General features: G+C 41.2%; 50 protein-coding genes and 2 pseudogenes. 34 read left to right on the top strand and 18 right to left on the bottom strand.

Annotated elements, in window-relative coordinates; all coding sequences use genetic code 11:
• Window positions 1-93 precede the first annotated feature (93 nt).
• The gene (locus M886_RS16510; RefSeq protein ID WP_015411043.1) at window positions 94-450 is read left to right on the top strand and encodes a winged helix-turn-helix transcriptional regulator; all 357 of its coding nucleotides are present in this window, start codon (window positions 94-96) and stop codon (window positions 448-450) included.
• A 57-nt stretch (window positions 451-507) separates the two neighbouring features.
• Here the strand turns inward: M886_RS16510 and M886_RS16505 are convergent, their stop codons facing one another.
• A complete protein-coding gene (locus M886_RS16505; protein WP_015411042.1) occupies window positions 508-1,179 on the bottom strand; it encodes an NAD(P)/FAD-dependent oxidoreductase in 672 nt (223 codons plus the stop codon).
• Between the two features lie 146 nt (window positions 1,180-1,325).
• On the opposite strand from M886_RS16505, the gene M886_RS16500 reads away from it, so the two are divergent.
• Together M886_RS16500 and M886_RS16495 are read left to right on the top strand one after the other, a co-directional pair.
• On the top strand, window positions 1,326-1,682 hold the full coding sequence (locus tag M886_RS16500; RefSeq protein WP_011032313.1) for a winged helix-turn-helix transcriptional regulator: 357 nt from the start codon (window positions 1,326-1,328) through the stop codon (window positions 1,680-1,682).
• A gap of 206 nt (window positions 1,683-1,888) precedes the next feature.
• Window positions 1,889-3,295, top strand: a complete 1,407-nt coding sequence (locus M886_RS16495) for an acetate--CoA ligase family protein (protein WP_048051529.1) — start codon at window positions 1,889-1,891, stop codon at window positions 3,293-3,295.
• 286 nt (window positions 3,296-3,581) lie between these two features.
• Here the strand turns inward: M886_RS16495 and M886_RS16490 are convergent, their stop codons facing one another.
• Window positions 3,582-4,706, bottom strand: coding sequence for a Glu/Leu/Phe/Val family dehydrogenase (locus M886_RS16490; RefSeq protein ID WP_048051528.1), 1,125 nt, complete (start codon window positions 4,704-4,706; stop codon window positions 3,582-3,584).
• Between the two features lie 650 nt (window positions 4,707-5,356).
• On the bottom strand, window positions 5,357-6,661 hold the full coding sequence (locus M886_RS16485; protein WP_235203997.1) for a hypothetical protein: 1,305 nt from the start codon (window positions 6,659-6,661) through the stop codon (window positions 5,357-5,359).
• A 742-nt stretch (window positions 6,662-7,403) separates the two neighbouring features.
• Here M886_RS16485 and M886_RS16480 point away from each other — a divergent pair.
• Window positions 7,404-8,366 carry a PGF-pre-PGF domain-containing protein gene (locus tag M886_RS16480; protein WP_048051527.1) on the top strand — a complete coding sequence of 321 codons (963 nt, stop codon included), beginning with the start codon at window positions 7,404-7,406 and terminating at the stop codon, window positions 8,364-8,366.
• A 528-nt stretch (window positions 8,367-8,894) separates the two neighbouring features.
• On the opposite strand, the gene M886_RS16470 is transcribed toward M886_RS16480, so the two are convergent.
• Window positions 8,895-9,890 (bottom strand): hypothetical protein, encoded by a 996-nt coding sequence (locus M886_RS16470; RefSeq protein WP_048051525.1) that lies wholly within the window; start codon window positions 9,888-9,890, stop codon window positions 8,895-8,897.
• 297 nt (window positions 9,891-10,187) lie between these two features.
• On the bottom strand, window positions 10,188-10,964 hold the full coding sequence (locus M886_RS16465) for a rhodanese-like domain-containing protein (protein WP_048051524.1): 777 nt from the start codon (window positions 10,962-10,964) through the stop codon (window positions 10,188-10,190).
• A gap of 1,022 nt (window positions 10,965-11,986) precedes the next feature.
• Between M886_RS16465 and M886_RS16450 the strand changes: the two are divergent.
• From M886_RS16450 to M886_RS16410, 8 genes and pseudogenes are all read left to right on the top strand, one after another.
• Window positions 11,987-13,420 (top strand): annotated as a pseudogene (locus tag M886_RS16450) (IS66-like element ISMma14 family transposase).
• Between the two features lie 120 nt (window positions 13,421-13,540).
• Window positions 13,541-15,010 (top strand): MATE family efflux transporter, encoded by a 1,470-nt coding sequence (locus tag M886_RS16445; RefSeq protein ID WP_048051522.1) that lies wholly within the window; start codon window positions 13,541-13,543, stop codon window positions 15,008-15,010.
• A 392-nt stretch (window positions 15,011-15,402) separates the two neighbouring features.
• Window positions 15,403-15,726: a hypothetical protein gene (locus M886_RS16440; protein WP_235203996.1), complete on the top strand. Its 324-nt coding sequence runs from the start codon at window positions 15,403-15,405 to the stop codon at window positions 15,724-15,726.
• A 392-nt stretch (window positions 15,727-16,118) separates the two neighbouring features.
• The gene (locus M886_RS16435; protein WP_048051521.1) at window positions 16,119-16,577 is read left to right on the top strand and encodes a MarR family winged helix-turn-helix transcriptional regulator; all 459 of its coding nucleotides are present in this window, start codon (window positions 16,119-16,121) and stop codon (window positions 16,575-16,577) included.
• Between the two features lie 40 nt (window positions 16,578-16,617).
• Complete coding sequence (locus M886_RS16430) at window positions 16,618-16,947, top strand: TrmB family transcriptional regulator (RefSeq protein ID WP_015411034.1); 330 nt, start codon at window positions 16,618-16,620, stop codon at window positions 16,945-16,947.
• 81 nt (window positions 16,948-17,028) lie between these two features.
• Window positions 17,029-18,465, top strand: a complete 1,437-nt coding sequence (locus M886_RS16425; RefSeq protein WP_048051520.1) for an MATE family efflux transporter — start codon at window positions 17,029-17,031, stop codon at window positions 18,463-18,465.
• 140 nt (window positions 18,466-18,605) lie between these two features.
• Window positions 18,606-18,755, top strand: coding sequence for a hypothetical protein (locus M886_RS18770; protein ID WP_015411033.1), 150 nt, complete (start codon window positions 18,606-18,608; stop codon window positions 18,753-18,755).
• Window positions 18,756-19,770: 1,015 nt separating this feature from the next.
• Entirely contained in the window at window positions 19,771-20,169 is a 399-nt protein-coding gene (locus tag M886_RS16410) for a secondary thiamine-phosphate synthase enzyme YjbQ (protein ID WP_011032296.1), read from the top strand.
• 92 nt (window positions 20,170-20,261) lie between these two features.
• On the opposite strand, the gene purF is transcribed toward M886_RS16410, so the two are convergent.
• The 3 genes from purF to M886_RS16400 all read right to left on the bottom strand — a co-directional run bounded on the left by purF (window position 20,262) and on the right by M886_RS16400 (window position 22,298).
• Window positions 20,262-21,719: an amidophosphoribosyltransferase gene (purF, locus tag M886_RS16405; protein ID WP_048036590.1), complete on the bottom strand. Its 1,458-nt coding sequence runs from the start codon at window positions 21,717-21,719 to the stop codon at window positions 20,262-20,264.
• A 49-nt stretch (window positions 21,720-21,768) separates the two neighbouring features.
• On the bottom strand, window positions 21,769-21,939 hold the full coding sequence (locus tag M886_RS18125) for a 50S ribosomal protein L37e (protein WP_011032294.1): 171 nt from the start codon (window positions 21,937-21,939) through the stop codon (window positions 21,769-21,771).
• 140 nt (window positions 21,940-22,079) lie between these two features.
• Entirely contained in the window at window positions 22,080-22,298 is a 219-nt protein-coding gene (locus M886_RS16400) for an LSm family protein (protein ID WP_011032293.1), read from the bottom strand.
• A 593-nt stretch (window positions 22,299-22,891) separates the two neighbouring features.
• On the opposite strand from M886_RS16400, the gene thiD reads away from it, so the two are divergent.
• On the top strand, window positions 22,892-24,238 hold the full coding sequence (gene thiD / locus M886_RS16395) for a bifunctional hydroxymethylpyrimidine kinase/phosphomethylpyrimidine kinase (RefSeq protein ID WP_048039710.1): 1,347 nt from the start codon (window positions 22,892-22,894) through the stop codon (window positions 24,236-24,238).
• Window positions 24,239-24,394: 156 nt separating this feature from the next.
• Here the strand turns inward: thiD and M886_RS18765 are convergent, their stop codons facing one another.
• The gene (locus tag M886_RS18765) at window positions 24,395-24,544 is read right to left on the bottom strand and encodes a hypothetical protein (RefSeq protein ID WP_155402909.1); all 150 of its coding nucleotides are present in this window, start codon (window positions 24,542-24,544) and stop codon (window positions 24,395-24,397) included.
• A 160-nt stretch (window positions 24,545-24,704) separates the two neighbouring features.
• On the opposite strand from M886_RS18765, the gene M886_RS16390 reads away from it, so the two are divergent.
• A complete protein-coding gene (locus M886_RS16390; protein ID WP_011032291.1) occupies window positions 24,705-26,003 on the top strand; it encodes a TrpB-like pyridoxal phosphate-dependent enzyme in 1,299 nt (432 codons plus the stop codon).
• A gap of 184 nt (window positions 26,004-26,187) precedes the next feature.
• On the opposite strand, the gene M886_RS16385 is transcribed toward M886_RS16390, so the two are convergent.
• The 3 genes from M886_RS16385 to M886_RS16375 form a co-directional block, all read right to left on the bottom strand.
• Entirely contained in the window at window positions 26,188-26,598 is a 411-nt protein-coding gene (locus M886_RS16385) for a DUF1699 family protein (protein ID WP_011032290.1), read from the bottom strand.
• A 416-nt stretch (window positions 26,599-27,014) separates the two neighbouring features.
• Window positions 27,015-28,271: a hydroxymethylglutaryl-CoA reductase (NADPH) gene (gene hmgA / locus M886_RS16380; protein ID WP_011032289.1), complete on the bottom strand. Its 1,257-nt coding sequence runs from the start codon at window positions 28,269-28,271 to the stop codon at window positions 27,015-27,017.
• A 627-nt stretch (window positions 28,272-28,898) separates the two neighbouring features.
• On the bottom strand, window positions 28,899-29,267 hold the full coding sequence (locus M886_RS16375; protein WP_011032288.1) for a DsrE family protein: 369 nt from the start codon (window positions 29,265-29,267) through the stop codon (window positions 28,899-28,901).
• A 552-nt stretch (window positions 29,268-29,819) separates the two neighbouring features.
• On the opposite strand from M886_RS16375, the gene M886_RS16370 reads away from it, so the two are divergent.
• The 9 genes from M886_RS16370 to M886_RS16330 all read left to right on the top strand — a co-directional run bounded on the left by M886_RS16370 (window position 29,820) and on the right by M886_RS16330 (window position 39,325).
• The gene (locus M886_RS16370; protein ID WP_048036917.1) at window positions 29,820-31,817 is read left to right on the top strand and encodes a methyl-accepting chemotaxis protein; all 1,998 of its coding nucleotides are present in this window, start codon (window positions 29,820-29,822) and stop codon (window positions 31,815-31,817) included.
• Window positions 31,818-31,899: 82 nt separating this feature from the next.
• Window positions 31,900-32,379 carry a chemotaxis protein CheW gene (locus M886_RS16365; RefSeq protein ID WP_011032286.1) on the top strand — a complete coding sequence of 160 codons (480 nt, stop codon included), beginning with the start codon at window positions 31,900-31,902 and terminating at the stop codon, window positions 32,377-32,379.
• Window positions 32,376-33,176 carry a CheF family chemotaxis protein gene (locus M886_RS16360; protein ID WP_015411025.1) on the top strand — a complete coding sequence of 267 codons (801 nt, stop codon included), beginning with the start codon at window positions 32,376-32,378 and terminating at the stop codon, window positions 33,174-33,176. Before M886_RS16365 ends, M886_RS16360 begins: the two co-directional genes overlap by 4 nt.
• 25 nt (window positions 33,177-33,201) lie before the next feature.
• On the top strand, window positions 33,202-33,564 hold the full coding sequence (locus M886_RS16355; RefSeq protein ID WP_048036920.1) for a response regulator: 363 nt from the start codon (window positions 33,202-33,204) through the stop codon (window positions 33,562-33,564).
• Window positions 33,565-33,577: 13 nt separating this feature from the next.
• Window positions 33,578-34,630 (top strand): protein-glutamate methylesterase/protein-glutamine glutaminase, encoded by a 1,053-nt coding sequence (locus M886_RS16350; RefSeq protein WP_048036922.1) that lies wholly within the window; start codon window positions 33,578-33,580, stop codon window positions 34,628-34,630.
• Entirely contained in the window at window positions 34,620-37,265 is a 2,646-nt protein-coding gene (locus M886_RS16345) for a chemotaxis protein CheA (protein ID WP_048051519.1), read from the top strand. The genes M886_RS16350 and M886_RS16345 overlap by 11 nt, the downstream gene beginning before the upstream one ends.
• Window positions 37,258-37,860, top strand: coding sequence for a chemotaxis protein CheC (locus tag M886_RS16340; protein ID WP_048051518.1), 603 nt, complete (start codon window positions 37,258-37,260; stop codon window positions 37,858-37,860). Before M886_RS16345 ends, M886_RS16340 begins: the two co-directional genes overlap by 8 nt.
• The gene (locus M886_RS16335; RefSeq protein ID WP_048051517.1) at window positions 37,857-38,522 is read left to right on the top strand and encodes a chemotaxis protein CheD; all 666 of its coding nucleotides are present in this window, start codon (window positions 37,857-37,859) and stop codon (window positions 38,520-38,522) included. Before M886_RS16340 ends, M886_RS16335 begins: the two co-directional genes overlap by 4 nt.
• Window positions 38,513-39,325: a CheR family methyltransferase gene (locus M886_RS16330; protein WP_011032279.1), complete on the top strand. Its 813-nt coding sequence runs from the start codon at window positions 38,513-38,515 to the stop codon at window positions 39,323-39,325. Before M886_RS16335 ends, M886_RS16330 begins: the two co-directional genes overlap by 10 nt.
• A gap of 749 nt (window positions 39,326-40,074) precedes the next feature.
• On the opposite strand, the pseudogene M886_RS16325 reads toward M886_RS16330, so the two are convergent.
• Window positions 40,075-41,254 (bottom strand): annotated as a pseudogene (locus M886_RS16325) (IS256 family transposase).
• A gap of 100 nt (window positions 41,255-41,354) precedes the next feature.
• On the opposite strand from M886_RS16325, the gene M886_RS16320 reads away from it, so the two are divergent.
• The 10 genes from M886_RS16320 (at window position 41,355) to M886_RS16275 (ending at window position 49,824) form a co-directional block, all read left to right on the top strand.
• Entirely contained in the window at window positions 41,355-42,002 is a 648-nt protein-coding gene (locus M886_RS16320; RefSeq protein ID WP_011032277.1) for an archaellin/type IV pilin N-terminal domain-containing protein, read from the top strand.
• An 11-nt stretch (window positions 42,003-42,013) separates the two neighbouring features.
• Window positions 42,014-42,610: an archaellin/type IV pilin N-terminal domain-containing protein gene (locus M886_RS16315; RefSeq protein ID WP_011032276.1), complete on the top strand. Its 597-nt coding sequence runs from the start codon at window positions 42,014-42,016 to the stop codon at window positions 42,608-42,610.
• Between the two features lie 79 nt (window positions 42,611-42,689).
• Complete coding sequence (locus M886_RS16310; RefSeq protein ID WP_011032275.1) at window positions 42,690-43,358, top strand: hypothetical protein; 669 nt, start codon at window positions 42,690-42,692, stop codon at window positions 43,356-43,358.
• 14 nt (window positions 43,359-43,372) lie between these two features.
• Window positions 43,373-43,846 carry a hypothetical protein gene (locus M886_RS16305; RefSeq protein ID WP_015411021.1) on the top strand — a complete coding sequence of 158 codons (474 nt, stop codon included), beginning with the start codon at window positions 43,373-43,375 and terminating at the stop codon, window positions 43,844-43,846.
• A 4-nt stretch (window positions 43,847-43,850) separates the two neighbouring features.
• Window positions 43,851-44,324, top strand: a complete 474-nt coding sequence (locus tag M886_RS16300; RefSeq protein ID WP_015411020.1) for a hypothetical protein — start codon at window positions 43,851-43,853, stop codon at window positions 44,322-44,324.
• Window position 44,325: 1 nt separating this feature from the next.
• Window positions 44,326-45,042 (top strand): ATPase domain-containing protein, encoded by a 717-nt coding sequence (locus M886_RS16295; RefSeq protein ID WP_048051516.1) that lies wholly within the window; start codon window positions 44,326-44,328, stop codon window positions 45,040-45,042.
• Window positions 45,043-45,079: 37 nt separating this feature from the next.
• Complete coding sequence (locus tag M886_RS16290; RefSeq protein ID WP_011032271.1) at window positions 45,080-46,933, top strand: type II/IV secretion system ATPase subunit; 1,854 nt, start codon at window positions 45,080-45,082, stop codon at window positions 46,931-46,933.
• A 12-nt stretch (window positions 46,934-46,945) separates the two neighbouring features.
• Window positions 46,946-48,571: an archaellar assembly protein FlaJ gene (gene flaJ / locus M886_RS16285; protein WP_048038081.1), complete on the top strand. Its 1,626-nt coding sequence runs from the start codon at window positions 46,946-46,948 to the stop codon at window positions 48,569-48,571.
• Between the two features lie 274 nt (window positions 48,572-48,845).
• Window positions 48,846-49,544, top strand: a complete 699-nt coding sequence (locus M886_RS16280) for a hypothetical protein (protein ID WP_235203995.1) — start codon at window positions 48,846-48,848, stop codon at window positions 49,542-49,544.
• A 100-nt stretch (window positions 49,545-49,644) separates the two neighbouring features.
• A complete protein-coding gene (locus M886_RS16275) occupies window positions 49,645-49,824 on the top strand; it encodes a hypothetical protein (protein ID WP_015411018.1) in 180 nt (59 codons plus the stop codon).
• A 178-nt stretch (window positions 49,825-50,002) separates the two neighbouring features.
• Here M886_RS16275 and M886_RS16270 read toward each other — a convergent pair whose 3' ends face one another.
• The 5 genes from M886_RS16270 to M886_RS16250 form a co-directional block, all read right to left on the bottom strand.
• A complete protein-coding gene (locus M886_RS16270) occupies window positions 50,003-52,612 on the bottom strand; it encodes a valine--tRNA ligase (protein ID WP_048051515.1) in 2,610 nt (869 codons plus the stop codon).
• Between the two features lie 64 nt (window positions 52,613-52,676).
• Entirely contained in the window at window positions 52,677-52,865 is a 189-nt protein-coding gene (locus tag M886_RS16265; protein WP_048040053.1) for a hypothetical protein, read from the bottom strand.
• Between the two features lie 325 nt (window positions 52,866-53,190).
• Entirely contained in the window at window positions 53,191-53,844 is a 654-nt protein-coding gene (locus tag M886_RS16260) for an HAD family hydrolase (protein ID WP_011032267.1), read from the bottom strand.
• Between the two features lie 417 nt (window positions 53,845-54,261).
• Window positions 54,262-55,026 carry an HAD family hydrolase gene (locus tag M886_RS16255; protein ID WP_011032266.1) on the bottom strand — a complete coding sequence of 255 codons (765 nt, stop codon included), beginning with the start codon at window positions 55,024-55,026 and terminating at the stop codon, window positions 54,262-54,264.
• Between the two features lie 84 nt (window positions 55,027-55,110).
• Window positions 55,111-56,061, bottom strand: coding sequence for a phosphotransferase (locus tag M886_RS16250; protein ID WP_011032265.1), 951 nt, complete (start codon window positions 56,059-56,061; stop codon window positions 55,111-55,113).
• A 726-nt stretch (window positions 56,062-56,787) separates the two neighbouring features.
• Between M886_RS16250 and M886_RS16245 the strand changes: the two genes are divergently transcribed.
• Window positions 56,788-57,597, top strand: coding sequence for an aminoglycoside phosphotransferase family protein (locus tag M886_RS16245; RefSeq protein WP_011032264.1), 810 nt, complete (start codon window positions 56,788-56,790; stop codon window positions 57,595-57,597).
• The last annotated feature ends 74 nt before the right edge of the window (window positions 57,598-57,671 follow it).

The raw sequence follows: 57,671 nt of genomic DNA, 5'->3' as shown, positions 1-57,671 counted from the left end.
TTATTATAAATTACTGTTTTATAATAGTATCCTTTTGATACCAGTATATTAGAGATACTAATTTATATATCAGACAGTTTCTATCTTTATACCATGAAAGACTGCACAGTCTACAAGACCATGAATATTATCGGGAAAAGGTGGACAATTCATATCCTCCTTGAGCTGCACAAAGGAGAGAAAAAAGAAAAGCGCTTCAATGAGCTGAAAAGAAAACTCGGATACATAACTCCAAAAATCCTTTCGGAAAGGCTTACAGAGCTTGAGAATGAAGGTCTGATTGCAAAAAAAATTGATGATTCTACAAACCCTCCGAAGTCAGAATATTACCTTACTGAAAGCGGAACTGATTTTGTAAAAATAATACAGGCAATAAAACGCTGGGGGTTAAAATGGAAATTCCAGAATGAAGAGTGCGAGAGATTGGTTTGCAAGTACTGTGAGCATTAAAAGCAAAAACATGAAAAAAGAGAAAAATGAGGGAAAAAACTGAGGAAAGAATGCTTTTTATTTTTCCCAGAGGCCCACTTCTTTTTTGAATTCTTCAAGACCGATCTTGTCTATAATGGTCCCGAGTCTTTTCCTGTTTTCTCCATAGTCTTTAAAGAACTCAACTATCCTGTCAACAGCTGCCAGGACTTCATCTTCAGAGAGACCTTTTGCAACAACGTCAGCAAGCCTTGGTTTCAGCCCTGCGGAGCCGCCCACCATAAGGGTATAGCCTGTTGCCGTACCCATAACCCCCACATCCTTAATCACAGGTTCGGAACAGGAACTGGGGCAGCCGGATACAGCCATTTTCATCATGTAAGGGAGCTTTACTCCCCTGTATCTGGCCTCCAGTTTAGTCCCGAGGCTTACAGCGTCCTGCTGTCCTTTCCTGCAGAACGTGGTGCCCGGACAGAACTTAACAGCTTTTACAAAAGGTCCGGCAACAATTCCGGCATCCATGCCGAGATCTGCCCAGGCGGCGTCAATATCTTCTTCTCTCAAGCCTACAATTGCCATCTTCTGTTCGGAAGTCATTTTCAGGGTTGCAGCCCCGTATTTCTCTGCCACATCCGCAATCTTTCTGAGGGTTGCGGGGTCCACTATTCCTCCAGGGGTTCTGGGAGCTATTACATATGTTTCTCCGTCGCGCTGAATAATTGCATTTTTTTCAGGTATGGTGCTTTTCAATGGTATCGCCTCTCGACCGAACAACTGTCCTATCCTATCTTTCCAGATGGATATTCGGTAAATGCATACTTCTATGAATCAGGCGTTTTTTAACAGTACTATTTAAAAGATGCTGCTTATATAAGGACAGTATCATAGTTTATACTATGAAAAACTGTGTTCTTTACAAAACAGTCAATATTGTGGGAAAACGCTGGACCATACACATCCTGCTGGAGCTTTATAAAGGAGAAAAGAAGGAAAAAGGCTTTAACGAGCTCAAACGCAGACTTGGAGGCGTCACCCCGAGAATCCTCTCTGCCCGGCTGATAGAACTGGAAAGGGAAGGTCTTATTGTAAAACAAACAGATGATTCTTCACTCCCTGCCGTATCCAGATATTATCTTACGGAAAGCGGGGAAGAATTCATAAAGGTAATTCAGGAAATTAAAAAATGGGGTTCAAAGTGGAAGTTCAGCAATAATGAGTGTGACAGGTCTGTTTGTAAATACTGTGACCTCTAAAGTAAAAGACACGCAGTCCTACTTCGAGACGGAATAAATGACTCCCCACTGAAGAGGTCAGCAAAGTTTTTCGGGTTTTCTTTATCTCGAAAAGGGGAGTCAGACTCCGATTACCTGAAATTAGAATTCTTTTATATAAATAGTCCATAAATTATTCTAAATAAGAATTATCACATATCTGGAAGGAAAACCCGGTGAGGTTTTGAATGGATATAGAGGAAGCGGATAAAGAAAAAACTGGCACTGAAAATAATCTTGATTTTTTCTTCAAGCCTGAAAGCATAGCTCTGATAGGAGCATCCCCGAACCCTGAAAAACTTTCCCACACTATATTGAAAAGCCTCCGGGAAATGAATTTCAAAGGGAAGATCTATCCTGTAAATCCGGGCTACGAGGAGATTGAGGGTCTCAAATGCTATTCAGCACCGGGGGAGATTAATGACAGGATTGACATCGCAATTTTTGCGATCCCGGCCAGAGCAGTCCTTGATACACTGAAAGAGCCTGCAGGAAATATAAAAGGAGCCGTAATTGTAAGTTCAGGTTTTAGGGAAATGGGGCCTGGCGGGATGAAAATGGAAGATGAGCTGAGGGACCTGTTAAAAGAAAAAGGGATCAGGGCTATGGGACCCAACTGCCTCGGCATATATGATACAGTTTCAAATGTGGACACTTTTTTCATCGAGCGGGAAAAGATAGAGAGGCCTGTCAGGGATGGGGTTTCCGTACTTACTCAGAGCGGATCTTTTGCAGCCATGATAATGGATGAGCTGGCTAACGAAGGGGCAGGCGTTGCAAGGGTTGTGAGCTACGGAAATAAAGTGGACGTGGACGAAAGTGACTGCCTTGAATTCCTTGCAGAAGATGAAGCCACGAAAGCAGTTGCCCTTTACATAGAATCCGTATCAGACGGCCGAAAGTTCCTTAAAGCTGCCTCAGGCTGCGTAAAAAAGAAACCCGTAGTTGCTCTCAAGGTAGGGAAGCGGGAGCCCGGAGCAAGGGCAGCAAGCTCGCACACAGGCGCTATCAGCGGGATGTATGAAGCGTATGAAGCTGCTTTTCGGAAAACAGGCATAATCGAGGTTGCAAGCTACGAAGAATTGAAAGACGCCTGCAAAGTCCTTAACAGGTATTCCCCTGTAAATGGAAAAAGAGTCCTCATAATAACTGACGGGGGAGGGATAGGCATTTCCATTGCCGATGCATGTGAGGAAGCAGGGCTCAGGGTCCCTGAACTTTCAGAAGCCGCAGTAAGGAAGCTGAAAGAAAAACTTCCGGCTTTTGCTTCCGTAAGAAACCCTGTTGACCTGACAGGCAGTGTGAGGGATGAACATTATGTTGCTGCCCTTCAGGAAACCCCTTACGAGGAATATGACCTGGCAATTGTAAGCCTCCTATGGGGCCCGCCTCTTCTTACCGAAGGCGTTGCTGAAAAAATCAAAAACTTTGCTGATAGCTGTGGAAAACCTGTAATTATCAGTTCACCGGGTGGGAAATTCAGCAGGGAACTGGCTTCGGCATTTACAAAAACCGGAATGCCGGTCTTTTTCTCTCCTGAAAGTGCAGTAAGGGCTGCAGCAGTGCTGTGCGGAGGGAATGGCAGGCAGAAATAAAGTGTTAAGCTGTAATGAAAGATAAGCAGAAATCAATGTAAATAGAAATCAATGTAAGTAGAAATCAATGTAAGTAGAAATCAATGTAAGTAGAAATCAATGTAAGTAGAAATCAATGTAAGTAGAAATCAATGTAAGTAGAAATCAATGTAAGTAGAAATCAATGTAAGTAGAAATCAATGTAAGTAGAAATCAATGTAAGTAGAAATCGAGCTTGAAAGATAAAAGAGCTAAGAATTCCGGGAAGCCTGAAAAATTAAAGGCTCTACTGGAAAATAGCTTAAAGTTATACAAATCCCGGAGCAGAAGAAAAGATCGACCAGCGCCTGTATTTCATTGCCCTGTTAACTCTTTTTATGGCAAGTTCAACAGCAGCTTCCCTTGGCAGTATTCCTCTGGTTTTTGAAGCTTCCAGCACCTGTTCCGTATTGCTTCTAACCTTTTCTTCAATTAAACCGAAAACTATGGATCTGGTAGCCTTCTGGTGCTCCGAGGCAGCACAGATCACCCCGCCTGCATTTGCAATAAAGTCCGGCACATAAAGAATTCCTTTATCATAGAGAATTTTTTCAGCCTCCTCAGTGAGTGGTATGTTTGCTCCCTCAACTACCAGTTTCGTATCCAGAAGATGGACATTATTCCCGTTAATAACATCAGGTCTGGCTGCCGGAATCCAGATGTCGCAGGGAACAGAGACAATTTCATCACTTGCTAGCTTTTTGCCTTCGGGATATTCAAACACATTTTTCCCTTCATTTTTAAGTGCGATCAGAGCATCAACATCAAGCCCCTCAGGGTTATGGACTGCACCTCTGGAATCGGCGACTCCTACAAGGACAGCTCCTTTCCTTACAAGGAAGCGGGCAGCGTGTTTTCCGACTGCGCCGAAGCCCTGAATAACTACCCTGGCTCCTTTCAGCTCAAAATCGCAATACTTAAGTGCGACTTCTGTTGCATTAAAAAGCCCCCAGCCTGTAGCTCCAACCTCATCAAGAGGGATGCCTCCCATCTCACAGGGAAGGCCCACAACCCTTCCGATTTCATCTTTTATGCAGGCCATGCATACTTCATCTGTCCCCATGTCAGGGGCAAAGATATATTCCTCGGTATATCGGAGAGCACCTGCAAGAGCCCTCAGTAGCTGGCTTTTCTTTTCGAAAGGCATTTTCGGGTCCCCGTAAACGACAATTTTACCGCCCCCATAAGGAAGGTCTGCAGCCGCATTTTTAAGGGTCATGGCCCTCGCCAGCCTGAAGCATTCTTCGGCACTCACGTCCGGAGCTATTCTTACCCCTCCAAGGGCTGGTCCCCTTGCAATATTATCAACAACGAGCACTGCTTTCAGGTCAATAGACGGTTCATAAATGTGAATTATCTTAAATGGCCCCAGTTCATCTGCAAATCTGAACATATCCTCCGTTACCCTGTCCCCCTATGATCTGTATTCCGAGGTTCTAATGCTGTATGAACCTCAGACTAAGAAAGATATGTTACAGAGACCTATTATAGTTACTGCTAAGTTAATTACATTCAACTGCTAAGGAATGGTGAAAATTTAATTTCAAACACTTATGCCCTATATTGCCATTAATGATGTTGGGAAGTGCAATTATAGAACCATTACCAAGTGAAAACTTGAAGTCATATTTCAACCATTCCTAAGTTAATTACATTCATATTGATCGGATGTTTTCGGCGATTTTTCAAACTCATCCTGAACCAGTCATTTTCAAACCAGCAAATGAAGTTTCAGGACATTTTAAACTGCCCGTTTTGCAGGGAAAGTGTTTTTAAGAATCTTTTAAAACCAAAAAATTTTGAAAGAATAAAAAGCTTGCAGCTAAAGAGCCAGAGCCATTTACCCTTCCATTGCTTATCTCCTTGAAAATACATAAATCCAGGAGCTGTTAACAAAGCTGACAAATTAACTTTTTATTCTAATTTTTCTCTTTTCAGAGTAATTTTTCTCCTTTCAAGTGACATTTCTCTTCTTTAATTCATGTTTTTCTCTTTCGGGTTCTTTTTACTCGATTTCATTTTTTTCGGATTTTTATCTTTTTTTCAGGTTTCTGTGTTTTTTATCCAGTTATCTATAAGCGCCCATAATTCAGGAGAATTTTGATCGATCAGCAGACTGGCATGCCCCTGGTTATTCCAGATCATAGAGGTAACTCTGCTGTTCGTATTCCCAACCTCGTTCTCATACCACCAGGAACCGTAATCGCCAAATCCTCCTCCGAGACCGACATAAAGTACTGGAGAATCCACACTGGAAGAGTTTATTTCATACCCGTCCACATTGCCCATCAGCCCGGCCATATATTGATCCATATACTTTGGCGTGAAGGGTGCAGCTCCTCCGCTCAGAGTCAGATAGAGTAACCTGCTTTCATTGACATAGGAAAGGCCGCTGAGGTCCCCGCTCCAGTAGTGATAGTCCGGAGTGTAGGGGTATGAGGAAAGAATATATGTCTGACTGGCCATGAGCCTGAACAACTGGATATTTGTAAGCCCCGGGTAAGGGGAACTTCCTTCTGGATTTGAGTAAGCCATGCTGGCTACATAAATCATAGAAGCCATACCAGTGCCTTCATAGACTTCATTTTCGATATCACTGGATATTATATTAAATTCCTGTGTCTGATTATATATCAACTCGGGATACTGGGGGTCGTATTTAATGATAATATCCACAGGTACTATCCTGTCAACAGTCCCCAGGGGCATGTCATCATACTGGCTTGCCTCATAAGCTGTAAGGATTAATGCTCCATGGCTGTGGCCTATAGCTGTAACCTCTATATTCTCTGCAGGTTTTTTGCTTAAGAAAGAAGTATGGCTTCTTGAAGCATTGATAGCTTTGTATGTGTCATTCAGGTGTTCTTCAACAGTCCAGTACTCCATGAAACTGAAATCTTCTTCATTTGAAGGGATATTAGTCTCTCTCCTGTCCACGATATATACGCTGTATTTACGCTGGGCATAATATATTGCCATGTCAGAATAGAACTTTTCAGTCAGTCCCTGTCCCGGAAGAATTACCAGGTTTTTACCTGTATTTATTTTCCAGGGTTTTTTCTCCTTCACATAGTTGGTAAGGGTGATGTAGTCATATTCACCGGGTCCAACGTTTATTCTGATCCTGTACTCTGCCACGTCTCCGGAAACAAGCCCTATTCTGCTGCATTCAGCTGGAGGTAACTTTGATTTTAAAACCTCATACTGAGAAGAAGTACAGGAAGTTTCCTGGTCGAATTCCTGATTGAAGATATTGCTCATCCGTAAATCAGGAACAACGGCTGAAACCGGAGAAGAAATAGCTAACAGGACAAAGAAAGCAGCTATTAACATTATTCGCATTTTCATGAGCTCACCTTTGTAATATTTTTGTCTAAAATACAGACCTGAGAAAGTGTACGTTTTAGACTTCTTTTTAAAAGAAGACCTGTTATTCCCGTTTTTACGTTAAAGATAGCAGTGTAAAACAGTAAGAATAAGCCAGACGGCTAAAAGTCACAGCACAGGGAAAGGAAATGATGACAGGTTTTTCAGGGTAACCGGTGACGATAGCAACGGAAAAGCTTCCTCATTCGAAAAGTCATCCCATACATTTGTACTCCTCTCCTTATGCCCTCAAAACACTACCTATCAAATAAATATAATTTATACAGATAAGAGTTGTGATTTTTACTTTATTTTCTATTTTTTTGCGATGTTCTGGACAATTTTTCTCAAAAATACTTTTGAGGTAAGATGCAGACCTGAAAAAAAATCGAGTAAAGCATATTTTTCAATTTTTAATAAACTGCCAGCAGTGCTGATATCTCTGATCCTATTTTTTTAAAAAGGTTTTACAAATGGCATGCAGAAAAATCCAGGGACAGGTCAGAAGCCGTTATCCATTTTTATAAATATCGTAATTGGAAGGCAAAATTCACATAATTTTACTAAAGTAAGCCAGCCGAAAGGGAATTAAAGCATAGGCTCAATAAACCCAGGACGTACTTATTGGAGAAAAATAGTTCCTGGTGAGACCAACAGACAAAATTTTGAAAAATATATTTGGGAAAATAATTCTACAGGTAATCCCCTGGAAGAGGTATAGAGGATGAAAAAATATCTGTCAATACTATTAGTTTCAGTCCTTATTTTTGGGGCTGTACTCCCGTGCGCTACTGCAGGGGCGAAGGCAATTTCATCAGGAGATAATTCGACTATTGAAGATGAGACTACTGTTGTTGATGTTTCTGATGACACCAATGAAAATTCAATTAAAAAAGAAGACAATATCGTTGCAGATGATTCTGTTGTAATTGATACTACGGTAATATCAACAGATAACGATATTTACAATTCTGACGATGACTATGTGTATTCTGATGATGATATTATAACATCCGTAAACACAGATGACGATATTATCACAGCTAACAATTCTAATGTATACGACGGGAATGTTGTATCTTCAGATGATAACATAGTCATAACTGATTCGTCGCAGACTAATATCCAGTATATAGAAACAACACAGATAAACATGGATAATAGCCAGACGGTAACTGTTGACGTTAAAAATGACAATTCAGTTGTCAACAATATATATTTTGAATCAACAAAGGATTCAGGCAAGGCAAAAGTTGTTATCGAAGATCTGAAAGATGATACAGGCCTGGTTGAGAAACCATCAGGTGATGTCTACAAGTCATTTAATATATGGATCGACAGTGATAATGTAAATAACATTGAAAATGCAGCTGTTGATTTTAAAGTTGAAAAGACATGGCTTAAAGCAAATGGGATTGATGAATCCTCCATTGTCCTGAACATGTATGATAGCGGTAAATGGGTAAAAGTGCCAATTACAATAACAGGGCAGGATTCAACGTATGTGTACTTTACAGCTAAAGTATCAGAATATTCTACATTTGCAATTACTAGCAAAACAATAACTGTAAATAGTACTCTTACATCAACATCTCCGGATAATGATACAGAAGAAAAAAGTGGCATAACAAGAAGTGAGATTATACACATACTTGAAATGATTCTCGCATATCTTAAGGGAAATTAATTTCCATCTTAAGGGGAACTAATTTCCCTTATTTTTTAATGTGATAGCGAGCGTAAACATACAAAATTATCATGGTTTTTCTTTTACCTTTATTCTAAATTTATTTTGTTACCCTCTTTCTACCAATCCTTTTCCGGTTACTTTTCAGCATAGAACTTCTCACGAGTGGTTGCTCATTTTGCTGAAAAATACAGAGACTGACATGGAAGCCATTTACCTGCCAGGTGAGCTAAAGGAAAAATTTTGAAAAAGGCACCTTGATTTGTTTGAGTATAAGGTATTGTTCCTGAAATCCGTTATCTGTTCAGGTAGCTCCTTTTAAATAAAGCCTTTCAGTGGCGGGACGATTTTTATTGCCATGTTTCCTTTCCTATCTGGCGGGCTGCTTTCGAGAGCCTCCGGGAAGAAGATTGAATATATAAGGCTGCATATGCGAGAGAAAAAGAAAATCTGAAGGCTTTTTCGGAAGACGGAGGGAAGATGTGCATTAAAAGGAGTAACTTATAATAAGAAAACGTAAGTGCTGCCTTATAATAAGAAAACGTAAGTGCTGTCAATTCTGTCATACAGTTCCTCCACATCCCTGCTCAGCCTGAAAACTTCCTTCTCCCAGTCTTTTTTATTAGAATCCGAATACGGAGCCATTTTAAGGGCAGCCATCCGGGCATAGTTGCGTGAAATTTTCCGGTTGCTCCAGGAAAAACCGAAAGCCTGATCGGTTTTTTTGATGCTGTATTTTTCATGGATCAGGAACTCATAGATTTCGGAAACAATGCCCGGCTTTCCTGCAGAGCTTTCGGAAAAAGCTGGGGAAAGAGCAGACAGATTCTGGATGTGAAGCTTGACCCCATAACTTTCAGGGCAGAGTTTTCCGGAATTTGCAAACTCAAGCACTTCCCTGAACTCGAGAGAAATATCCGTCTGCCCAAGACCTGATGGCAGGGTTTTTTCCAGTGAAATAAAGACATGGATGCATTCGTGAAAGAGGATTTTTGCCGTCAGAAACTCGATCCTCTCCTGAATGTTCCACAACCTTTCTACCAGTTCTTCGTCCCACAGTTCATGGGGATTTACCAGGATGAGGTACCTGAAGGTTATTTTCTTCCTTTTTCTGGAAATGACCCTTTCAGGTTCGAAAGCCAGACCCTGAAGCTTTCCGAAAAACTCTACTCTGACTGCCAGTTCCCAGCAGTATTCCCATCCCCCTGAACGCACGCTTTTTACCTGATAATATTTTCCGTCAAAATGTGTCTTTTTTATAAGCCTGTAAAGGTCTTCGCTATGCTTTTTAATGAGGGATTTTATTACAGGCTCCCGGTAGATATTAAGGTCGAGCTGAAGAAGCGTCGGAGAATAAAACAGGTATTCGGGAGCAGGAAACGAAACTGGAGCAAACGCAGGGGCAAGATACGGGAAAGGTGAAGCTGAAGAGGACATTTTTTCCCGTATGCTGTATGCTTGCGAACCGGCTTTTTCCCTGGAGGAAGCCTTTTTTGCTCCTGCTGTCTGAGTTTCCTGCTCCATTAAGACACCCCTGTTAATCGACCCTTTTTTCCCCGTATTACTGATTCAATTCGTATTACTATTTTTAATTTATGTAATACCAAATAATATTGAATTTAAAGATATAAATATTTTCTCATATGAAAATCAATTTAAGTATTACAAAAATGGAGCGAATGAGAAAGTGAAACTATTCAAAAATCGGTAAATGAAACTTTATACTTCGGATAAAATAATCTTTAAAAAGTAAAAAGGAAAAGGATTAGGAAAAGGATTATAAAAATATAAAAAAGGAAAAAATTGAAGAGTTTTTTAATCTCAAATAGCTGGACAAACTGTAGGGTATCCCTCAGCTTTCCAGGTGAGGATGCCGCCTTCCAAATTATAGACATGCCTGTAACCTGAATCTACCAGTAAATCTCTTGCAGCATCGCTTCTTGTCCCACTCTTGCAATAAACCAGAATAGGCTTATTTTCCGGAATTTCACAGAGGCATTGAGCTAAGAGCTTTTCCGGGGGTAATTCAACCGGGTCTTCCTTTGGAACATTTTTCAGTGGAATCAATATTGCCCCCTCAATATACCCTGCATTAAATTCAGCCGGAGTGCGCACATCCAGAAGGAAGAACTCCCCTGTACCGAGCAGTTCATCAGCTTTATCGGCGTTTACATCTACAGTACACCCTCTGGCTAACCAGCAGTCAATGCCTCCTCTCATATTATAGACTTTCCTGTATCCGTTGCTGACAAGTAAACTGCATGCAGCGGCACTTCTGGCACCACTCTTGCAGTAAACAAGTATTTTTTCATCGGCTGGCACTTCATTTATTCTCACTTCCAGCAGTTCATCAGAGGATAATTCTACAGGGTCCTGTGCAGGTACATTTTTCACAGGAATAAGTATCGCGCCCTCAATATGTGTTTTATTAAATTCAGCAGGAGTACGCACATCCAGAAGAAATACGTCTTCTTTTTCGACCATCTTTTCAGCTTTACAAACACTCACATTTTTATATCCATCTGGACAGGTCTCTGCGGCGGCAATTCCCGGAATGATCATGAGAAATGCCATAAGGACCGCAGCAAAATAAAACATAGTTCGTTTATTCAGTTACATCCCTCCACATTCTGTAATTCATTAAATTCATAAACCTGAAAGTCAAAGTTTTTTCATTGAAACACTATAATTTTTATTAAAACCCTCATTTAAAACAGTACCCACAAATGGAAGTTATTTGCTGGATATTGATATTTTATACGTATTCAGCAAACAAACATGCCGAATTGTAGAATGAATTGGTACAAAAAAGCAGGAGCCCAAAATCTGGATTTTAATAATTGTATAATGTAATTGGTTCAAGTATATATCTTATTAGGGATAATCAGCACATTCCATCATTATTCATCATACATTCTCCAACTAATTCTCCAAATAGAATGAATTTTATATTAATCGTCGGATTGGGTAAGTTTTTCTCCATTTCTTCCTTATTTAATAAATTTACTGCCAGAACCTGCGGCAAAAATAGCTTCTTTATATCATGTTTACGTCTCCAGCTATGACTGATGATGACAGTACAGAAAAACATGTAAAATGTCATTCATGTTGTCCGGGAATAATTAACCGATCAGATCAAAAATACCATAGGAGTTCCGCAGTTGGCTCTTTAATCGCGAATTTGTCATAAATTCGAGGTTCAATTTTCGTATGCTGCAAGTGAAACTAAGGAATAAAGAAGATATAATCTCATTATTTTTGTTCTCGATATCGTCTTCAGCAATGGCTGTGAAGTCATTCCTAGAGTAAATATTAGAAATTATATTTTTACCATTCCTTAAACTAATGATCTCGAGTTCTCTTGACTCTAAAACCTTTAAAAATTCATAATTTTAGGAAAATTGGCACACTGCCATCATATTTCTGGATCCTATTTTTAGATCCTATTTTCAGATCCTATTGCCTGATTATTCTAAGATTATATCCTCAGATCGCACTTTCTGGCACTGCACGAGAAAAACAAATGAAAAGTTGTAACTATTCAGGTAGCCTTAACGAGGCTACACATTTTTCCTCGTTCCGAGGAAAAATTGGATATAAAATGATTCCTTTTTAGCTTTATGAAACGTGATGAGATTCTTTCTTACTGTGCTTCAAATCCTGAAATTATTGTAGCTTACATTGAGAGTTTAGAATCTCAAGTTAAAGAACTCACTGAAAGACTTGTAGCCTTAGAATCTCGTTTAAATCAAAACAGTCGTAACAGCAGTCGACCTCCTTCTACTGATTATTTTGTCAAAGAGAAACCTAATCCCAAGAGTCTGCGTAAACCAAGCGGGAAGAAACCTGGAGGTCAGGAAGGTCATCCAGGCACGACTCTTGATATGGTTGATCATCCTGAGTAGGTAATAGAACATTCTTTGACCTGCTGCAAAGAATGCGGATCTACCCTTGAGAATGTTGAAGTTGAAGCTTATGAGAGAAGACAGGTCTTTGACATTCCTCCCGTAAATCTAATTGTTACAGAACATAAAAGTCAGATTAAAACCTGTCCTTGTTGTGGAAAGTTGAATAAAGCCGTTTTTCCCGAATCAGTGAAATATCCGGTTCAGTATGGCCCTAATATTTTAGCTTCAGCTATTTACTGTAAAAATTACCAGTTTGTTCCTTATGATAGAATTTCTGAGTTATTTGAAGACATTATGGGAATAAAAATCTGTCCTGCTACGATAATTAGAGCAGAAAGAGAATGTTTCCAGAATTTAGAGGAATTTGAAAACGTTATTAGAGAGAAGTTATTAGCCTCGCCTGTAATCAATTTTGATGAAACTGGTATGAAGATTGAAGGAAAAAGACACTGGCTTCATGTAGCTTCTAATGAAAAATACACATGTTATTTTGCTCATACAAAAAGAGGAGCAGAAGCAATAGATGCTATGGGAATTCTTCCGAAGTTTAAGGGAGTAGCAGTTCATGATGGATGGAAACCTTACAACGTTTATGATTGTGATCATGCTCTGTGTAACGCTCATTTACAGAGAGAACTTACAGGAATTGAAGAGAACTATAAACAGACATGGGCTAAAGAGATGAATGAACTGCTCACTGAGATGAAGAAATACACTGATGAGTGTAAAGAGCAATTAAGAGAACCTGATTTTGAGCAAATTAAAGCATTGGAAGAAAGGTTTGATGCAATTATCATTAGAGCGCTTGAAGAAAATCCGCATTCTCTAAATCCTGAAAAACAGGGAAAACGCGGTAAAAATCCAAAAACAAAATCAAGGAATCTGCTGGATAGGTTTATAGAACACAAAGAAAAGATTCTGAGATTCCTGACAGATTTGAAAGTTCCATTTGATAATAATCAGGCAGAAAGAGATATCAGGATGATGAAACTACAGCAGAAAATATCGGGAACTTTCAGAAAAGCAATGGGAGCGCAAGCTTTCTGCAGAATTAGGGCGTACATTTCTACAGGAAAAAAGAACGGTTTACCTGTTTTAGAGGGTATTCGTGCGGCGCTCATAGGAGCGCCGTTAACTATACTCTGAGCAGTTACGAAAAGTTTTTCATTACATATGAGAAAATGTTAAAGGCTGAGAGACTAAAGAAGAATAGGGCAAAAACTTTTGTTAGAATGAAAATATGATAGTCCAAAAACGGTGTGGAAAATGAGCAGGGAAGCAGTAGAACAAAAGGGGCAGGGGGAGGAAGACTCAAAGGAAAACAGGGATCAAGAAAGAAAAACGGAAACGAAATCCCCTCATAAAGTTACAGAAGGCGTGGATATCCTCCTTGGGGACCCCGAAAAAGCTGTAATCAAGCTCTCCATTCCTATTATAGTTGCAATGGGTGTACAGACCATTTACAGCCTCACCGATACCTTCTGGGTCGCAGGCCTTGGTGCGGATGCCATGGCTGCCGTAGGTTTTGCATTCCCTTTTTTTGTAATCCAGATGGCTCTTACAGGCGGGCTTGGAGTCGGTGGCGGTGCTGCAATTTCCCGCAGGATAGGGGCCAGGGATAAAGCCGGAGCGGACAATGTTGCAGTACATACATTTGTAATTATGCTGGTACTGACAGTTGTCCTCACAGGGATAGGGCTTTCTCTTGTGAGAGACTTATTCGTATTCAGCGGGGCAGGAGAAACTACTCCACTCGGAGTTGCGTACGCAAGGGTACTTTTTGCAGGCAGTTTTGTGTTCTTCTTTACAAATGTCGCAAACTCCATACTCAGGAGTGAAGGAGATTCAAAGAGAGCTATGCAGTCGATGGTCCTTGGATCTCTCCTGAACGTCGTCCTTGACCCGATTTTTATATATGTGCTGGATCTGGGAGTTGCAGGAGCAGCCCTTGCTACAGTATTCTCCTTCTCCTGTTCCGGACTGCTTATGTTTTACTGGTTTTTTATCAAAAAAAATACCTATATATCATTCGCTTTCCGTTCCTTCAAATTCAACCGGGATATTACAAAAGACATTTTCAGGGTAGCCATACCTTCTTCAATAGAACAGGTTGCTCTTGCCCTTACTGCTCTGATAATGAATTATATTATAGTGAATGTCAGCAATACTGACGGGGTTGCTGTTTACGCTACAGCCTGGAGGATTACAAGCATTGCGGTTTCCCCTCTAATAGGGATTTCAATCTCCGTGGTCTCGATTTCGGGAGCAGCTTTCGGGGAAAGGAGTTATAAAAAAGCAAGAAGCGCTCTTCTTTATGCAACAAGGACAGGTTTTCTGGTAGAAGCAGCAGTCGCAGTTGCGGTATATATCTTCGCTCCGTATATTGCTGGCGCCTTTACGCAGGCAGAAAATACTGCCCAGATAGCCCCTGAACTGACAAGGCTGCTTAAAATTATGACCGTATTTTATCCGGCTGTTGCTTTCGGAATGCTCTCAGCCTCTCTTTTTCAGGGTGCGGGAAAGGGTACAAGCGCACTTATTGCCACACTCCTTAGAAGTTTGATACTGACGCCGGTATTTGCCCTGCTTTTTGCCTTTACATTCGGCTGGGGGTTGTCCGGAGTCTGGTGGGGGCTTGTTATAGGAACAGTTGTTGGGTCGCTGGTCACCTTTGCGTGGGCGCAGGTTTATTTGAGGCGCATGATAAAGGTAGAAGGAGAGGGAGAGAAGTGTTGAAAACTCAGAGTCCTCCCATTACTTCACGTGCAGTCTATCCGCTCAATCCCATATAATCCTGCTCAGCATCATACAACTTTTTTACTTTCTTATTTGTGCTTTTTTTCCGGAATTTTTCTCCTCTCTCAACAATAAAATTAATTTTATAGTGTGGTCAGATGTTATATACTGGAAAGTCTAAATAAATACATAATGTGACTGTTAAAATGGACTTCCTGGAGTAAAAAGAAAGGATGGATTCTATTTAACAGTAAAAATTGAAAAATAGGATTTATATCTCGATAAACAAAGAAAGAGGCAAAATAATGACGGTTATGGTTCAAACGGACTTAAATAGAATATTTATGGAGAAAACTGGAATAAATGAAGTGCAAATTAAAAAATTAGAGCAGTTGTCAAAAGACGGTCTTGGAGGCTCTATTGATCAAAACTTTTCAATGCCTATCGTTAACGGTAGCGGCAGCTATAATTATTCAACAACAAGTTTCTGGGTAACTATTTCCGGTTATGCCACAATTACAGGCCCCGATGAAGGCAACTGGCACTTCGTCGCAAAAGATGGCAATAACATTATTTTCGACCGGCAGGGGGTTACGAAAGGCCAGCAGATTCCTTTCAAATACAAAACAGGCTTTACTCTGAGCCTTACTTTGACTGCCACATGGAGTGAAAAGAAGGATACAAATCTTACCGGGTATCTAAATGCACAGTATTAAGTTGCCAGTATGAATTTCATTTATTCTTTACTTCAATTCTTTTTTCTTTGCTTTTTTTTAAAAATGTTAACTTTCCTTCCTGAACTCAGAAAGGAGTCCATATCACAATATAAAATCATAAAATATAAATAAACCTTACCCTATTTTCGTTTGGAATCAAACAATAAGAAAAGAGAATAGTACGATTAAAGACGGTCAGATCCGGATGATAAAAACAGACCAGACCTGTCAAATCCAATAAAACCTGTCAAAACCAGTCAGATTGAACACTGAACGCCTCGCAAAAGAAGACTGACTGGATCATAAACGCCTCGCAAAAAGACCTCTGACGGATTTTAATATGGTTTTATTATCCGGGTCAGGACTGAAAAAAGTGCCTCATTGTGATACCGATGAAAGAAGAACGAATAAAAGAGACGGTAAAGCTTCAATTTGACATGATTCATCTTTTTCATAAGAATTTTGCCAGAGCTTTTCATAAAACAGGCAGCGGTTCCTATAACCTTAATAAAAATCAGAATAAGGCAATCCTGATTATAGGTGCGGTTAGTGAAATAATGCCCACAACTCTGGGAAGATGCCTTGACCTTCAGAAAGGAAGCCTGACCAGCATGATAGATGCTCTGGAGAAAGAGGAGCTTGTCTACAGGAGAGGAGACCCGTCAGACCGGAGAAAGATCCTGGTTTCTCTTACTGAAAAAGGAGAGGATTACAGGAACTGGCTTATAGAAGAGCTTGAAAAAAATAATTCAGAAGTTTTAAGCAGGTTAACTGAAGAAGAGATTGCAGCTTATCAGGAAGGCCTGAAAACAATTCTGGACACATTAAAAAAGCTGGACGAGAGCATCTGATAAGGAAAAACGGCTTCTAAACACTGATTTGAGGTCTTCAATGCAAACTGAGCTAACAGGCAAACTTCAGAAACTTGGATTTACCGAAAACGAGGCAAAAATCTATATAGGACTCCTGAGACAGGGAGAGGCAACAGCAAGGGAAATTCATGAATTCACTCACGTTCCGAGAACGAAGATTTATTCTACTCTGAATAGAATGTCAAAGAAGAAATACATAGAAGTCATAGAAGGTACTCCGGCATATTTCAGAAGCATTGATCCGGAACAGCTGTTAGAAAGGTTAAGAGACGAATTCCTTTTCTCACTTAATGAAACACTAGAGGAACTTAATTCTGCGGGTTACGGGATGAAGAATAAATGCTGTTAATTTCGGTATGTCTTCCCGGACCCTTGAAAAAATACAGCTCAGGAGAAAAGGTAAAAAGACATATTGAAAGGAAGACAGTAAATGGAGCTTAAAACAGCAGCAGATTCAAATTTTTCTGAATCTGAAGAAAGCCCGGAAACTAAAGGCGTAAGGATTCTTGAGGGCGATCCCAAAAAAGCAATCATCAAACTCGCAGTCCCTATGATTGTTGCAATGTCCGTTCAGACTCTTTACCAGCTCATAGACACCTTCTGGGTCTCGGGGCTTGGAGCAGACGCACTTGCTGCAATGGGTTTCGTATTTCCATTTTATTTCATAAGCATGGCTTTATCCAACGGTCTGGGCATAGGAGGAGGAGCAGCCATCTCCCGAAAAATCGGAGCGCGGGATAAGGCAGGAGCAGACAACGTAGCTGTACATACGATTATAATAATGATGTTGCTCGTTCTCATATTTACCATACCTTTCTATGTTTTTGCCCCTCATATATTCTCACTTGTAGGAGCAGGGAAAACAACCGATCTTGCGGTAGCTTATGCGAGGGTAATATTTCTCGGGAGCATAGTGATCTTTTTTACTAACGTAGCGAACTCTATCCTCAGGTCCGAAGGGGATTCAAAGCGGGCAATGTACGCAATGGTCCTCGGGGCAGCCCTGAATATCGTTATTGACCCCATTTTCATATACACCTTTAAAATGGGGATTGCAGGTGCAGCCTGGGCCACACTGCTTTCTCTTGCGGTCTCCTCCGCCATGATGCTGAACTGGCTCTTTTTCAAAAAGGACACTTTCGTTTCTTTTGACTTTAAAGACTTCAGCTTTGAGAAAAGCATAATAAACGACATATTCCGGATTTCAGTCCCGGCTTCCGCACAGCAGCTTTCAATGTCGTTATCCATGCTCGTCCTCAACCTGATTATTGTGAACGTGAGCAGTACTGACGGAGTTGCAGTGTACTCCACAGGCTGGCGTGTTGCTACAATTGCAATTGCCCCACTTGTAGGGATAGCAACTGCAGTAGTTTCTGTTTCCGGAGCCGCCTTCGGGGCGAAAGACTTTGAAAAAGCAAAAACAGCACATACCTATGCAGTGAAAGCCGGACTCCTTATAGAAGGCGGGGTTGCTGCATTTACTTTTATATTCGCCCCACAGATTGCAGCCGTTTTCACGCAGACGGAAGAAGCCGCTCACATAGCTCCGGATCTTATCCAGTTCCTGCGCATAATCTGCCTCTTCTATCCAACAGTTTCTCTCGGAATGCTCTCGACATCCCTATTCCAGGGGGCTGGAAAAGGCTTCAGCGCGCTTACCGCAAATCTCCTGAGAACCATAGTATTTACCCCGCTCTTTGCAGCTTTTTTTGCCTTCAATCTGAATATGGGCCAGGTAGGTGCCTGGTGGGGGATCGTTGCAGGCAATGCTATTGGAGCCGGGGTGGTCTATGTCTGGGTAAAGCTTTATCTCAGTACGATTCTGAAAACAGGGCCCCTGCATAAACCCTTCGAGCAGGGGATTTAAACTTTTTTGAGCAAATATTTATAGAAAGAATTCTAATAAATCGTAAATTTTGTACCAAATATTTATATATATGTAGAAGGTAATAAGTTACCGTCTGCCGGCAAACCAAAAAACAAAAGTTCAATCAAAGGTGAGCCAGAATGAAAGAAATTATTACGCAAAAGCCTCTGAGACCAGTTCTTCACGGGTTTCTTCTCAAAGACCGTAAGTTTGTCCCGGCCTCAAAATCTAAAGTCCTGAACATTTTCGGACTTTTTGAGACAGGAAGCATAAAGTCGGAGGAGACCTGAAATGCAGGAACAGCTGTCTCCCGCATGAAGTGCTTAATAAAACATTCGGGGGGCGGATACATTCTACAGACAAAGATAAATTTCCTCCACCGAAAAACGCCGAATATTCTTTGACCAGTCAGTAGAGAGAAAAAGCATAAGTCAAAATTGCCATATTCAATCTTTAAAAGTATAAATAATGTAAAATTTCCGAAGAAATCCCAAATAAGCACTCATGAAATAAAAACCGCTGGGAAAAGTCTCTTGGAAAAGTCTCTTGGAAAAGTCTCTTGGAAAACACACCTCCCAAAACAGAAGAAAAACGCCGTATATACTAAAAACGTACTCAAGAACAGTTCAGATAAACAGTATTTCCTAAAAGATCTTCAAGTCTGGTTTCAAAAAACATATTTAAAAACGAGAAAAGTAGATCTTTAAGCCAGAACACCTTGAAGAAACAAATCAGGACACCAGCATCTCCATCCCTGGAGTAACTAAATACAAAAAACGGCGGTACAAAGGAAAACTCTCCCAAAAAACGGACATATGGGGAGGATAAAAGAATGAACTGGAAATCATTTCCGGTTCTTTCAAAAAAACATAATTATATTACTATTTTTTGCTTTCTCTTTACTAAACCTTTTTTGTCCCGCTCAATACAGGAGAGCGGCCTCTCCCATGAAAAAGAAGAAAAAACAGATGAATATTGTTCATTTAATTTTCAACCTTTTTTTAATTTTTACTTCTTCTACTCCTTTTCCCTTTAACTTCTTCTTTGGGTTAGATCGCCAGACAAACTGGCGAAGTCTTCGATACAATGCGAATTTAAAATCCCTTATAGGGGGATATTTCAGACCTGTTTCCAGGAGAATGAGAATTATTGATCCGGTAGCTCAACTATGATGGAGATCCGGAAAAGAATGAAATAAAAAGAGACTGGAAAGACAAAAAGATTTGAAGCGAAGAGATAATATTTACTCAAAAAGGTTTTCAGGCAAAGAAATACAGCAGATATTATCGGTTCAGAGGGAAAGACTTGAATCTTAATATAGAAACTTCGAGGCGCATAGAGTTGATAGATATCACCTCAGAGGTAAAGGAAGAGGTAAGGATAAGCGGGGTACGGGAAGGTGTATGCATTATCAGCACCAGACATACGACTGCGGGGATAATTGTCAATGAAAATGAAAACGGGCTCCGGGAGGATATCCTGAATATGCTGGAAAGACTTGTACCTCAGGGGGCAGGATACAGGCACGACAGAATAGACAATAACGCTGATTCGCATCTTAAAGCAATATTGCTCGGATCAAGCGAAGCCCTGCCCATTGTAAAGGGCGAACTGGAACTCGGCACCTGGCAGAGCATTTTTTTTGCCGAAATGGACGGGCCAAGGAACAGGGCGGTAAATCTGACGATTTTAAAAACTGAATAAGGGCAGAAAAAAATTGAGTAAAAAAATTAAGGAATAAAAAATAAAAATATAAAAAATTAAGAAAGAAGAAATTAAGAAATGTGAAAAAATCCTTAAAGGCTATCCGGAGATACTGCCTGAGAGGGTCTTTCAGCCTTACTGAAATCGTCCAGACGGGTCTGTTTCTTTCTACATTTCTCTCCCGGAATCTCTACAGGATATTCTCCTGTAAGGCAGCCAATGCACATGTCGTTCTTGTCGCACTCAAGTGCTCTCATAAGCCCGTCGATGCTGAGGTAGCCGAGAGAATCAGCACTTATCAGCCCTTCGACCTCTTTTATGGTCTTGTATGAAGCGATAAGTTCCTGCCGGGTTGCCATATCGATTCCCAGGTAGCAGGGGGCAATAATTGCCGGGCTTCCGACCCTTGCGTGGACTTCTGACGCGCCTGCCTTCCTGACCATATCTATGATACGCCTTGAGGTAGTCCCGCGGACAATGCTGTCATCTACCAGGACAACACGTTTGCCTTTGATATTGTCCTGAATAGCGTTCATCTTAAGCCGAACTGCAGTTTCACGCAGGTCCTGTCCCGGAAGAATGAAGGTGCGCCCGATATAACGGTTCTTCATGAGCCCTTCCAGGTACATTATACCTGATTCCCTTGCATAGCCGATTGCGGAAGTGATTCCGGAGTCAGGGACAGGAGACACGATGTCTGCGTCCACATGATGTTCGCGGGCAAGCTCCCTTCCGATTCTTTCCCTTACTTTATAGACAAGCTTGCCGTCTATAACAGAGTCTGGCCTTGCAAAGTAAATGAACTCAAAAACGCAATGTGCCGGATGCGGCTCATTTGCGAGCTGGTAGCTTTCGAAGCCTGAGTCGGTAAAGACCATGACCTCGCCTGGTTTGACGTCCCTTATAAGGGTGCCGTTCAGGGTGTCAATGGCTACGCTCTCGGAGAATACTCCGTATCCGCCGTCAACTTCTCCAAAACAGAGTGGCTTGAAACCGAAAGGATCCCTTACGGCGTAGATAACACCGTTAATGAAAATGACAAGAGAGTAAGAGCCAACAAGCTTGCGCATTACAGTCCTGATAGACTCGATAGGTTCGTGTTTTATCAGTTCTTTTACAAGCAGATGGCCAATAACTTCAGTATCTGAATCACTGATAAAAATTCTGCCTTCATTTTCCAGCTCATCCTTCAGTTCCCTTGCATTTACCAGATTCCCATTATGAGCAATGGCAACTGTTCCGCCCTTGAAGTTCAGGATAAAAGGCTGACAGTTTTCAATCTTTGACCCGCCAGTTGTGGAGTAACGGACATGCCCAACTCCTGCATTACCGACCAGACGCCCGAGGGAATCCTTGTTATATACATCAGGTACAAGCCCCATTCCTTTGATGGAAAGCGGACATGAGCCGTTGTGCACCATTATGCCTGTCGATTCCTGTCCTCTGTGCTGAAGGGCATAAAGGGCATAATAAAGCTTGAATGCGACAGCATTTGACGCGGGTCTGTCATCAGGCAAAATTATGCCTGCAACCCCGCACTCTTCTTTCAATTTTGACCTCCGGTGCAGGTAAAAAATAGAGAAAATTGAGCAGGCAGGTTTAGTATTTGCACTTTGCCTGCCACTTGTAAGTTCTCATGCGGGATGTCTTTCCAAAGCCGCATGAAGTACACTGTTTTGTATGCACGTTTAACGAAACGCTGCCGCAGCGCCTGCATTTGGCGTGAGTGCGCTTCTGCCTTTTTCCCATTGATGCCGTACCTTTACTCATTCCTAAATCTCCTGATAAAAATCAATCTAGCATGTAATATTCGATAATTCGAAGCGATTTCGTTTTTCTGAATTCATCTCAGCTATACAGTCTTGCTGCTTACCGAGTTTAACGATAATAGATGAAGTGCTTGATATAGATTACGGAGATACGTATACGACGTTGTCACCGCGAATAACGACACTGCTGAATTTACTTACTACTTCTCCTTCTCTTAATTCTTCAGCATTGTCAAGCACGAGATTCATGTGAATATCGTATCCTTTCAGCTCGCCCCTAAACTCACGTGCGCCTTTCAATCTTACGATAACGGGTGTGTCCAGTGCGTTGTTCAAAATATCCAGAGGTCGGTTTGCCATCCTTACAATCCCCTTAAAACATTATAAATCAAGTCATTATCTATATCAATATAAATAGTTAATCCAGACTTAAACTGATCGCCGCGCTTAAGTATTCGATTATCTGCATCAAAGTCGTAAATACAATATATAAATGTATCGAAGAAATGACTCAATTCTGGTATTCAGGTATATAAACGAAGGCAAAATATAAGAAAAATGCTCTTTCTGAGGAAAAAATACTGTATTATTGAAACACTTTCTATCAACTCTCTAAAAAATATTTCAGAAACTCTTCTAAAAGACGTCATAAAAAACAAACTTTCATAATACCGAAAATCCCTGAGTTCCCCGGTTTTTCGGAATCGGGACTTCCAAAATTAAGTTTCATAAGAACCCTGTACCTTTCGTCTTATAGATTTCCGGAGAATTCAGAAATATGGTCGGAATGAAATAAGAGCCCCGCAGAAGGGGTAAGAGTGTAATTCTGACAAAAAATGAGAAGTGCTGTATAAATGTCGTATACGTGCTTTATAAGTGCCTTATAAGTGCCTTATATTTAGATACACCAGCATAATAAGCCGTAAAAAATAAAAATCGAAATGAGGAATAAAATGACAGAAAAAAACTCGATGTTTAAAACTCCTGTTGTGATGACTATCGCTGGTTCTGATTCAGGAGGGGGAGCAGGAATTGCTGCTGACATCAAGACTTTTGCAGCATTCGGAGTCCATGGGACCTGCGCCATTACTTCCGTAACCGCCCAGAATACCACAGGGGTTCTTGAAACATTTGATCTTGCTCCTGAAGCCGTTGCGAGCCAGATAGAGGCTGTCTGCACCGACATGGATGTTAGGTGGGCAAAAACCGGAATGCTTGCCTCTTCAGAGATAATAAAAGAGGTTGCAAAGCAGGTAAAAAAACATAATCTCTCCCTCGTGCTCGACCCTGTAATGGCTGCTGAAGCCGGAGGAGACCTGCTGAAAAAAGAAGCCCTTTCAGTCCTTATTAAAGAACTGTTACCTCTCTGCAAGGTTACAACTCCAAACGCCTCAGAGGCGGGCGCACTTGCAGGTGTCACTGTCAAGACCCATGAAGATGCAAAACTTGCGGCAAGAAAAATTGCAGACCTTGGGGTTGAATCCGTTATTGTTACGGGAGGGCATATCGACGCAACTGACCTCCTTTATGAACCTGTTTCCGGCACCTTTACACGCATTCCGGGCACTTTTGTAAAAGGAGGGACACATGGGTCTGGATGCACCTATTCTGCATCAATGGCTGCCTGCCTTGCCCGGGGTGACAGCACGGAAACCGCTGCCAGAAAAGCAAAGGCGTTTGTGGAACAGGCGATTTTGAGGAGCGTGCCTGTAGGAAAGGGGGTGGGACCTGTAAATCCTCTGGCAAATACACTTGAAGAAAAAGAGCGGTACCTGGCTCTTCAGGACGTAAAAGAAGCGGTTTCAATCCTCACATACAGCCCTGATTTTGCAAAACTAATCCCTGAGGTTGGCTGTAATATAGGAATGGCAATCCCATGTACCAGGACTTATAATGACATAGCTGCTGTCGAAGGCGGGATAATCAGGTTCAGGGAAAAGGCAATTCCCGTCGGATGCGTTAATTTCGGAGCCAGCCAGCATGTTGCCAGGGTTATTTTAGCAGCTCTCCGCGAGAATCCTGAAATGAGGGCTGCCATGAATGTGAAATTCTCGGAAGAAATTCTTGAAGCATGCAGAGAAATAAATCCTGGAATCTCTTCCTTTGACAGGGCTGAAGATCCGGGGGATGCCAGCACCATGGAATGGGGAACATCGGAGGCAATTAGAAAATACGGAGGAATGCCTGAAGTAATCTATGATAAAGGAGCAGTAGGAAAAGAACCCATTATCAGGCTGCTTGGCAAAAGCGCTTCAGAGGTCGCAAGGCTTGCCGTAGAACTTGCCAGGAGAGTAAAATAACACCCGTTGAGCATAACGCCAGCTAAATCCAGGAATTTTTCTTCCCAATTTTTCTTTATTTTAAACATTTTTTCAGATATATTCAATTTTGTATAATTTTTAATATTATTATCTTATTTTTATCTTTTATCTTTTCTTTTTTCCTAATATTATGTCTTATTTTTTATATTTTATCTTTTCTTTTTTCCTAATTTCCTTTTTATTTTTATTCTTTTTTATTTCTATTCTCTTTTGTTTCTCATCTTTATTTTTATTCTTTTTTATTTCTATTCTCTTTTGTTTCCATTCATCTTTATTTTTATTCATTTTCTCTTTTCCCTTTTGTTCTCGCACTTTCCAGCTTCAATAACTTCCTGAATTTTTATAAAGTATAATGATGGAGTTTATCGGATATAGATGGGAAACAGATAACACTTAAATACATCAAGGTACGATTTTGTACAGAAACGTTACGCAGGAGATTTTCATGGAGCAGACAAAAATTATCCTTGACGAAAATGAAATGCCGAAGAGATGGTACAACGTCCTTTCCGACCTGCCATCTCCAATAGACCCGCCTCTGGACCCAAGAACCTGGCAGCCTATAAACCCTGAGGCTCTTGAGCCTATTTTTGCAAAGGAACTGATCAGGCAGGAAATGAGCAGTGACAGGTACATCGATATCCCTGCAGAAATACTCGATGTTTACAGGCTCTGGAGGCCAAGCCCTCTCTTCAGGGCTCACCAGCTTGAAAAGGACCTCAAGACCCCTGCAAAAATATATTATAAGTATGAAGGGGTCAGCCCCGCAGGCAGCCACAAGACAAATACCTCCATTGCCCAGGCCTACTACAATATGAAAGAAGGCACGGAAAGGCTCACAACTGAGACCGGAGCAGGACAGTGGGGAAGTGCACTTTCTCTTGCCTGCAACTACTTTGACCTCGAATGCAAGGTCTATATGGTTCGTTCAAGTTATTACCAGAAACCTTACAGAAAATCCCTTATGACTCTCTGGGGAGGAAATGTCGTGCCTTCCCCGAGTCCTGATACGGAGTTTGGAAGAAAAATCCTGAAGGAGCAGCCTGACACGCCCGGGAGCCTCGGGATTGCAATCAGTGAGGCTGTAGAGGACGCAATAGCCCATGATAATACAAAATACACGCTTGGAAGCGTGCTGAACCATGTTGTTCTCCATCAGACCGTGATAGGAGCTGAATGTAAAAAACAGCTTGAACAGGTCGAAGAGTATCCTGATGTGGTTATAGGGTGCTGCGGAGGAGGGAGCAACCTCGGAGGGATCGGGCTCGAATTCATAAAAGACAGGCTTGAAGGAAAGCACAATGCAAGAGTGGTCGCAGTCGAGCCTTCAGCATGTCCTTCCCTGACAAAAGGAGAATACAGATATGACTTCGGAGACACTGCCGAGATGACGCCTCTTCTCAAGATGTACACTCTCGGACACAAGCACATACCACCTGCCATCCATGCAGGAGGACTCCGTTATCACGGCGACTCTCCCATTATAAGCAAACTCTGTGCCGAAGGGCTCATGGAAGCGGTTTCTTATGGCCAGAAAGAGGTCTTCGATGCAGCTGTCCAGTTTGCCAGGACGGAAGGAATAGTGCCTGCACCTGAATCTTCCCATGCAATACGCTGTGCGATTGATGAAGCCCTTGAAGCTAAGCAGAAAGGAGAAGAAAAGGTAATTCTCTTCAACCTTAGCGGGCACGGGCACTTTGACATGGCTTCCTACGACAAATATTTCAGCGGAGAACTTGAGTGATCTGCATATATCAGGAAAACATCTGATAAAAGTAATTGGATAAAAGTAATGGTGCCAAAAAAACATAGCCTGAAACATGAACCCGAACGATGCCCGGGTTTTCAGGCTAAAATATATAACTGAACAGTATATAACAGGGATGCCTCAGGGCATCTCTATATTTGAGAAATCCTGGAAATTTCTTTTATAACTCAAGAGGTTTTTTGTTCAGGATATAAAGGATCATTTTCTGGTTGAGTTTGCTTTCTTTGCTCATTTTCTCTGCAATTTTATCATTGGGGATTCCATCGACTTTCATATTCCTTATCTTATTCATCACTGAAGAAGGGACCGTGTAGTATTCATTGATGTCTTTTCTGTGACCCCAGACGTCTCCTTCAATCAGCTGTATTTTCTGCATCTCTAAAAACATCTCCATTGATTTTGACATAGTTCGCTGATATGAGCTTGGAAGCTGGACTATCTCGAGTTTGGGACATGTTTCGACAAGCAGAAAAATATCTTTATTCGAAGGCCTGAACGCAAGATGAATCACCTTTTCGTTCGGGTTTAAGGAGAGAATTTCATCTCTCGAACTTACAACTCTTATTTTCATACTATTCCCCAGACCCTAGTTTAAATTAAGTACTGAATGAAGTTTATTAGACTGCAATATTTAAATATTTTTCTGTGTTTTTGTAGAAGTTTTATTCGTTTAGTAGAAAGATATTTGAAAAAAAGAGTTATAGAGAATTAATAATAAAAAGTGTTGAAGGAATAATCGTAATTGATAGATAAAAAATCAATCAATTTTTTAATTTTTCTGAATAAATATAAAAATTGAGTCTGGATGTAAATTAATTTATTTTTTACCCGGAAAGAAAAGCCCTCTTCCTCGACAGATCGGATTTCTCCGACCTGCCATGTGGGATGAAAGCCGTCATTAGGTACAGTACAGTACTGTGTTTCTTTATTGCTGTTTCTTATTTTACCAGTAGATTGAACCTGTTTTATCCCGCACCTTTGCCAGCTTCAGAACTTTCCGCGGCCGAGCTGTGCATGAGCGCGTGCCAGGTGTCCGGCTGCCTGTGCTCCTATCAGGGAAATTTCTCCTGCGAGCACTGCAGAGGCAACGATTTCTGCAAATTTCCGCGAATTTATTCCGGGGGTGTCTCCTGCTCCTGCTACACCAAGGATATTGAGACAGTCTCTCTGTGTTCCAAGCCCGGTCCCTCCTCCCACCGTACCCACGGGAAGGGCTGGAAGAGTGACAGAGCAATGGATTTCTTCATACTTTGTAAGTTCCATACTTGTAATCGCTGTGCTGCCTTCGACAACATGAGCAGCATCCTGCCCGCATGCAAGATATACAGCAGCAATAATGTTTGCAGCATGAGCGTTGAACCCCATGGCTCCTGCCCTTGCAGAACCGAGAAGGTTTTTACTGTAATTTACCTCAAACATTGATTCAGGCGTGCATTTGAGAGTCTCTTTGACTATCTCCTGAGGAATGGTCACTTCAGCAACTACGGTTTTCCCCCTCCCGAGGATGGCGCTTATGGACGCAGGTTTTTTGTCAGTACACATATTTCCTGAAAGGGTAACAGGGTGTGCGCCGAACTCATCTTCTATTAGGTGCATTACAGCATCCGTTGCTATGGTCACCATGTTCATGCCCATTGCGTCTTTTGTATCATAGGAAAACCTGAGATAGATGTATGTTCCTGTCACAAAGGGCTTTACTGAAAGCAGTTTTCCAAACCGGGTCGTTTTTTCAGCAGCCTGTTTCATCTGTTCGAAAGTTTCCGGGCTCTTCACCCAATCATAAAACTTTCTGGCTCTTTCAAGACTCTCAAACTTGAAGACCGGAGCTCTTGTCATTTCGTCTTCAAAAACTCTTACATTTGCTCCTCCTGATCTGGTGATTACCGAGCAGCCGCGATTTACACTGGCAACAAGTGCTCCTTCCGTTGTAGCCAGAGGAATATAGTATTCTCCTGCTGCATATTCTCCGTTTACTTTCAGAAGCCCGGCAACTCCCAGAGGGATCTGGACTGCGCCTATCATGTTTTCGATATTTCTCTTTGTTACGCTTTCCACGTCCAGTGAGAAATTCTGTATATGCTCAAATTCCAGTTTTCCATACTCCTGAATAGCAAGCCTTCGGATCTTTACGGCTGTCAGCGGGTCTGCAAATTCTTCAATCTTGCGAAATGCTATATCTCCATCGAGAACCTTTTGTAAAAGAAGTTTCTCTTCCTCAGTAAGTTCATAAGCTTCCGTAAACATGATATCACCTGATCCTTTTACTTTCTACTAAAAATTAAAGTCTTGTGGTGCCGCAATAAGGAATGCAAATTCGAATATATTATCGTTTTAAACATGAAGCCTTTATGTTAGATAAGATTCCCTTTATCTTAAATATCCGTATATTAACATATAATTCATTCCTCTAAAAAAGTAAATCCCTTACTCTAAAACAGTCAATTCTCCGTTTAAAGCAATAATTCCGCATCTAAAACAGTTAATTCTTTGTTTAAAGTAGTAATTCTTCGTTTAAAGTAGTTATTACCTCGCTTAAAACAGTTAATTCTTTGTTTAAAACATTAATTCTTCGTTTAAAGTAGTTATTACCTCGCCTAAAACAGTTAATTCTTCATTTTCATATCATTTTTTATCCTGGCAAGAGCGCTTTCAAGATGCTGCAGGGGCTTTATTCCTGGACTGGACTTTTGAAAAAGAGATGCAAGAAGACAATAACTATTTTTTTATTTAATTTATGTATTTCTATAATATACTGCAGGAAGTCTTTAAAAAAATAATTATAAGCTTATACCTTTTAAGTAATTATTTTAAAAGAGATTTTAAAGTAAGTTTAAATATCCTTTAAAGTTGACTCCGGACAAACCGCCAGATTCAGAAATTTATAATCAGCTGGTTTTCTTCACTGTATGTTAGAAAAAGTTCAGCCACTTCTTTTGAGCAAATAAACTCAATTCCCGGGATCAATTCTTCCTTCTTAAGTCCGATCATATCTGAGGCGAGCTGACAGCACCGGAACTCTACTCCCATGTCTATGCATTCCTGGACCGAGGCATCGTATTTCGGTGAACCTCTCGTTTTATCTTTCTTTGCAAGCAACACTCCCATAGGTCCCCACAGAATAACCAGAACGTCGAGCCCTTTACTTCTATAATACTTAGCAAATTTGAGAGTTTCCTGCGGGCTGGTGCTTTCGTACACCATGTTTTTGAGTAATAGTAAAACCTTTTCTACTTTTGTCATAAGAACCCCAGGTCTGAATAATACTTTTCTGAAACAGATTACCTGGATGTATATAAAGTTTCACATTGAAATTGAGGGTATGCCCATTTTTTCACTCTATTTATATAAATTTATTAACTCTTCGAAAACCTGCAAAACCTTTGCATATACTAATTTAATTGATTTTACTGCCGTTCCAAAAATCACAGTTAATTTTTTTCTTCTGAAATGATTTAACCCCAAATCTAAAAAAACTTATAAAGTCCTATGCTAATAATAGGGTCGAATTCTGAAATTCTATTTTTATATTAATTCTATTTTTATATTAATTCTATTTTTATATTAATTCTATTTTTATATTAATTCTATTTTTATATTAATTCTGTTTTTCATTATTTCTTATTAATTTTCATTATCTCTTATTAATTTTCATTATCTCTTATTAATAAATTAACTGTCCATTCTTTCGGAATATCTTCTGGCAGAAAGTTTCTTTTTATTACCTATACATTTAAATACTTTATACAATTATAATGATAGTTATTATATATACTCTTAGGGGATTGATTGAGCATGTCTTCAATAGTTTCTGATTTTAAAAAGACAAAACCAAAAAACAGTATAAAAAATATTCTTGAAGATACTGATTCAAAAGCAAAGGAAATAAGCCTGTTAATAGACAGTCTTCCAGTAACTGTTTTCAGAATTTCAAATGAATCGTCCTGGGCAATACACTATATAGGCAAGAGTGTAGAACAATTAACCGGTTACTCCAAAATGGATTTTATTACCCGGAAACTGACCTGGTCCGATCTTATTTGTCCGGAGGATATTCCTGCACTCAACAAGGTTGTACAGAAAGCGACGAAAAACAGGACTCCCTATCAGGTTGAATACAGAATTAAAAAAGCAGATGGCAGTACAGTATTCATTCAGGAACAGGCTCATCCGGTGAATGATGATAAGGGAAATTTAGCTTATGTTGACGGTGTGTTTCTGGACGTCACTCAACAAATAATACGTAGAGAAGAGTCTCAGAAGGCAATTGTTAGCAGCATACCCAAGCCATCACTTGCTCTTTATGTAGATGCTTCTGGAAAAATAAAATATATCAATGACTATTTCGTGAAAATGTGTAAGTTCAAAAGTGCCAGTGAAGCGATCGGCCTGTCCCCAGCTGACCTTATGGAAAGCAGTAACAAAAAATCAATTGCTGAAACAGTCCTGGAAACCGGAGAAGGAGTTTTCAATTTTGGAAGGGCGCTGAAACTTAAGGCTCAGGATAAACCACTGCATACAGTAACTTCCTCCGTGCCGATAAAAGATGATACTGGAGCAATTGTTGCAAATCTTACTATTATTACTGATATGACAGAGATGAAGGAGAAGGAAAAAGAAATCCAGGATTTGCTGGAATATACTAACAGCTGCCTGAAGAATCTCGGAGAAGGTATCAGAATAATTGGTGAAGGCAACCTTGATGTCCAGCTCGAAAAGGTTAAAGACGATGATTTTGGCAGGATTTTTGATGAATTTAATAAGCTTGTTTTTACTCTAAAATCAGTTATTGAGAATGTCCTTGAGGATATGCTTACTACTCTTGAAGAAGCCCGCCAGTCCGAAGAAGCCGTTAACCAGATGAACATGGGAATGCAGCAGATCTCAACCGCTGCAGAGCAGATTGCAACCGGTTCCGAGAACCTTTCCAGGCATGCAGGCGCAGCAGCTTCTGATATAAAAGCCTCTCAGGAAATCTTCAAAAAGCTCAGTGACTCTTCTACAAAATCCTCCAGTTATGCCTCCCAGGCTGGTAAAATCAGTGACGAAGCCCAGGATCTCAACAACGTGGCTCTGGAAGGGGTGGAACAGTTTGTTGAAGAAATTTCCAAACTCGGAGATATTGTCCACTCCCTTGATGACGCTGTCAATAACATCGGAGCTGTCACAGGAAAAATCAAGTCCATTGCCGACCAGACTAACCTCCTTGCTTTAAATGCAGCTATCGAAGCAGCACGAGCCGGAGAATACGGCAGAGGTTTTGCTGTCGTTGCTGACGAGGTCAGGAAACTTGCAGCAGATTCGAGAAAGAGCACTGACGAAATAAATGAGATCGTTACAAACGTCCAGAAAGAGACCAAAAAGGTGACAGAAGCCATCAACACCGCAGACGGACAGGCGAAAACAGGAAGCAAAAACATCAAACAGGCCCTGAATAAGAGCCATGAGATCGCCGATGCGGTTGCCACTATAAACTCCATGCTTGCTGAGTTAGATAAGCTCTCGGATGAAGGTCTAAGCAGAGTTGAGAATATCGAGAAAAGCATAAGTGAGACCGCTTCAACAGCAGAAGAAAATGCTGCAAGCAGTGAAGAAACCTCTGCTGCAATTGAAGAACAGACAGCTGCCATGCAGCAGGTGAGCACGTCTGTACAGAATGTCAGTGGGCTTGCCCAGAAAACGGTCAATACTCTCCTGGAAAACTTCGATGTGTCAGGGGAAAAGAACAACGTCCAGCCTTCTCCCGGAAAACCGCAGGGTTTTGACAGAAACAAGGTATCAAAAATATACTGAATGTTGAATCTGTTTGATTGAGGGGTGATGAGGTGCAGAAGTTTTAACTTGCTGTTTCTTTAAGCCACTTTAAGGTGATAATATGAGTTATCATAGTCAGATCGTAAATGTGGATAATACGATTCAGGTGATTGTTTTCAGTCTTGGAGAAGAGAGATATGGAGTCGAAATTTCTCAGGTAAAAGAGATTATCCTGCCAACTCAAATCACCAGAATTCCTAATGTTCCTGGCTTTGTAGAGGGAGTGCTGAACCTCAGGGGCCAGATAGCAACAATCATCAATCTCAGAAAGAGATTGGGGAAAGAATCCAAGAAGAACGATGAAAATACCCGGATTATAGTTATTGAATACAATAATGCAACTATCGGGATGATGGTTGACAGTGTAAGTGAAGTCAAGTACCTGTCTTCTCAGAATATTGAAGAAATACCCAAATTCCTGGCTTTAAGAGACGATTCTAAGTTCTTAAAGGGAGTGGGAAAACTTGAGGATGGGCTTCTCACATTAATGGACCTTAAAGAGTTATTCAGCGAGGAAGAGCTGAAGGAGATGCGGGGATGACCGATAAAGTCCACCTCCGAGCTCCTGTTAAAATTTATGATGACGGATGGGTGGATGTAGAACTTGTAGTCACCGACAGCAGCCTCGTTATTGGAAAACGGAACATCTCCCTGCGGGAAATAGAAGACCTGGAAGATGTTGAAATCGAGGGCGTTAATTGTATCCAGATTAAAAAAGAAAGCAAAATTGTCCTTCAGCTTCCTAAAAACCTCCACCATCAGGTCTTCAAATACATTGCATTTAATCTCAAAGCAGATAAGTTTGCAGTGTTTTTCCTCTCGTCCGCAACTGTTGGGGGCGTTGTTTCATCGGATGCACAGTGGGAAAAAGGGTATTTCAGTGTAACAGATGAAGGTTTCTGGTTTCTATCCGCCCGAAACCAGAAAAGGATCCCTATTGAGAATCTCGGATCTGTTAAGACTGACCTTAGAAATGTTGGCGGGAAACAGAGGAAGGTTCTTGTCCTCTCTCATGTTGAAAAAAGTAACGTAGTAACAAGCCTGGTACTTTGTCCTGAAAGCACGCTGGAAATGCTTGAAGGCTACCTTCAGCGGCTTTTCGAAAAGCATAAGCCGGCAATTAAACTGTCCGAAGATGAAATGCAGATTCTCACTCTGATATATTCCGGGCTGGATTTTGCATCAATTGAAAACATAGCTGGAATGTCAACGGATGAGTTAAACAGTTATTATGACCGCCTTGTAGATTCCGGGCTTGCTAAAGTTGTAAAAATCAGAAAAGAAATTGAACTGACTCCTCATGGGGTAAGTATGGTAGATAAAATTTCTAAAAGATAATTTCAGATAATTTTGGGGGATATATATGGCAAAAGTATTGATTGTTGATGATACCGCTTTTATGAGAAAACTTCTGAAAAACATTCTTTTCGGTGCAGGGTTCGATATCGCAGGGGAGGCAGAAAACGGAAAGCAGGCTGTGGAAATGTACAGGACGCTAAGGCCGGATGTTGTTACCATGGATGTTGTCATGCCGGAAATGACCGGAATTGACGCATTAAAACATATTAAGACTGCTGACAAAGATGCTAAAATCGTGATGTGCACTGCCATAGGTCAGGAGAATATTGTAAAAACAGCCATAAAACTGGGGGCAAGAGGCTACATCATAAAACCTTTCCAGGCCCCCAAGGTCATTGAAGAGATTAAGAAAGTAGTCGGTGAATAAGTCCGGGGATATTATGATTCGTACTCTTATTGTTGATGATTCTGCCTTCATGCGGATGGCAATAAGAAGCATGCTTGCCAGCAGCCCGGATATAAAGATAGCAGGAGATGCGTGTAATGGAAAGAAGGCTGTAGATAAATCAAAATCATTACACCCTGACATAATCATAATGGATGTTAACATGCCAGTCATGGACGGGCTTACAGCCGTTAAAACCATTATGAGTACGGACCCTGTCCCGATAATCATGTTCAGTACCCTGACAGTAGAGGGCTCAAAAGAGGCTTTAGAGGCTTTGCAGCTTGGAGCAATAGATTTTGTCCCGAAATCCGAATCTCACCACGATGTGAATAAGATTGAGAAAGAGCTTGTTGACAAAATAAGAAACATTCACAGCTCAAACCCCAGCATATTAAGATTAATTAATATGAGGAAATTTAAAGGCGAGGTTGTCAGAGGGAAATGGAGCTGCGCTGGAGACTTTGCGGTCCTTATAGGTTCGTCTACCGGAGGTCCTTCATCTCTTGAACAGGTGATCCCAAGGCTTCCGGGTGACCTGCCTGCTCCGGTCTTTGTTGTCCAGCATATGCCAGAAGGCAATTTTTGCAAACAACTTGCAGAGAGGCTGAATTTCCTTTCAGAGCTGGAAGTAAAGGAAGCCAGAAATAATGAAAAAGTAACTGCTGGTGTTGTTTACATAGCCCCCGGCGGCTATCACATGACTGTTAAAAAGGCTCTGGGTGTAACCAGAATAAAGCTCATAAAAAGCCAGCCTGTTCATGCGGTAATGCCTGCAGTTGATGTGATAGCTGAAAGCATGCTGGATGTTTACGGAAAGAACATAGTCGCTGCAATTCTTACGGGAATGGGGTTTGATGGAGCTGCAGGATTTAAAAAGATAAGGGATGCAGGCGGCTCCACAATTGCATGCAGTGAAGATACCTGCGTTATTTTCGGAATGCCAAAAGCTGCAATAGCAGCCGGCGGTATTGATACGGTAAAACCCATTTTTGAGATCCCTGAAGAAATAGTAAGGATGTCGGAGGTGAAATGCAATGGAAAGTGATATGGCAGCCTATAAAAGCGATTTCCTTCAGGAAGTATACGAGTGCCTTGATATATTCAACCAGTCTTTTGTGGACCTGGAAAATGGGGACACTGCTGCAATTGATGAAATCTTCAGGATAACCCATACAATAAAAGGAATGGCTGGATTTCTCGGCTATGCTTCACTCGAACATCTGTGCCATACCATGGAAGAAGTCCTCTGCGGCATAAAAAATGGAGATATAGAGATAGATGGCGAACTTGTTGATATCCTGCTTTCAACAGTCGACCGGATCACGGATATTGTCAAACAGATAGAGAATGCGGATAACGATAATGTAAAAATTGACGACCTGGTAGAAGCTTTTGAAAATTATGATAAAATAAAGAACGTAGAACATGAATCTCTCTGCCCTTTATCCGCAGAAAACAGTGTCCCATCTCCTGCAATAGAATCCTCACAGAATTCGGAGGAAAACATCTCCCCGAGTCCGGAATATCAGGAGGATAAAGCCGAAAATAGAGGAACATGCGGTACGGATGGCTGCAACCTTATGAACAGAGGAACATGCAGTACGGATGAGTGCAACCTTGTTCTTGATGTAACCCTTGTTAAGGATTGTGCCATGAAAGGTCTGAGAGCATCGTTGATTATAGAGTCTCTCAAAGATATCAGTAAACTGGCTAAAACAGAGCCTGATGAAAACGACATGGAGAACGGCTTTGACGGTTGCTTTAAAGTATTCCTTTCAGGGGACAACAGTAAGGTAGAAGAACTGATGGATAGAATTTCAGAAATCGAACAATTTAATATTTCTGAAATTAAACCGCTTAATGGTGCCTCTGATAAAGAAATAAAACGTAATAATTCTATTTCGGAGAAGTCTCAGCCGGATGTCATATCAACTACTATTCTGCCGTCTGAAACCCTTTCCGTTCCTTCTGATACAATGTCTGTTTCGGAGGTGAACAGCAGAAATTCACTCCACTCATACATATACGGTTTAATAGCAAGGATGCACCGCATTCTGGACGGAATTGGTAAATCCGTAAACTGTTTTAAAAAGACCGAATCCGCCGGAGTGCTCCTGAAGAAAAAATGTAAGGATTCTAGGGGAGATATTCCGGAGCAGCAGGAAACTCTAGAGCAACAGGAAACTCTAGAGCAGCAGAAAACTCCAGCTTCCGAACTGGATATTGAACTGGGTCCTGCAGTTTCCGATCAAAAGCTGCAGATAGAAGAATTCGGGATTCCTGATCATGTTCCAGAAAAGGTTTCTGAGGAGGATCTTCCGGACTGGAACATCTCGGACAGGATCATTGATGGTCCGGAGATAAAGTCGGATAAATTCCAATCTCCTGCAGAAAATATTAACGGCTCTTCTCCTCAGGTACTGGAGTTATGCGAAGCTTCCGGGATTGAAGAATCCGAACCGGGTTCAAACAACCACCTTTCCGAATCAGAATCCTCCACAAAAGCGATGTTTGACCCAAAAAGGCAGGAAACCATCCGTGTCAGGACCTCCAATCTGGATAATATAATGAATCTTGTGGGTGAGCTCGTCATAAACAAAGGGCGCCTGCTCCAGATATCCCAGCAGTACAACCTTCCTGAACTCGGGGAGGCAACCGGGACTCTGGACAAATCGATTTCGAGCCTTCAGGATGAGGTAATGAGAATAAGGATGGTAAAAATTGAGAGGGTCTTCAGCAAGTTTCCGCGTATGGTAAGAGACCTGAGCAGGAAATTCAACAAAAATATCGAGTTTGAAATTGAAGGTCAGGATACGGAACTTGACAGGACTATTCTGGATGATATCAGTGATCCTCTGGTTCACCTTGTAAGAAACTCGGTTGACCACGGTATTGAACTTCCTGAAGAGCGTTCAAAAGCCGGAAAAAGTGAAGTCGGGCAAATAAAGCTCTCTGCAAGAAGAGAGAAAAACAACGTAATCATCGAGATAGAAGACGACGGCAGAGGCATAGATGTTGAAGTAATAAAGAAGAAGGCTGTTGAGAAAGGACTATTGTCTTCATTTGATGTGGAGAGCCTGAGCGAAGAAGAAGTCAGGATGCTGATCTTTGCTCCGGGGTTTTCGACAAAGGACGTCCCGACAGAGATCTCAGGCAGGGGCGTGGGTATGGACGCAGTAAAAACTGCTGTTGAAAAACTTGGTGGAAAGGTCAGGATATATTCAAAGAAAGGGGAATTTACAAAAATCAGAATTGACCTGCCTCCAACAGTTGCTATAATCAAATCCCTGCTTGTAGATGTCGGTCCCGAGACCTATGCTATTCCTATCTCCAATGTTGTGAAAGCTTTGAGCGTCGGCAGCAGTGATTATAAACTCATTAAAGAAACCCCCCTGCTCTATATCAGGGATAAATTGATACCGATTCTCGAATTGAAAGATTTTTTCGATATCGAATGCGAAAAACGCGACCGACAGATTGCCATAATCGTTGAAAAAGAAAACGAGGAAGTTGGCCTGATAGTTGATTCTATCATTGACCAGCAGGAAATCGTCATTAAACCACTCGGAAATGTTTTATCGAACTCAAAAGGATTCATCGGTGCCACCATACTGGGGGATGGGCGTGTGATACCGATTATAGATGTTTCAATGCTTATAAAAGGTGATATTGATGACTGATCTGGATAAGCTTGGTGAAGAGGAAATGGATGTTTTGAAGGAACTCGGCAATATCGGAACCGGACATGCTGCAACATCTCTTTCCAAGCTGCTTAATAAAGACGTCTATCTTTCAGTGCCAAAAGTTAAGGTGGGGGAAATAAAAAACCTCTCCCGTGAATTCATTGGTGAAGTTGTTGCCGGAGTGATTATAGCACTTCAGGACCTCGATGAAAAGAAATCCGGATATCTGTACATCATGTTTCCGGAAAGGTCTGCAAGAAAAATTGCAGGCGATCTTTTCGGAATGGATGAGCTTGATGAAGAGATGTATGCGTCCACAATCATGGAGGTCGGGAATATACTTTCTTCGTCCTTCTGTGATGCGTCAGCTGATTTTATGAACATCATATTACTCCCTTCCCCTCCAAGTTTTGCAGTCGATGTCCCCACTGCAGTCATTGATTCTGTAGTTTCACAGATGGCAAAGAACACCAACCATATTATCCTGTTTGAGACCTCTTTAAGCTCTGATTCGGATATAGAGATTTATCTGGCCTTGCTCCCTGAACCCTGCCTGCTTGATGATATGATGAAGATAATGGGACGATTATGAGCAGCGTCTTCCTGTTCGTTTCGAATGAAAGCGGAAAAGCGATTTTCCTGATCAGCGGGGACGTACTGGTAAAGTCCTTCTGCTCACTTTCGGATACATGCTCATTTCAGGATTCCTGCCCGTCGTGTTCCCTGCTTAATGCTGCAAAAAATTATCTTGCAGGCACTGCGCCAGACTCAAGAATTAAAACCCTGGACGGGGAACTGTCCGCCGGCATAGGGGAATATAAAATCGGAAAAAACGTGCTTTTAAAAGTCATGGGCCTCGGCTCATGCATCGGCGTTATTCTTTCCGATGTTTCTACTGGGATATGCGGGATAGCACATGTACTGCTTCCGGGAGCTTCGGATAGAGGCGAGACCAAGTATGCTGAAACAGCGATAGAAAAAATGGTTGAAGATATGGTTAAAATGGGGGCAAGAAGGAGCAGGATTACTGCAAAATTTGCAGGCGGGGCTCAAGTTTTCAAGCACATGAGCCTTGATATTCTCAAAATAGGCGACAGGAACGCAATCTCTGTTGAAGAAACTCTTATAAAAAAGAATATCCCGATTCTGGCAAAAGATGTCGGAGGGGAAGTTGGCAGGAACGTTATTTTTAATCCTGCGGACGGGAGCATGATTGTTAAATATACTGCTAAAGGGGAAGTACTGTGGTTGTAAATATTGATGACGACTTCAATTTTCTTGTGCGAAAGATTTCAAAATCTTCCGGTATTGTCCTGACCGGGTACAGGGACAGTTATCTCAGAAGAAGAATTGACCTGAGGATGAAAGCTGCAGGAGTGGACAACTATACGTCTTATAGCGGTCTACTGGAAAGGGATAAGCACGAGATGAAAGAAGTCATAAATACGCTTACAGTAAACGTTACTGAGTTTATGCGGGACAGAACTCCGTTTCTTTTTTTCCGGGAAGAGATCCTGCCGAATATAATGGAAAGAAAAAAGCAGTGTAAAAGCAATATTGTCAGGTTCTGGAGTGCAGCTTGCTCTTACGGGGAAGAGCCTTATTCGATTGCTATCTGTTCAAAAGAGGTCCTGCCTGAAGAATGGACCGTGTCAATTTATGCAACTGATATTGATGAAAAATGCCTGAAAGGTGCTTCACAGGGAACATACAGTAAAGAACAATTAAAAAACCTTGACCCCTCCCTTGTAATTAAGTATTTTGAGCCCTCGGGGGAAAACTTCAAAGTAAGAGATATCAGCAAACTGTCAATAAGGTTCCAGAAGCATGACCTGACAGGCGAACCTCCGATATCAAGGCATTTTGATGCAGTTTTCTGCAGAAATGTTATGATATATTTTAATGAAAACCAGAAAATAAAAATGTTGAAAGATTTCTATAATTCTCTTTCGGATGGCGGCTACCTTATTATTGGCAAATCCGAAACCCTACCCGTTGAAATTAGAGAGCTGTTTGCCCATGTAAGCGTGAAAGAAAAGATTTTCAAAAAGGTTTAAATGACGTCCAGGCCTGACTGCCCATTTACATTTCCCACAAGGTAGACATTCTTATTTCACAGGAAGATTTCTAAGAATGATTTTCTTCCTGTGAATCTGTAATTATTTCTGTTATTTTTTATTTGCTTTGCTTACATACTTCTGTTCATTGTTATGAAAACCCGTCTGTAATATTCAGTTTAATATATATTATAATATGTAAGTATATGTATTATAATATATTATCAGCTACAACAATCTTTATTTTATATTCTCAAATCGTCGGGCAGAATGGAGATGATATAATAAAATATTATCATTCTTTTCTTAATTATGTAATTATTTTCTATATGTCACGGCATTAACGATAAAAAATGATCATGCGCCTTTAAATTATCATAGAAGAGAAATTAATTAATTTAATGACCAGTTTTTTAATAATACATTCTAATTTTGTTTACAAAATTCTTCATTAATTATTGTATTATGTATCTTTTTATTACTGTTTGGATAAATCGCTTTTGTAAATAAAGTTATATTTATTTTCATTTTTTATTTTTTTTAAAATAGTAATCAGTAGACTTATTTAAATTTCATATTTTTCACTATCTTATTTTTCAATGTAACTTTCTCATTCACTTAAAGTATCTTAAAACACTCCTATATATCTATAATTTTTACATAAAGTAAACTCTATAACAGCCGAAACATTGGCAGTGTGTTTAATTTTCTGTAAAATCTACTCTCTACCCCTTACTCTTCTTTTTTGATTACTGTTCCATTACTATATACTTGTTTCCTGTGATCCAGTCTTCATTTATATCAATTAGTATTGAGACTACCAGTCTCAATACTGAGTCCTGGTTAGGAAATGCTCCAACTACCTTGCTTCTTCTTTTGAGCTCCTTGTTGGTCCTCTCCATCATATTTGTTGTCCTTATTTTTTTCCAGTGTTTTTCTGGAAACTGCATATAGTTCATTGCATCATACTGAAAACTTTCAAGGGTATCAGCTGCGCCTTCATACCCCATACTATCCAGTTCCATAATCAGGTCATTCAACTTCTGACGGTCTACTAATGCTTCTTTTATCTTCTCAGCCACTTCTTTCTGCTTCTTTTTTGGCATTTTCTTGAGAACTTGTCTTGTCAGATGTACGTGGCACATCTGCCAGCTTGATCCAATAAAAGACTCTTGGACTGCTTTCTGTATTCCTTTATGACCATCAGAAATAATTAACTTGACACCTCTTAACCCTCTTTTTTTCAGATCATCGAATAGATCTTCCCAGAACATAGAGGCTTCACTGTCTGCTAATCTTGTTCCAAGAATCTCACGGTAACCATCATCCCTGATCCCAGCAACTACAAAGAGAGCTTTGTTTTCGTAATGAAGTCCATCTCTTACCTTGAAATAAGTCGCATCGATAAGCAAGTAAGGGATTTCATGTTCTATTGGCTTTGAGAGAAATTCTTCAACCTTCTCATCCAGTTCTTTTGTAATCCTGGAAACACAAGAGGCTGAAATTTCTCCTACTCCTAATGCAGTCATGACCTTTTTCACCCTTCGGGTGGAAACTCCTTGAAGGTAAGATTCAGCTACAGCGGTTAAGATGGCCTTTTCAACTCTTGAATATTTCTCAAAAACCTGAGTTTCAAAGGGAAACTCACGGAATTGAGGCTTTAACAATTCGAGTTTTCCATGCTTGGTCAGGAGAGTTCGGGGTTTGTAGCCGTTTCTACTGGCTTTACGTGAATCTGTCCTCTCATAACGTTGTGCACCAGCTTGGAGGAGGGCTTCCTCCTCCATTACAAGGTTTAAAAACCACGTAATTAAATGGCGAATTCCATCTTCCTGATCGACAAGATAATCTTTTATGAGTGGGAATAAATTAACCATTGACTCTGCATCCTCTTTTTTTTGTGGTGAAAGGAAAAGGATACAGAGTCAATCATATTTTACAGAACTTTCGGTACACTGCCGAAACATTTATAATATTACTTGATATTCTATTTACTGTTATAATAATTACACCATAAAGGTGATTTATTATGTGGAATCGATTTATAAAAAATGATAAAGGGTTTACCGGGCTTGAAGCTGCAATAGTGCTGATAGCCTTTGTAGTCGTAGCAGCAGTTTTTAGCTACGTCATGTTGGGAGCGGGGTTCTATACAACCCAGAAAAGCCAGGAAGTCGTGCACACCGGTGTAGCGCAGGCAAGCAGTAGCCTTGCACCTTCCGGGGATATAATTGTATTAGGAGGAACTGATGTCGTTGCTGAGCCTGACGTTCCGGCTATAGATTCGATAACATTCTATATAACCAACACAGCAGGTGGATCAGCTGTAGATCTTGATAAAACGATAATTACCTATACAGATCTCGATGACTTTGCAACACAAGCACACTTAGAGACTGCGGGAGTTGAGGACGGAGCATGGACTTATGAAGGAATAATTGAGACCACAACTGGTGCGTCGAACCTAGTTGAAAAGGGTGAAAAATATAAGATTGAACTCAGTCTTCTCCAAACTGGTGATACTGGTGTACCTGATAATCCTCTTGGTCTCACTTCAAAGCCTGTAGTAAACGAAAAAGTCAAGATTGAGGTAAAACCTCCAGAAGGTGCAGTCCTTATTCTTGAAAGAACAATGCCCCCTTCAATTACTGCTGGGCAGTATTATACAGTTTACTGAGGTGATTCTCGATGTGGAAAATGTTCTCAAAAGATGAAAAAGGATTTACCGGGCTTGAAGCTGCAATTGTTCTCGTAGCTTTTGTAGTAGTTGCTGCAGTTTTCAGCTACGTTATGCTCGGAGCAGGTTTCTATACTACTCAGAAAAGCCAGGAGGTTGTGCACACCGGTGTACAGCAAGCAAGTAGCAGTGTTGAACTGAGTGGAGATGTAGTTGCTAAAAGTGACGACGGTAATACTGAAATTGACACTGTCACTTTATTCCTTCAATTGACTTCAGGCGGCTCTCCAGTGGATATGGCTAAAACTCTCATAGTTGTTTCAGCTCCGGATATCGAGCCAAGTGAATTGAAACTTGGTGCTGTCGCTGATGGCGATGAATTTGCTATAGCAGCCAGATATAACGGTAATACTGATGACCTTATAGATAGGTTTGAAAAATTTCAAATAACAATTGATTTGGATCAAGTGGCTGCTGACGCTGCTACTCCTACATCTGTTGGAGCTAATAGCGAGTTTCAGCTTGAAATCAAACCACCTCAGGGAGCAACCTATACCATTCACAGGACTGCACCAGCAGCAATCTCTGATATAATGACACTCGTCTAAAATTAAAATTAAAGCAATAATGACATTCTTCGGGGTGCCATTATCTTTTATTTTTTTAACGCTACAGTTGGGTGATATGATGAATAGTGGGGAATCGTTTGACCAGTCCATGATTGATAAACTTGTAGCTACAGCTGAAAGCGATACTATAGAATACAAGGTTGCAAGCCTTGAAGAAGAGGTAACCGAGATCAAAGGCTCCATAAAGACTCTTCTCATGGACATCAGGGAAACGATGGGGGTCCTGGAAAATCCTTTCCAGAATATTCAGGGTATTGCCAATATTTCCAGTGCCATAGTGAATCCAAAGTCGATGGAAGATCAGCCTCAACCTCCGAAGAATGAAGAAATCGAAGAGGAGGACGAGCCTGAAGATGAAGACCTGGAAATGGAAAAAATACCAAAAAACCTCTTTGAAGACCTGAAAAAGGCTGCTAAAAACCAGCCTAAAAGGGCTGACTCGAAACTAATTGATCCCATTTCCTTCTACAGGACCATTGTCTGGAGCAAGGACATGGTGGAGAAATACGACCAGAACGCCATAAAGGAATTAATTGAAGTGTTCTCTCTCCTGGGATATATTCCAGGTGAAATTAAGGAAATTATTGTTAAAGTCATTGAGATCCTGATCAAAAATAACAACCTTGATGATGCAGTTGTGGACCTGTACAGACTTTATCACATACTTTATCCAGAAGACATGTCTCTTGACTCCAAGGTGCTGGATCACATCCTGAATGAAAGATAAACGGTGAAGAACGCATGTCAAAGGAAGTGATAACTTCAGCGATACTCGTAATAGTGAGTGTAATAGCTGCAGTGGCTTTTGTTAATGCCATCCTTCCTTCTGTGTATGGTCTCTCCGAATCTTACAGTTCAGTTGCTCAGAGCATGGAAGACCAGTTCAAAACAGATATCGATATTATCTTTATCTATCCTGAAGGAAACAATGTGTACGTCTGGATAAAAAATATCGGGTCCTCAAACATACCCCTTTCACAGCTTCAATACTGTGACATCTTCATCATGTCTTCTTCAGGATACTGGAACCCGGGATTCGAATCGGAATCAAATCCCTCATGGGATTTCACGCTTGAAAATGGGAACGGAGATACCTGGGACCGCGGCGAGACTATTAAGGCATCAATAGCGATTGATACCCTGCCGGCTGACATTTACAAAATCACCTTTTTCCTTTACAACGGGGTATCGACATCAGACACGTTCTCCAGGTGATATCATGGGCCTTGATACAATAATCGTGGCTTTCTTTGTAATCGGGACGGTTCTGGTTGTTGCAGGTACTCTGACAATGGGGACCAATAACCTTGTTGAGTCTTCTTATCACGGATACGTCTCAGCCCATCAAAGCATGATGGACCGGCTCCAGACCAGAATTGAGATCGAGGATATAACATTCAACGTTTCAACAAATCATGCGAGCTTTACGGTTGTGAATACAGGGGAGACCAGGTTACACAATTTCGACCACTGGGACATTTTCCTGGTTAAAGACGGCCAGGCTTCTTACTTGAACAGGTCCGGTTACAGCATAAAGCCTGAAATAGATCTCATAAATCCCAGAATCCTGGATCCTCACGAAAGTATTAACATTGAACTCTTAACCGAGCTTGAATCCGGTGACAGCTTCATTGTAAAGATCATCACGGAAAATGGTATCGTCTCTTCCGCAGAGCATATTGTAGGTGAGTAATATGGGAGAAATAGAGGATAAAAAGAATATTATCTCAAGCGGCAATGATGAAATTGATAAAAAGTTAGGTGAGGGCATCCCTCTGGGTTCTCTTGTGCTCATTGAAGGAGAAAATGATACCGGAAAGAGTGTATTCTGTCAGCAAATGGTGTATGGTGGATTGAATCAGCTTCACAGGATAGCTTACTATTCAACCGAGAACACAGTTAAAAGCATGCTGGCTCAAATGGACAGCCTGAGCCTTGATATCTCGGATTTTTACAGCTGGGGGTATTTCAGGATTTTTCCGGTTCACCTTGAAGGTGTCGAATGGACTTCCGAGCAAATGAAAGGTACCCTGCACCTTGTTACGACTCACATAAAAAGCGTCAGGGAAAAAGTCATCATAATTGATTCTCTCACAATGTTTACTACTTATTCTGATGAGGATAATATCCTTGAATTCCTTACAAGTTTGAAAATTTTGTGTGACAAAGGGTATACCATTTTCATTACTTTACATCAACATGCTTTCAAAGAAGACACTCTTGTCAGAATACGGTCTTCATGTGACTGTCACCTGTTCCTCAGGAAGGAACAGCTCACTGACCGCTATATTAGCGTTATGGAAGTCTCAAAAATAAGAGGCGCCAAGAAGAGTACAGGTAATATAGTGAGTTTTGAAGTCCAGCCTGGGTTCGGTTTAAAGATAATTCCAATATCACTGGCTAAAGTCTAAATAAATTTGAACATTATTAGCCGCGCATGGGGTTGACATGGATAGCATCGAGGAAAAGCTGGGTACTGAAGACGGTCATGTACTTAATGCAGGAGTATACACAAATTTTCCGTTTAAGCCAAAAAAATACGACGGACATGACCATTCAAACCTGAAAACGTGTAACCTTTACAAACTCCTCCCTCCGGAAATGAAGGCGGAAGTTGAAAAAAACCTTCATCTTCTGGAGTACCTGCATATCCTGCCCATAGATACAATGGGCATACCCAGATATGTTCCAAAGCTTGAATCCAAGCATGGTGATATAGAAGATCCCAATCTGATATACAGGGTCAATGACCAGATATACGTCCATATTTATCCGAACAAAAACGATGTGAGGAATTTCTATATTCCTATTGAGCCCATACTTCTTACCGGAGTCGGATTTCTTATTAAAGAACTGGAAATAAAGCTTGTAGACCACCTTACAGGGATTCAATTTGATCCTGAAAATTTAGAGGAAAAAGAACGTATACTGAGAGAATCCCTGGATGCCATCTGCATAATTGGCAAAAAAAATCCGGCTGCCAGTTCTGCCGCAGGGGCTGAATCAGGGATCAAAAAACTGGGGTCACGTTTTTTCCCATCAAAGGAAGATCCTGATAAAAATCATATATACGTAACAAAAGAGCAGTATGAAGCTCTGAAATACTCGGTTATCAGGGACAAAATCGGTGTCGGTTTTCTTGACCCTTACATAAATGACAACAAAATTGAAGATATAACCTGTAATGGTCTCGGGCCCATCTTTATTGAACACAAGGTGTTCAAGGGTCTCAGGAGCGTTATAGAATTCAATGACAACGACGCCCTCAATCATTACATTGTCAGGCTTGCAGAAAGGATAGGAAAGCCCATCACTTTCAAAAACCCTATAGTTGACTCCACACTCCCGGACGGGTCAAGGATTAACATTGTTTTTGGGGACGATATCAGTAAAAACGGGAGTAATTTCACTATACGTAAATTCGCTGACATTCCTTTCAGCATCCTTCAGGTCATAAAAGGAGGGACTCTGGATTACAGGATGGCAGCTTATCTCTGGATCCTGATTGGTGAAGGAATGAGCGGTTTCATATGCGGAGAAACCGCCAGTGGTAAGACAACCACATTGAACGGAATTACAGCTTTTGTAAACCCCGAGTCAAAACTGGTTTCAATCGAAGACACGCCCGAACTGCAGATTCCTCACAAAAACTGGACCCGGGAAACAACAAGAGGCAGTACAAGGGGTGCAGGAACCGGAGAAGGCAGCGGTTCGGATGTTACAATGTTCGACCTTCTCAAAGCAGCATTGAGGCAGAGGCCAAACTATATCCTTGTGGGAGAAATCCGAGGAGTTGAAGGTAATGTCGCATTCCAGGCTATGCAGACCGGCCATCCTGTTATGTCAACGTTCCACGCCGCAACCGTTGAGAAACTGATCCAGAGGCTTACTGCTGATCCTATAAACATTCCTAAAACGTATGTGGACAACCTCAACTTTGTTATAATCCAATCTGCTGTCCGGAGACCTGACGGCAAGCTTGTGAGGAGAGTCCTCAGTATAAATGAGGTTCTCGGATACAACCCGGATAAAGGGGGAATTTCCTTTATTGAAGCTTTTTCCTGGGATCCTGTTACTGATACACATGTTTTCAGTGCTATGGGAAGTTCTTATATCCTTGAGAATAAAATCGCCACAAGGCTTGGAATTCCGGGTAAGAAAAAGAAAGCAATTTATGATGAGATTGAAAAACGGGCAAAAATTCTGGAAAGACTGAGCGATGAAGGAATTGTAAACTACTGGGAATTTTTTAACACAATCGCAAAGATTACAAAGTCCGGTATGCTGAGGATTCAGTTCTAAATGGTGGTTTAGATGGGTGTCAATAAGATAAAAAACATTTTTAGCAAAAAGTCTAATTCAGGATCCGTTTTAGACCAGCTTTATGTTAAATATCAAGACTACCAGAAAGAACTCTATATGAGCAATGATATGCTTTTTGCTCTTACTTATATGGCTTCGATCTCGACTGCCAATCTTACAAGGGACAAAATATTCTCAAGCATATCTGGAAAGAAAGAGTACTGCCCGGGTAAATATTTTAACCTGATTAAAGAGCTGGCTCAGCACTGGCATTATGATTACGCCAATGCCTGTGAGCTTATATCCACAAAAGTAAAGCATGACAGGATGAGGGAACTTCTCAACAGGCTGTCAAACGCCATAGCGGCAGGAGAACCTGATAGTGAATTTCTCACCAAGGAATGGAGACTATTCAAGACAAAAAGAAAAGATGAATTCGAAAGAGACCTTGATACCACGAAAGAATGGTCAAACGCATACACAGCATTGCTTGTCTCCACATCGCTTGTAGCTATAATTATACTGCTTTCAGTGATTTTATACAATATCGGGGATCCGGCTGATACGCTTTATTCCACAATGTTTATCATATTTTTTATGGCCTTCTTTGGAGTAGGCCTGCTTTTTAGATGTTCTCCAAAAGACACTAAAGTCCATAATTTAAGTGTAAAATCAAAAGAGCAGACTTATATTTATAAGTGGACTCCTCTTACGCTTGTTATCGCAGCCCTGGCTGTTTTATTGCTAACTGTTCTGCCGGCTTTCACCGGCTCAGCTGCTGATTTCTTTATTGATATTAAAGGAGTCGGGATGATTGTTGCAGGAGTTACCATGATTCCTGTAGGGATTGCGGCAAAAAGAGATATTGAAAAAATTAACAAAAGGGATGAAAGTTATACAACTTTCATAAGAAGCCTCGGGTCTATTATAAGTGGGTCCGGTCTGACTGTTCCAAAAGCTCTTTTAAAGATTGACCCCAAGAACCTTGGAGAGCTTAAAGATATGAGCCAGGAGCTCTATAAGAAACTGGCATCCGGGCTGGACCCTGCCCTTTGCTGGGGGAGATTTGTCGGAGAAACGGGCAGTTATTTGATCTACAAATTTACAAGCGTTTTTGTGGACGCTGTCAATTTCGGAGGTAATGCAGAAGTGGTAGGCGAGCTCGTGAGCTCGTCAAACCTTGAACTTGTTCTTCTGAGAATGAAAAGAGAACGCATAGCCAAAGGATTTTCCAGTCTTGTTATTCCTCTCCATGTATCGATGGTTGGCCTTCTTCTTTTCATAGGGCAGATCCTTACTATCTTTTCAACCATTATAAATTCCCTTTTTACCCAGTTTGAAATAAACGGTTCCGAACTCGAGGGCATACCCGGTGGCATGGGTGGCATGAATATGGGCATATTCGGGGGTGTCCCCCTCGAATTGCTGGGGCAATTTGTTGTGATAGTTACTATTATTCTGACAATTGCCAACCTACTTGCGATCGTTGCCGTAAAAGGAGGACCGATGTACCTGGCGATCTACTATGGTATATTTATGTTCATACTTTCGGGAATACTGATGATTATAGTCCCTCCGTTAGTGGAAATGGCCTTTTCATTTAATGGAGTACTCGATAGTCTAGCAGAAGGTATGTGATATGGATTTAATAACGATATACGAAACAAATTTTACAATATTCATAGGTATTTTTGTAACTCTGGCTGTAATGGGGACAACAACTCTATACGATAGATATGAAAGTAAAGGAGGAGCCTCATTCGATCTTATGAAAATTAAACTCTTTTCGAATCAGAACCAGCAAACAGCAGCTTTCGGCTCTAAAAGTTTGAAACAGTTTTCTGATTACAGTAAAAAATTTAGCAGTTTAATCCTGAATAAGTCCATCTCAGGTCAGGAAAAGTCCAGTTCAATGAAGAAAAAATCCACCTCAATCCGGAGTAACTCCAATAATAATTCCTTCGAAAGAGTGGAAAAAATACTCTTTAAAGCAAAAAATGCTGTTCAGAATCTTTTTGTTAACCTCCGCAGTAAAACTTTATCCCTTTCATCAGCTTTACCCCGCAGAAGCAGTAAAGATAAGGAAAAATTTGTTTCTTTATCTGATACCCAGAAAGCAGATCTAAATTTCAGTGCTGCTGACAAAGCTAACACTCTTGATAAAGTAGTCGAATCCAAAAAAGATGAATTAGATTTTGATGACGACCTTCTAACTAAAATGTCTACTTCAGACACTTTAACAGTCAGCAGTCCTGAACTTAAGACTGTAGAGCCGTCTCTTGGTAGTATGTCTCTGGATCTAGATGCATCATTTGATACCGATTTTAAGTTAGATGAAAATGAATTTGCGATTAAAGTTGATGGACTGGATGATGAACCTGATGAAAATAACTTCAAATTTAGCGGGAACACTGAAGAGATAAAGTTTGGTGACGAAAGTGATAATTTCTTAGCTTCACTGAAGAAAGATATCATAATTAAAAAAGAGAAAACGATCAATTTCATGGATAATATGCAGGGAGAAAATCTGGATTTGAAGCTGATGAAATCCGACCTTGAATGTGTTCTCAAGGACCTTAAAAAGTACAGACAGTATTCACATCGAAACTGATCAATCGTTTATTCTGATACAGAATAAATTGCCGTACTTCTAGCTAATATTCCAATTTTAAAAAAAATAATTTGTAGAAAAACAAAGCGAGTGATGAAAAATGGTAGACGCAAAATACATAGGACTTATAATTTTAGCAGTGTTTTCAGGATCAATGCTGGTGTACACCTGGCTGTCCCTTTATAACCGGTTTGATCCAAGCGTAATGTTTTATGCAGCGCTTCTGATCTTTTCTTTTTCTCTAATGCTGGTAAGAGGCAAAACATCAGAAACTAATTAAAAATATTTTCTGGGGTTTCACACGCCTGTAAAATCAAGCTATCTGTGCGGAGCGTAACGTAAAGTCCGGAAAGCAGGAAAAAGCAGGAAAAAGAAAAAATAGAAAGGTTCAGTGCAGTGAATAAGGTTGTGCGGGTAAGAGATGTTCTTAACCCGCCTGAAAACCCTGCCTGAGGTCCTTACCTTACAATTACAACTACTGCGCCTTTTATATCCAGAACATCGACCTCTCGGCCGCCGGAAATTACTTCTTTCCGGATTTCGACTGCTTCAGGTTCGAGTTCAATCTTTTCTCCGTTTACGGTAACGGTTATCCTGCCTGATGCTGTCTGGGCTTCGACTGAAGTAGGGTCTTCTGCCTTGAGGGCTTTCACGATGGCTCCTGCATCTTTTCTGAAGCGCGGCCCGAGGATGCCCATATTGGGTTTAACTTCCACAGGCACATAATCAAACGAAGGGGCACCTTCCATAAGCTCAACCTCGGAGTTTGTAGCCCCTGCAATATCCCCTGTATCGATCTGCGCGTTATAAATCTCTATTTTTTTCAGAGGAGCGTTGAGAGCCATTCCAAGGTCTGACTTATACCTGCGGACTTCACCTGTGATATCTTTGATCATTTCGCCTGCTGCTTCGGCTTCTTCGCTCATCAGGTTTTCATTGACCGCAGGCCATGCCCGAGTATGGACACTCGCACTGTCGAACCTGGAGTACATTTCTTCTGCAAAGAAAGGTATAAACGGAGCCAGCAGGAGGGAAAGTGTTCTGGTTGTGGTATAAAGCACATACTGGGCTGCTTTCCTACCTTCCTTATCTTCCCCGTAGAGCCTGCCTTTCACAAGTTCAAGGTAGTTGTCTGCAAGGACTTCCCAGGCAAAGCCCCTTATAGCCTTGAATGTGGAATCAAACTGGTACCCGTCAAGCTCCTTTGTTGTGGATTCTACAAGCCTGTTAAGCTTGCTCAGGAGCCACCTATCAATTGTATATAGGGAGTCCGGAGGGAAGTTTTCGGCATCTGCAGGATCAAAGTCCTTTAAGTGGGACATCGAAAACCTGTAAATGCTCCACATCTTCTGCAGGAAACGGGAAGCTGAAACCACATCTTTCCAGCGGAACATTACATCTGAGCCTGTTGAACCTCCAACAGCACCCCACTGCCTGAAAGCATCGGCACTGTACTGTGTGGTCACTTCTTCGGGGGAAATAACGTTTCCGAGGGACTTGCTCATCTTGTGTCCGTCCGGTCCGAGCACCATCCCGTTAATCACTATGGAGTCCCAGGGCCTCTTTCCTTCAAGCGCCAGGCTTCTGAGAATCGTATAGAAAGCCCATGTCCTTATGATGTCATGCCCCTGGGGGCGGATCTGTGCAGGAAGGCGGAGGTCGTGCTCGCTTTCCCAGCCAGAGACGTGTAACGCAGTAATCGAAGAGTCCATCCAGGTGTCCAGGACATCGGTTTCAGGCTCGAATTCGGTTGACCCGCAAGCACAGGCTTTCTTTGGTACGTTTTCGTTCGGGTCAATCGGGAGCCAGCTCTCTTCGGCAATCATGACTTCGCCGCACTTCTTGCAGTACCAGATAGGGATCGGGGTTGCAAAGATTCTCTGCCTGGAGATGCACCAGTCCCATTCCATGGTGCCTGTCCAGTTCTGGAGCCTGACCTTCATGTATTCAGGGTACCAGTTTATCTCGTCTGCGGCTTTCAGGATGCCTTCATGGTTTATTTTTACAAACCACTGGGGCTCGGAAAGGATTTCTATAGGAGTATCACAGCGCCAGCAGAGCCCGACATTCTGTTCGAGGGGCTTCTGATTGTAGAGGAAGCCTGCAGTTTTCAGGTCGGAAATTACAGCCTGCCTGCACTCAGGGATGCTCATGCCCTCGTACTTGCCTGCGGCTTTTGTCATCCTGCCCTGCTTGTCAATGGCTTTTATCAGTGGAAGCCCGTATTTTGCCCACCAGCGCACGTCCTGCTTGTCTCCGAAAGTACAGATCATCACAGCGCCTGTACCGAACTCGGGCTCGACTGCCTCGTCAGCAATAAGTGTTACTTTCTGCCCGAAGAGCGGGACTTTAATTTCTTTCCCTATATACTGGCTATAACGCTCGTCTTCAGGGTTTACAGCAACCGCAACACACGCTGCCATCAGTTCCGGCCTGGTGGTTGCAATATCTACTTTGTCGAAGTGGACAAAATTGAGTTTTGTTTGCCCCTGATCGTACTCTACTTCCGCAAAAGCAATGGCAGTTTCACAGCGGGGGCACCAGTTTACAGGGTGGTCTTCATGGTAGATGTGCCCGTTATTGTACATCCTGACAAAGGACTTCTGTGTCTTTACAAAGTACGAAGGCTCCATGGTGACAAATTCGTTGCTCCAGTCCACTGAAAATCCCAGGCGAAGCATTGTCTGGCGCATCTTGTCGATGTTTCCAGCAGTCAGTTCTCTGCACATTCTGCGGAACTCAGCCCTGGGGACCTGGTTTTTTGTAATCCCATGAGTTTCTTCAACCTTGACTTCGGTTGGCAGGCCGTGGCAGTCCCAGCCCTGGGGGAACATCACATTATATCCGCGCATGCGTTTGTACCTGGCAACAAAGTCGATATAACACCAGTTGAGCGCGTTTCCAATATGGAAATTACCTGTTGGATATGGAGGTGGGGTATCAATAATATACTGGGGGCGTGTATCTTCTCCCCAGTTGAAGTGGTACATGGAGAGGTTCCATTTCTCCATCCACTTTTTCTCAACCTCATTTGCATTATATTCTTTTGGAATTTCTGATTCTGTCATAAAGACACTCCGTGATGAGAAATGAGTGTAAGAATTTCTTTGGTTTTAGAGTGCTTGCGATTATTTAAATATATCTGGTTTCGAGCAGAATGTAAATTTCTTGCTTTTCAGTGTTTGCCAGGAATGTAAGCCTGTCATAAACCTGTTTTTTGTTGATTACGTTTTTTGCCTGAATGCCGGTTTTCAGGAGGTCCGCGAAAATCGGGAAAAAATCAGTTAGATAATACTCCTGAGTATCCTGACCGCTACTCACTGGTTATTATCCGGAGTCCTGCACGCGCGGGTGGGCTTACTGGCATGGAACGATAAAAATTAATGTAGCAAAAAGAATGTAACAATAAAAATGAATGTAGCAATAAAAAGAATGTAGCAATAAAAACGAATATTCCAGAGTTGCCGGACATTTAAGTTTCAAATAAATCTGTCCAGTAGTTTGACACCCGAGTGCAGGAATGAATAAATTTAATCTGCATGTGTAATTTTGTAAGGATTGCATCTACTGGATCATATTTACTGAACCAGCACAAGCGAAAATGTATCAAAATATTAACGTGGATTTTATGCTATACTGTCAATAATTATGCATATCTCCAGGCATCCCGGATATGCATCGCATTCATGCCAAGGCTTTGAGGGGCATATATATCGTTTTCCGGAGTGTCCCCGATTGAGAGCACTTCCCATGGTTCAAGCCCGAGGCGGTCAAGAGCCATTTTGAAAAGCTTTGTATCAGGTTTTTTGATTCTGTGGTCTGAGGACATGATTACAAAATTGAAGCGGTCGTATAAACCAAGGAAGCGGAGTTCCTGTTCTGTAAAAACCCTCTGGGCGTTAGAGACAATGCATTTAGGAACGTTTCTGTATTTTTCAAGAAGCCTGAAACTCTTAGGGTAAGCTTCAAGTTTTCTTAATGAAGCGGTCCTGAAGACCTTTGCAGTTTCAATACCGAGCCAGTACGGGTCAATTGCTCTGAAGGCATTTTCTGCACAGATCTCGGCAAAAATCTCTTCTATGCGGATGTCCGGATACTGCTGGCCTGAGTTGCCCAGCCTGCCTGCAACTTTCCATCTGTACTCTTCCCTTAGCCTATCAGGTTCAATCCTCACTCCCTGGTAAAGCAGCCAGCTGCTTACTCTCTTGTTTGTCTCCCTGCTTTTTTCGTCAGTTTTGATATCAATAAGGGTTTTGTAGCAGTCAAAGATCAGACCTTTGATTTTTCCATTCTGGAGCATAAAGCATCCTCTTATATGTTTTTATTAGCTCTATTTTATAGATTGAACTTTGTTTCTATTCTTTTCTCTATAAATATTGTTATGGCTTTTTTAGTATATAGTCGTTGTGCAAATATCTATATTTTATGCTGGAATTATATATTTTTCAGATTAATCGGGATATTTTCAAGATTTTTCCTTCTGCGATGTCTCATTTTATGAAGAGAAGCAATTCTCTAAAAAATAAGAATTAGAGTAAAAGGAAGAAAAGAGAAGGAGAGAAAATAAAAAGAGATGAAAGGGAAGGAGAGATAAAATAAAAAAGAGGAAAAAGAAAGAAAAAGACAATAAAAAGCTGGCAGGCAAAAAAGAATCCTGGAAGCCAGGAGATCAGGTAAAATGGGTTAAAAAAGTATTTTGCATGGCAGGTATTCCGGTTCAGTCTGTTATCCCGAAATGTTTCCAGGCTTCTCCAATCGTCATTGCCTGCATCCCGAGCTTTCTCGCCGGAAGGATCTCATTTTCGTAAGAGTCTCCTAGGGACATAACACATTTGGGTTCGAGTTCGAGTTCCATCCTTTTAAGGGCGGTCATAAAAAGCCTGAGGTCGGGTTTTTTGTATCCCACATCTGACGAGAATATTACAAAATCGAAGTAGTCATAAAGCCCTAGGAACCTCAGTTCAAGTTCGGAAAAGACCCTTTGCCCGTTGGAGATTATGCACTTTGGGATGTTTATGCACTGCTCGATTAGTTTTATGCTCTGAGGGAAGGGGCGCAGCTTTCGGATTGAAGCCGCCCGAAAGACCCTTGACGTTTCAATTCCCAGGCTTTTTTCGTCGATTTTCCAGATAGAGTTTTCCTGGCAGATCTCGGCAAAGATTTCTTCAATTCTTATCTCGGGATATATCTCCTTTGAGTCTTTCATCCTTTCTTCAACCTTAAATATGTAAGTATCCCAGAGCTTTTCCGGCTTAATCTTTACCCCATGGTAGGCAAGCCATGAGCTTACGGTCTCATATGTCTCGATTCTGTGTTCTTCGGTATGGATATCAATAAGCGTCTGGTAGCAGTCAAAAATAACCCCTTTGATCTGGCAGCTCTCAAATACATCTTCCCCGGCTTCTAAAGGATCGCCCAGAAAAGTGACAGTGCCTCCTTTAGGATCAGCTTCATCATTCCTTGAAATGTTCTTGCCTCCCATGTCCCCCTTGTGATGTTTTCAATATCTTTGATTTTACTTTCAGTCTCCTATCTCGTTTACTATCTTAAAGCTTTCCTATTTTACTTAATTCCCTCTATAAATTGCACCCAGACATTCACGCGCTTCATTTATCAGGTAATTCCTGTAATCTCCCTGGTGAAGCCTTGCGGAACGGAGCAGCCCTATACTCATGAAAAAAGGCAAAATTCCGGTAATGCTGTAAAAGTCCTTTTCCCCGCGGCTGTACTCCCAGAGGAAGTTTCCTATATAGGGCTCGGCTTTCCAGCCTCCCCCTTTGTGCAATTCAAATTCATTCTTAAGTTCTGCAGTAAGGACCCCGAGGTCTCTTATGGGATGTGCCTCAAACCATGAGCTCTCAAAATCGATGGCATAGGGCTTTTCTTTGCAAAAAATATAATTTGAAGGAGTAACGTCCCTGTGGACCATACAGCCATGATCCCGGTCGAGCAATGAACTGTACCACCATTCTCCCAGAAGTTTATTGAAAGTCTCTCTCGTGCCGTAATCAAGTTTAAGGTGGTCCAGAACATCATGAAAGTTTCTGAACTCATTTTCTTTATTGTAAGAAGACTTTGTATTGTCATGTAGATTCCTGAGCATGTGAGCCACAGCAGACAGCCTTCCGTAAAGGTCTTCTTCGCGTTTAAGGTACCAGCCAAGAGATTTTCCGGGTATGTGTTCGGTTACAAGGACACAATTGAAGTCTTTTCTTACTGCAAGAGGCTTTGCAACATTTATTATCGAAGCTGCTTTTTTCAGGTTCCTGTACTCGTTCATCATGCCTTTATAGGGATTGTATGCTTTCAGCTTGCCTGTCGGTTCGGCAAAGAACTTTGCCATTACGCTGAAATGTTCCCCTTTAAACTGATACCTGCAAACAGTGTGGGAAGAGTTGTATTTAAAAACGTTTACACAGCATTTTTTATCCCGAATCCTATTTGCAACAACCTCTTCTACAAGCCAGTCCCTGAACGGGTCTCCAGGGTTTAAAGTGTTAACATGGCTATTTGCCACTTCAACTTACCCCCATTTTTCCAGAAACAATATCGACAGTCTTTTGCTTCATAGTCATCTCTAACTTAAGCGGCTATATCTCCCAGCTTAAAGTCTATGCTATATTTCCTGACTTAAGCGGTTACATCTCCTAACTTGAAGTCTATGCTACATATCCTAACTTAAAGTCTATAATTCTAAATTTAAATCATTATAATCCTGAATTTTGATAGTATTGTGGATAAATACAGGGCATGAAACCTTACCTGATTATGAAAGCAGACATCCACACAGGCATTTAATGAAATTCAGATCGGCATAAACCTCAGTATCTCGAAAGATGGAGTAATAAAAGGTATTATGATCAAAACATATGAAATCAAACATAACCAGCTACATAGCTTGTTTTCCGGTTTTAAATCTTCAATACTGCCAGAAGTATACTATAGCCTGTGTATCTTATATTATTGTTGGTGTTTCAATAAATGTTTTTATCTACCTTTCAAAAGCAGGCCCGCCGACATCAGCTATGTTATTGCCGGACCAGCTATGTTATGGTGTGTGTTTTTGCCGGTAAGCTCTGTAAGGCGAGCTGCTCAGTTCGATCTTTACTATCCATTTTTTCCTATTTTCTACTCTGAAAATACGTATCCGGAATGATAAATGATTATTTATAAAAGAAAACTCTAAAGTTTTAACCTTAATAAACGGCAATCTACAGGTTACAATATTCATAGAGCTGTTAACGTGATTAAATTCCCTGATGAAATCCCTGACTCCTGTAAATGGCAAAAAGTCGAGCCCATTAACAGGGGGTGGTCAGATGATCAGAAATATTATGTCCGAACTACAGACGGCAGAGAACTATTACTCCGAGTATCGGACGTCTCGCAATACGAGAACAGAAAACGGGACTTTGAAGCAATAAAACAGCTTGATAAGCTTGATATTTTGATATCGCATCCGGTTGATTTTGGAATTTGTAATAACGGAAAATCAGTGTACTCTTTGCTAACCTGGATTAAAGGTAAGGATGCAGAATATCTTCTTCCGAGACTTGACAGAAAAGAGCAATACCAGTTTGGAGTTAAAGCGGGTGAAATCTTAAAAATAATACATCAAGTATCTACGGCAAAAAATCAAATCTCATGGTCGGAGCGGTTTAATCGGAAAATAAACAGAAATATTGCCGCTTATGAAGCTTGCGGGATTCGTCTGAAGGGAGCAGAGAAGATAATTGAATACATAGAACAGAACCGGTATTTGCTGGATAATCGGCCTCAGTGTTTTCAACATGGTGACTATCATGCCGGAAATATGATTATTACAGAGTCTGGAGAGCTGGGAATTATTGATTTTAACAGAGTTGATTATGGTGACCCCTGGGAAGAATTCAACCGTATTACATGGTGTGCGGATATAAGTGCCTCATTTGCTTCAGGACGCATAAATGGATATTTTGAACACGATGTACCTGCTTTATTTTTCAGATTAATGGCTTTATATATTGCAAGTAACCAGCTTTCATCAATTCCCTGGGCAATTCAATTTGGATAGAAAGAAGTCAACACAATGCTCAGGCAAGCCGAAACCGTTTTGAAATGGTATGATGGATTTGAAACATTCATACC

Source organism: Methanosarcina soligelidi, assembly GCF_000744315.1.
GTDB lineage: Archaea > Halobacteriota > Methanosarcinia > Methanosarcinales > Methanosarcinaceae > Methanosarcina > Methanosarcina mazei.
Note: the sequence above shows the minus strand (reverse complement) of the source record. Positions and strands in the feature narration are given on the sequence as shown.

Coding starts and splice junctions, on each gene's coding strand:
- M886_RS16270 (WP_048051515.1), bottom strand. CDS start 52,612: ATGACAGAATCAGAAATTCCAAAAGAATATAATGCAAATGAGGTTGAG.
- M886_RS16435 (WP_048051521.1), top strand. CDS start 16,119: ATGAAAGAAGAACGAATAAAAGAGACGGTAAAGCTTCAATTTGACATG.
- M886_RS18125 (WP_011032294.1), bottom strand. CDS start 21,939: ATGAGTAAAGGTACGGCATCAATGGGAAAAAGGCAGAAGCGCACTCAC.
- M886_RS16310 (WP_011032275.1), top strand. CDS start 42,690: ATGAATAGTGGGGAATCGTTTGACCAGTCCATGATTGATAAACTTGTA.
- M886_RS16465 (WP_048051524.1), bottom strand. CDS start 10,964: ATGTTTTATTTTGCTGCGGTCCTTATGGCATTTCTCATGATCATTCCG.
- M886_RS16305 (WP_015411021.1), top strand. CDS start 43,373: ATGTCAAAGGAAGTGATAACTTCAGCGATACTCGTAATAGTGAGTGTA.
- M886_RS16355 (WP_048036920.1), top strand. CDS start 33,202: ATGGCAAAAGTATTGATTGTTGATGATACCGCTTTTATGAGAAAACTT.
- M886_RS16315 (WP_011032276.1), top strand. CDS start 42,014: ATGTGGAAAATGTTCTCAAAAGATGAAAAAGGATTTACCGGGCTTGAA.
- M886_RS18770 (WP_015411033.1), top strand. CDS start 18,606: ATGAAAGAAATTATTACGCAAAAGCCTCTGAGACCAGTTCTTCACGGG.
- M886_RS16320 (WP_011032277.1), top strand. CDS start 41,355: ATGTGGAATCGATTTATAAAAAATGATAAAGGGTTTACCGGGCTTGAA.
- M886_RS16290 (WP_011032271.1), top strand. CDS start 45,080: ATGGATAGCATCGAGGAAAAGCTGGGTACTGAAGACGGTCATGTACTT.
- M886_RS16280 (WP_235203995.1), top strand. CDS start 48,846: ATGAAGAAAAAATCCACCTCAATCCGGAGTAACTCCAATAATAATTCC.
- M886_RS16490 (WP_048051528.1), bottom strand. CDS start 4,706: ATGTTCAGATTTGCAGATGAACTGGGGCCATTTAAGATAATTCACATT.
- M886_RS16385 (WP_011032290.1), bottom strand. CDS start 26,598: ATGAAAATAAGAGTTGTAAGTTCGAGAGATGAAATTCTCTCCTTAAAC.
- M886_RS16510 (WP_015411043.1), top strand. CDS start 94: ATGAAAGACTGCACAGTCTACAAGACCATGAATATTATCGGGAAAAGG.
- M886_RS16400 (WP_011032293.1), bottom strand. CDS start 22,298: ATGGCAAACCGACCTCTGGATATTTTGAACAACGCACTGGACACACCC.
- M886_RS16255 (WP_011032266.1), bottom strand. CDS start 55,026: ATGGGAGGCAAGAACATTTCAAGGAATGATGAAGCTGATCCTAAAGGA.
- M886_RS16445 (WP_048051522.1), top strand. CDS start 13,541: ATGAGCAGGGAAGCAGTAGAACAAAAGGGGCAGGGGGAGGAAGACTCA.
- M886_RS16480 (WP_048051527.1), top strand. CDS start 7,404: ATGAAAAAATATCTGTCAATACTATTAGTTTCAGTCCTTATTTTTGGG.
- M886_RS16350 (WP_048036922.1), top strand. CDS start 33,578: ATGATTCGTACTCTTATTGTTGATGATTCTGCCTTCATGCGGATGGCA.
- M886_RS16260 (WP_011032267.1), bottom strand. CDS start 53,844: ATGCTCCAGAATGGAAAAATCAAAGGTCTGATCTTTGACTGCTACAAA.
- M886_RS16370 (WP_048036917.1), top strand. CDS start 29,820: ATGTCTTCAATAGTTTCTGATTTTAAAAAGACAAAACCAAAAAACAGT.
- M886_RS16500 (WP_011032313.1), top strand. CDS start 1,326: ATGAAAAACTGTGTTCTTTACAAAACAGTCAATATTGTGGGAAAACGC.
- M886_RS16340 (WP_048051518.1), top strand. CDS start 37,258: ATGACTGATCTGGATAAGCTTGGTGAAGAGGAAATGGATGTTTTGAAG.
- flaJ (WP_048038081.1), top strand. CDS start 46,946: ATGGGTGTCAATAAGATAAAAAACATTTTTAGCAAAAAGTCTAATTCA.
- M886_RS16375 (WP_011032288.1), bottom strand. CDS start 29,267: ATGACAAAAGTAGAAAAGGTTTTACTATTACTCAAAAACATGGTGTAC.
- M886_RS16335 (WP_048051517.1), top strand. CDS start 37,857: ATGAGCAGCGTCTTCCTGTTCGTTTCGAATGAAAGCGGAAAAGCGATT.
- M886_RS16275 (WP_015411018.1), top strand. CDS start 49,645: ATGGTAGACGCAAAATACATAGGACTTATAATTTTAGCAGTGTTTTCA.
- M886_RS16345 (WP_048051519.1), top strand. CDS start 34,620: ATGGAAAGTGATATGGCAGCCTATAAAAGCGATTTCCTTCAGGAAGTA.
- M886_RS16470 (WP_048051525.1), bottom strand. CDS start 9,890: ATGGAGCAGGAAACTCAGACAGCAGGAGCAAAAAAGGCTTCCTCCAGG.
- M886_RS16390 (WP_011032291.1), top strand. CDS start 24,705: ATGGAGCAGACAAAAATTATCCTTGACGAAAATGAAATGCCGAAGAGA.
- M886_RS16365 (WP_011032286.1), top strand. CDS start 31,900: ATGAGTTATCATAGTCAGATCGTAAATGTGGATAATACGATTCAGGTG.
- M886_RS16485 (WP_235203997.1), bottom strand. CDS start 6,661: ATGAAAATGCGAATAATGTTAATAGCTGCTTTCTTTGTCCTGTTAGCT.
- M886_RS16295 (WP_048051516.1), top strand. CDS start 44,326: ATGGGAGAAATAGAGGATAAAAAGAATATTATCTCAAGCGGCAATGAT.
- hmgA (WP_011032289.1), bottom strand. CDS start 28,271: ATGTTTACGGAAGCTTATGAACTTACTGAGGAAGAGAAACTTCTTTTA.
- M886_RS16430 (WP_015411034.1), top strand. CDS start 16,618: ATGCAAACTGAGCTAACAGGCAAACTTCAGAAACTTGGATTTACCGAA.
- thiD (WP_048039710.1), top strand. CDS start 22,892: ATGACAGAAAAAAACTCGATGTTTAAAACTCCTGTTGTGATGACTATC.
- M886_RS16360 (WP_015411025.1), top strand. CDS start 32,376: ATGACCGATAAAGTCCACCTCCGAGCTCCTGTTAAAATTTATGATGAC.
- M886_RS18765 (WP_155402909.1), bottom strand. CDS start 24,544: ATGAATAAAAATAAAGATGAATGGAAACAAAAGAGAATAGAAATAAAA.
- M886_RS16495 (WP_048051529.1), top strand. CDS start 1,889: ATGGATATAGAGGAAGCGGATAAAGAAAAAACTGGCACTGAAAATAAT.
- M886_RS16425 (WP_048051520.1), top strand. CDS start 17,029: ATGGAGCTTAAAACAGCAGCAGATTCAAATTTTTCTGAATCTGAAGAA.
- M886_RS16300 (WP_015411020.1), top strand. CDS start 43,851: ATGGGCCTTGATACAATAATCGTGGCTTTCTTTGTAATCGGGACGGTT.